Below are 55,889 nucleotides of genomic sequence, written 5' to 3'. Positions count from 1 at the left end.
AAGTGCTGCTTGCTGACGATCAAGATTTAATTCTCGAGAGCTTACATATCGTGCTGTCCATGGAACCGGATTTGGAAATCGTCGGTTTAGCCAGGAATGGGGAAGAAGCCATAAAGGGCTGCGAGCAGTTGATGCCGGATATGGTGCTGATGGATGTCAACATGCCAGTCATGGACGGCGTCGCCGCAACGGCCCTGATTAAAGAGCGAATGCCTGCAACCAAAATCATCATGCTGACCTCCTATAAAGAAGTAGAATATGTGTTAGCGGCGTTAAGCCACGGAGCGGAAGGTTATCTGCTCAAAGCCATTCATCCAAAAGATCTGGCTGCAGGCATACGGGTGGTTCAGGCGGGAGGAACTTTAATCTCGCAGGAAATGGCGAGTAAAATGATCAAGAACATGAACAGTGCCACCCCTGCGAAACATAATGAATTCGGGCTCACTGCCCGTGAAATCGAAGTGCTCCATAAGCTGGCTGCCGGTCTGCGTAATCAAGAAATTGCCGAGGCGTTGTTTCTTAGCGAAGGGACGGTCAAAAATTATATCTCAACGATTTATTCTAAGCTTAATGTGAAAGGACGCCGGGAGGCCGCCCGTAAAGCCCGGGAATCGGGAATGATGGATCGTTAAATGATGACCAAACAGCACTGTCTCTTTATGACTTTTTCAGCCTATACTCAGAGCATCAAACAACAGAGGTGGCGATGTAAGACATGAAGAACAAAGTGTCATTTTGGCGTTTTCCAATCGTCTGGATGATTGCGGGGGCTATTGGTATTGTTCTCATAAATATGATATTCCAGCAACTGACAGAGCAAGGAGAGGGGATCGTCTCTCTTATTTTCACACTGGTGATGGGATTTCTGGCCCTCTTGGTTTATAAGCTCACGCTGACATACCTGGCCCGGCGGCCCACACCAGAGATATCAAGAAAGCGCGCAGGGATTGAAATTGTCCTAGGCATGCTAACCGGGACCATCTTTATCGCAGGGTCCGCTTGTATGATTATTGCTCTGGGAGGTTACTCCTTTCAGTGGGCAAGTTCTACGGATACGAGTTCCGTTCTAATAGCCTCCATTGAATCAGCTTTAGGAGGAGCCATTGTCGAGGAACTTATCTTCCGCGGACTTATGCTTCAAGCCATTGATAAATTGGGGGGAAAACCGCTCGCACTCGCAGTAACCTCTCTATTCTTTGGAGTTGCTCATCTTGGAAATCCAGGGGCGACATTATGGAGTGGGTTCGCCATAGCCCTCGAAGCAGGTGTTCTCCTTGGATCCGCCTTCTTGTGGCGGCGGAACTTGTGGTTTGCCATAGGACTGCATTTTGCTTGGAATGCCATTGAAGGCCTGCTTGGCATTCCTGTCTCTGGACACCCTGCTACCGGTCTATTTACTGTAAAGGTGCACGGTGCCGCACTTCTCACAGGGGGCAACTTTGGACTTGAGACCTCTATTGTTCCGGTTGTAATCAGTCTTCTGATCTCCATTCCTATGCTAATTGGGGCCGCACGGAATCAAAGGATTGACGGCGGAAGCCCCCGACATTTCGAATCATGATTTCGGTTTTCTCAAACATTGTTAACCCGCTGCGCTATGCCATCAAGCAATAAGGAAATTCCAGAGTTAAACAGTTCATCCGAACCAATTAACTTAAATATACCTTCTCCGTGCATCCGCTGAAGCAATTTAAATGGCGATAGATCCACATGGGTACTCTCGTTAGAGTTCTCCTCTAAAGGTATCTGTAACTTCCGTTGTTCGTATTCTTCAACGACAAAATTGATGACGTAGTTCAACACATGGGTCGTATATGAAAATTTTTGTCTATCCGTCAATGATGTCGGTTCGGTTATCTGCAATAGAAATTCGAACATTTCCATAAAGTCAGCTTCTGGCCTTGACTTCATCAGAAGCTGACCGGAGCAAGGAAATTGCTGAAGCTTGCTTCGAATAACCGTAGCGCTTAGCTGAAGCCTTTCTCGCCAGTCTCCTTGCTTGGGAAGATCATTTATGATTTCTCTTGAAACCAGGTTGGCCAACGTTTGATAAAGGACTTGCTTACTCTCAAAGTACCAGTAGATCGTAGGGGCTTGCACATTCAATTCCTTGGAAAGGTTTCTCATCGTAAAATTTTCGATTCCCTGGTCGGCGAGAAGCTTCCATGAGGCTGCAATGATTTTCTCTTCGCTGATATGTGGCCTGCGTTTAGGCATAAAAAACATTCCAACTCCATTCCAAAAATTCTGATATGACTTATTATACTCTATATAGTTATTCTTCCAATTCTACATCTTCGGCGGGCAGCGGCTTCTGGTTGAACATGCTTTCTCCTGCCTTTGAAGAAAGTCGAACATCCCGCATCCCACGTTCAATAGCACTCACTTCATAATCGCGTAAAGCGGTTAAGAGCCCCTTTTCCCCGTTCTTCACGTTAATTAATTCCTTTGAGAGCTCATAGGCATCAAAAAGTGCCGCATTCCCACCGATACCTGCCGGTGTCATGGGATGCAGGGCGTCTCCCAGCAAGACCAGAGGAGTCGTTTCTTTCCAAGGCTTATACGGCAGAACATTACGAAGGTGATAGACAGCCGTTTTCCCGGGATCCGCTAATTCCAACATCCGTTTTACTTGTGGATGCCAATGCTTGGTTTTCTCTTGCGTAAAAGACAACAATTCCAAACCGTTCCATTGGAAGAGCTGCTCATCAGGTATCCCGAACCACTCAGGCGAGCACGCAAACACAGCATACAGGTAATCCTGTTGAGGAGAAATCCTCACATTAAGGGACATGGATTCCGGTAATTGTTCAATATTTGGCTTAAAAGCCATGTCTTCAAGAAGAAGGGAAAGCGGAGCATCTCCTTCTGGATTCGTAAGGCATCTCATACTGCCATCCCCAATGAGCATGTTAAGTTCCTTTCTCCGCGCATCATCCAGAATTACCTTGGTATACAGAGCCCTGCCTCCCGTATCGAAAATTTTCACCCCAGGCTTGTACTGATGCCGGACTTTGGATCCTCCGCCGTCAGCACCAACCAGGACATCCGCATCCATATACTCCCCATGATCGAACCATGCTCTTAAGCGTCCGTTTTCTAACCTTTCATAATGGGTGAACCGGTATCCGAAGCTGACCTTGTCACCTAGTTCGCCAAGCAGAACTTCGCGAAAGGTAAACCGATTTACAGATGGTGTGGCTTCCGCCTTGTTGTACATTGGATGCTGTTCTTCTGTGGGCTCCAAAGAAATGGGATCTAAGAAAACAGGGTGTGCCGGTCCGAATACAGACGTTTCCATGTAGAGATCATACAGTTTCTCAGGAAGACAAAACCGCAGTGCATTTGCTCCATTCTCATTGATTTTGATTCGATAGCCGGTTTGGACAAAATGGTCTGCCTGCTCACGTTCACAAACATGAAAATCAATGTGATTTTTTTTCAAACTTTGTGCCAGTGCAAGTCCGCCCAGACCGCCACCGATAATTAGGACAGATAGTGAATCCATATCATTTCATCATCCTTTAACTAAGTTAGATTTATCTTACAACGTTATATTAAGGGTGTGCTCCTCTGTTTGTCAATGATTTTAGAGTTCTCAACCAAACATCCTCCTCACGTAAGACCGGAGCTATTGAATAGCCAAATTTTCGATAGAAAAAACTGCCGACACTTTGTCGACAGTCTGGAGCATCCAGATTGGATGACTTAATAATCTAGTAGACGGCCATGATCGTTCCATTGACCGTACATTTTGTTTTCTCTCGTATTGGTTATGAATTTGTCCAATCTGCTCTGAAATAATTCGGGCTGATTCTTATAGCTTTGGATCGTGTCGATCCGGACTCTTGTATAAAGATCTGGAAATGCCATGAAATTCTCATACACTTGCTTTTCCTCTTGCAACCTTTGCTCTATAACCGGATCGATTCGAAAAGAATCGTAATGCATATCAGGAAGGACCTTTCTTCCTTCGTCTGTCATCAAGCCCAACTTTTCGAGGCGGCGGACACGCTCCTTATTCAATTCAGTCCATGAGCTTTTTTTGCTTCGAGGGGACAGTCTCTGAGCCAGCTCCGTTTCAGATATTTTCTTCTTGACTCCATCGATCCATCCAAAGCACAAAGCCTCCTCGACTGCGTCCAAATATAAGAGCGTATCCGATTGGGGCGACATACGAACCAAAACCCAACAACATTTTTCAGTCCTGCTATTTTCCTGCAGCCAAACCCTTAATGCTTCTCTCGATATGACCGGAATGAAGCGATCTACTTCTCTCAGCATGAGTTACTGTTTGTTGGAGATTACATTATCAAGAAACTGATCTGCGTCGCTATTCAATTTCCAGGAAACTCCGAACTTATCGACCAGCATTCCGAAGCACGAAGACCACGGTGTATTGGATAACGGCATGATGACATAACCGCCCTCAGATAAATTAGAAAAGTAATTTTCCAATGTGTGCTGATCTTCATTAACGATACTAATCAGTATATTGTTGCCTTGAACCAACTCGCCCGTTACATTCTTCATTGAAGGCAAAATATCCGACATCATGATGTTCCCGCCTGCAAATGCTATTGAAGACTCCATGACCATGTTTAGTTCATTTTCCGGCAGCGGATCGTTTGGATCCTGCGGGAAATCCTTAAATTTCACTTTTTTTACTTCCGTTGCGTTTAAAGCTTTCGCATAAAAATCAATCGCTTGTTCAGCAACTCCATCAAAGTTTAAATAGACTACAGCCGACATATAGTAAAACCTCCTTCTTGGGATACATGTAGTATATTGAATAAGAGGTGACAGCTGTATGTCACCATTTATAAATAAAGTACTTGCCTCCGAAACGGGTCTATCCAACTGCCATTTTGCGATTGGGAGGTTGGAGTCTGTATTGGATGGGTTTGTATCGCAAAAAGGCTCCACATGTTCACCGCGAACATGTGGAGCTTTTTATTCTGGATGCAGCTGGTTTGATTATGCAAAAGGCTGGAGCATTTGGCTGGCATTCGCAAGTATCAGGGCAATATTCAATACGGCAAAGAACAAAGCCGGCGCCGTTTTGCCAATCGGATCTTTTGTGCGGATATGCACCAGGCTTGCCACCAGCATCGTAACGCCAAGCCACACTCCCGCCCATGCGACCAGTCCGGTATACCAGTAGCCGGCGATCAGCACGGCCGCACCTGCCAATTGGACCAGGCCCGTTACCTTAAGGAACCATTGCGGCAGGTGAAGGTGCTCGAACATGTCTGCCCAGTACTTAGCCCCTATCATTTTGGCGGTACCCGAAAAGAGGTAGTAAGCAATCAGTAAAGATTGAAGAACGATAGTAAGAATGGTCATTTCGATCTCCTCCTATTTGATCACAAAATAAATTGGATTACAGCTCAGCCAATAACTCTTCAAGCTGATCGGCCATCTTGACCCAACCGAGTCTGGCTCCGTTATACGACAAGCTCTCGCTTTCAAATCCGGTATGCTCAAGATGAAGGCGGGTTGCGCCATTGGATGAATGAAGCGTCCATGTAACAACCGTACTTACCCCAGCGGTTACCCAGGTGTAGGATAGGCGGTGGGGTTCTTCAACGACCAGCACTTCTGATTCGACGATTCCGTCCCACACTTTCGACGGTTTGGCCCGAAATTGAAAGTGATGGCCGACAACCGGCTTAAAGTCGTTATCCATCACCCATTTCGCAAGCATGTTGGAATCAGTCAATGCAAGCCATACTTTCTCAATCGGACTATCGAATTGAAAATCCAGCTTCACTTCCGGTTTCATTCCTCTTCCTCCTTCAACAATTGACTCAGCTTAGCCGATCCTTGGTTCCAAAAAGCCGTGTGAAAAGTGACCCAATCTTCAATTTCTCTCAGAGGCTCTGCGTTCAATCGATACCTTGTTTCCCGCCCGGCCTTGCGGTGCCTGACCAGATCGGCGGCTTTGAGGATCGCCAGATGTTTGGAAACGGCTGTCCGCCCCATCTCGAAATGCACCGTTAATTCGTGTAAAGGCAATTCTTCCGCCTCGGCCAGCAATCTAAGCAATTTGCGCCGCGTCGGATCGGCAACCGCGGCATATACATCCCTCGATTCATGTTGTTCATCCATTCCCATCATCCCTATTCTGCTCGATGATAGGACACCAACCGGTGTCTTATGAATTCATAATAAGACACCGATTGGTGTCATGTCAAGCCATAATTCGGAATAAAGTTTGAATGGCTTGTCACCGAACATTTGGCCTCTGTATATGCCAGGCATGATGCAGTAAAAAGTTTAGGGCATCCCTGAAGGATGCCCCAATGCTGAAATATTGAAGTTTGACGGAGATCAACTGAATAAAGATTTACCTGTTCGGTTTTAATCCTCGCACACTTTATATTGCTGTCTCTCCGTCTCTCTCCTGTCCATGCAACGCTATCCGCAGCGCGCTTACGGCATGCTTCACCGCTTGTCTTCCTTGGTCATAACCGCCGGTCTGAAGCATGAAGCCGTGGACCATGCCGTCATAGCGCTTTGCTTCCACGGGAATGCCGGCGGCTTGTAATTTCGCTGCATAAGCCTCCCCGTCATCGCGCAGCGGATCAAATTCGGCCGTGATGACGAGAGCAGACGGAAGGCTGCTGAAATCGACAGCCAATAATGGCGAAGCGTAGGGGTTCCTTCCGTCCTGCTCCTCCGCCAGGTATTGGCCCCAGAACCACCGCATCGTGTCCGTCGTCAGGCCGTACCCTTCGGCATTGTCACGGTAAGAATCCGTATCGAACGCGTAGTGGGTCGCCGGATTGAACAACAGCTGAAACTTGATGAAGGACAACCCTTGGTCCCTTGCCATCAAGGTTACGGCAGCGGCCAAGTTTCCGCCCGCGCTGTCGCCGCCGACCGCAATCCGGTTGGGATCCGCTTCTAGCGAAGAGGCATTCTCCGCAACCCAGACAGCAGCCGCATAGGCGTCTTCGATGGCAGCGGGAAACCGATGCTCCGGCGCCAAACGGTAATCTACCGAGACCACGATAACGTTTGCCCCATTGGCCAACTGCCGGCATAACACATCTGCTGCATCCAGGTCCCCGACGACCCAGCCGCCTCCATGATAATAGATGAGAACAGGGAGCGGGTATTTGCTTTGAGGACGATATACCCGAACCGGTATGTGACCGGCCGGACCTGGGATTTTTCGATTGTCGACTTTCCATACTTCTTCCGGCTGGGCGGCCATGGGGCTTAAGTTGACGGTTCTGGCACTCTCCACGGGTAGCGTGTGAAGAGGCGGGAGCCCTTGTTTCTTCATATTTTCCAACACAACTTGAACTTGAGAGTCAAGCGGCATGATGGTTCCTCCTTAGGGATCAAATATAATGGATACGAATCTTCTTATATCCGAAATAAACAACCATTCACGAGCAGCGTCTTTCGGTAAGACAGCTACCATTCCGGTCAAAATGAAGTATACTGAATGGAGAATAACCCTGTAAGTACGCACTTTTGCGTGACATAGTACCCATTTGGTAACTTCATCATGGGACAGATTGGATGTGATGGATATGGGCGGTTGTCCGGTAGAGGCAACATTGTCCGTGGTTGGAGGAAAGTGGAAGGCTGTGATCCTATGGCGTTTGGTTGGTGGGACCAGGCGCTTTAACGAACTCCAGCGTTCAATTTCGCAAATTACCCGTAAGATGTTAACGGAACAGCTTCGGGAACTGGAGCAAGATAACCTCATTATTAGAACCGTCTATCCGGAAGTTCCGCCGAAAGTCGAGTACTCGCTAAGCGAATACGGCAGGACATTTATTCCTGTTTTGAATGCCATGGCCCAGTGGGGATTGGTCCATCGGGAACGCGTGTCTGACCCCGTTCGCTCTACGACTTAGATTACGGTTCTAAAACAAAAGCATAGCCTCGATAAGGATTTTGACATTTCATAAGCTTAGCGGAGGGTAAGAAATAACGCTCAACTTGTCCCACGAATAAAAATCCTGAACCGGCAAGGTTCAGGATTTTTATTTTTTTGAGACGAACATCATACTCACGCATACAGTTTTAGCGTTGGGAGATGCGAAGCAGCTGACCGAAAGCGGCTGCCTCACATCATTACTTAGAGGGCACTACGTTATAACCGACAGGCTCGGCCGTATTGCCCGCCCGATCCGATGCCGTGACTTCGATCCGATTCATGCCCGGCTGAAGGTCGATATCCGCGCTGAACGTCAGGTCATCCTTCACGTCGGCCTGTACTCCATTCACAAGAACAAAGCCGGGCTCGCTGATTTTACCCGTAACGCGCAGCGTTCCCTTTTCCACATTGTAATGATTGCCCGTCAATTTCCCCGGTTCATCCAGCACGATGATCGGCGTGGTCGTGTCCAGCACAGTAATGCGGGCGGTCGCGGTATATTCGCCGCCGGCGGCTGCAGCGGTTATCACCGCAGTCCCCGGACTTTTGGCCGTAACCTTACCGGTGTCGCTCACTTCCGCTATGCCGGTGTCGCTCGATGTCCACGTGATCGTCGTATCTCCCGCATCCACCGGTGTAACGACCGCAGTGAGCTGCGCAGTTTCGCCTTCTTTTAACTCTACTTGTTCCGGTGTTACGTTGATGCCGGTAACGTGCGGCTGATCCGTCTTCACGGACACCACATCCGATGGAGCAGATTCACCGGCTGCGTTGACGGCTTTGACGATGTAGAAATATTCCGTCGAAGCCGACAGGCCGGTGTCGGTATGCGTCGTACTAGACAGTACCTCGTCGTTAAGTTTGACAAATTCGCCGTCGGCCTTATCGGACCGGTAGACGCTGTACCCTTCCGCCTGCTCTACCGCGTTCCAGTTCAATTCAATCGCGCTGTCGCCTGCCGCCTTAGCCGTCAGGTTAGCCGGAGGCGCAGGGACCGAATCTTCCTGAACGGGATCTCCATACACCTTGAATTCGTAGCTGGAAGCACTTCCTCCGCTATAGTTGGATCCCGTCACTGTTACGCGGAGATAGCGGTACGCCCCATCGAGGGTATCCGTCGTCAAGCCCTGCGTTTTATTGTCCGTTCTGTCCAGGAGGGTCGTGTACGTGACATCGTCATTGCTGCCTTCAATTTTGTACTGGTAGTATCTCGGGTAGGTTGCGCTGTTGTACCAGTAGCTCTCGAGCTTCGTGATATGCATGATGTCGCCAAGGTCGACTTTCCACCACTGCGGGTAGGAATTCGTGACGGCCGCCCAGCGCGTACCGGCTTTGCCGTCATTCGCGTACTCGATATTGTTCCCCGTTTGGAATGAGCTTGCCGTTGCCGTCTTGCCTTCCGAGATGACTCCCGACGTCGTCGTGGCTTGGACCGGCAGGCTCCACAGGCTTGATCCCGAGCTGCTGCGGGCTCTTACTTGATACGTATGCGTCGAGCTCGCATCAAGCCCCGTATGCTTGTATGGGCTGCTTACACCGCTGATCAACGCACCGTCAACGACCAGATCATAGCTTGCTGCCCCATTAGCATCGTTCCAGGTGACATCGATTTGGGATTGGCCCGCCGCCTTGGCGGTTAACCCGGTCGGCGCAGCCAATCCTGCAGTCGCCGGCGTAATCGTCAGCACCTGAGCATTGGAGGCATCGAACTTGATCCCCTGGATGGACGCTTGACCCGACACGAATTCAACAGCACGGTCGCTGGCCCGGTTGACCAGCCTGTACTTGGTGATCCCGGTTAAGCTCGTATTCGTTGCGGCCTCGATATCCGACGCCGAAGAATCCGGGGATAGGTCAGCCGGCTTCGCGTTGCCGACCGGAAGAAGATACCACTGATCGCTTCCGGCTGCGGCGCCGTCTCCGCCGTTGCCGTTCGGATCGGCATTCGGATCCGCAAGCCCCGTGGTGACTGCAGCGCCCATTGCCCGTGTCTGCGCCGGCGTCGATCCGGATACCTTCAGATAATTTCCGGTCTCCACATTTTGCAATCGGTAGAAGCCGCTGTTCTTCGACGGGTCGAATTCGTCAGGTACGGGGACGAACTGCCACTGGCTCGCCGCGCCGTCCTTCAGGTCGCTGCCGCCAACGGAGACCATATAGGCAGACAGCGGGGAGATGTCCGTTCCATCGCTGTCCTTCGGCGGATTGTAAGAAGAATAGTAGGCATGGCCGGCATCGGGTTCGGGCAGGGAGTAACTGATCTGCTTGCCGGACAAGTCGGAGATCGCCCGGAACGAATAGCCGCTGACTTGTTGGTTCGTCAGGCTTCCGGAATCGATCTGGGACATATAGCTCCCCACCGTGGCAGGCAGCTTGCCGACGAGGCGGAAGGTGTCCGGCTTGCCGAGATCGTCGGTCTCATAGACGTAGCCGTCGTAACCGACAGAGCGGTATTTGCCGCTGTACACGTTATACGAAAAGGCGTTCTCATACTGCGTATTGACCGGAACAAAAAGCCGTTCAGTCACGGTATCTTTGAAGATCGGATTGCCTGCGCTGACTTTGACCGAGGTCACATAGCCGGTAGCGTTGTTCTCCTGCTTGATCCATACCGCGCCGCTCTCGACATAGATCGTTACCGTTGCATCCAGTGCGGGATCGGAGTACGTCACCGAAGGGACACTGCCGCCAGGGCCGGTGATCGTTCCGCTCACCGTATTCGCCGTATATGTGCTGCCTGCCGGGTCTTTGAAAGTGAAATCACCGCTGCTCGGCACTTTCATATAGCCGATATCGAGCGAAGAGTTATCCATCCCGATGCCGGTCAGCCTCAGGTCATCCGTCTCTGGCGTATAGTTGACCGTGAGGTTGTGATCGCTGCCTGCCCCCATCGGACTTCCGATCCATCCGGCATACCCTTTTAGAGCTGAGCGCGTCCATGTGCCGTTGTACCATACGTCCCACGAGCCTTCGGCCATCTTTGCGCTGATTGGCGAGCGGGCGAGGTGGAAGTAGGTGAGGACATTGCTGTAGCCCGTTTTCCAATTAATATGGTTGTTGTATAAAACGTAAAAATAACCGTTAACGTTATCGACGAAGAAGCGCGTCCCGGCCACCCCGTACGACCAGGTCTTCCCCGGAAAACCGCTCGCGGTGACCGCTTCGTCACTGTCGTTCCACGGCGAGGTTGCTACCTGTCCAATCAGGTTCCATGTCTTGCCTTTATCGGTCGAGTACATGGAGAGAACGCGGTTGTTGTGCACGCCCGTGGCGATCCGCTGGTTATTCGTCGGGTTCCCGGTAGCAAATGGATTAAATTGATACTCATCATTGGTGAGCGAGTACCAGTAACCGGTATCCGGATCGACCCAAATGCCGATGCCGTCGTTGTGATCGTCCTGATAAGGCGTCGGAATGCCGTACGTTTCGTCGATTTTGTAATTAATGGTCCCCGGCCGGTTCCAGTAAGAATTATATGTCACGGGGGTGCCCCAATTCGTGTTCAGCTTGCCCAGGTCCGTGCTGGTGTTGTATTTGATCCAGGATCCCCCGTTGTCCGCCTGCTCATAGTTGGAGACGGAATACATCCAGTGAAACTCCCCATCCTGATCCACAAATGCGGTGCCGGCGATATCGGCCGTACCGGAAGTGAGACTGGGGACAGCGTGCTGAACGAAGGTCGGGAATTTCTCCGCGGCTGCGCTGGCCGGCTGCATTCCGAATGGAACCGTACCGGCAGCCAGCACGATGGCGGGAATGGCTCTAAGCACCGCGAGCTTTGCTTTCCATCTTTTACGCATCAAATCGAATAACCTCCTGTCTAGGTATCGTACACACATCCTCCCCGTCCCGGGAGACTCCCCCACCTCCTTTTGGCGCAAGATGACCTCGACTTTTGCCCATGCTTTGAATGCTGTTAAAGCAGTCTGAACCTTTCGCCAATGAATAAAGCGCTTTCAAAAATGAGTCTAAAGCGGTGCAGCCCGCAGCGTACACTTCCGTTTTTTCACATAGGCAGTACTTTCGTAAGAAACACCCTTGGGAATTAAATATCGTTCATGAAACTTAATAAATGTCGGAGGAACATGATCATGCAAAAAAGCCACCCTTTGCAGGATGGCCCTATGCTTGCCTCTGTTTATACTACTGTATTGCTAATTACGGTCAAAAAGCCGTTCTTTCCGGCCGTATCCACCATCGATTGAATGGAGTCTCTTGCCGCGCCGCTGAACAGGTACCATTGATCCTCGGTAGCATCATACAAGAGAACTTCCGGGTAGCCCGTCAACAGCTCGTCGGGAAAGGCGTTAACGAGAGAATAAACATCAAACCGTTGCACGCTGCTCCCTTTCTCATCCAGAAAATCATACTGCGAATTTTTGTAATACGACCCGGGAACATCGATGTTCGCCATCCACGAGTAACTGGCAGGGGCATCGACTTTGGCGCCTTTGTTACGCACAAAAGCATCATAAATAGCTGCGTTATACGCATTTCCTTTAAGCTGCTGGACGACGCCGCCCATCGTCATGTGGTATTCATACTGCAGTGCTTTTACTTTCACGTTGTGAATGACGAGTGGCGCGGTTTCGACCGTAACCTTCGAATTGCTGTAATTCACCTGACAGCCGAACGTTTCGGCGATAAAGCGAAGCGGAACCATCACGCGATTGTTCTTGATGTACGGCTTGACGTCCAGCTGCACCGCTTCACCATTTTTCATGGCCGCCGTGCTGTTCGTTTGCAGCGTTACTTTCATGCTGCTTTTGGTAAGCGTCACTTTCGAATTCGACCAATCGACCTTGGCCCCCAAATTTTCGCTGACCACGCGCAAGGGCACCATGGTACGCTTGTTTTTTGTCTCCGGCTTCACATCGGACGCCACCGCGACGCCGTCAATTTGGATGGGATGGTTCGCTGCATAAGCAGGCGACGATGCGATCGCAAGAATGAATGCAATAATGATGCTTGGGATGATCTTCTTCATGTTTTGTCATCGCTCCTTCTATAAGTTTCTATCTTATCCAATCCCCATCCCTTATCCTACCAATTTCCATTATTCATGTTAAGGGTAAACAGGCAATTCCTCCGTACAGCCATTCAGGAGCATTTGTCCCTCGCCCCCCTATCTGTAATAATCAAGTCATAGGCTGCGACGATCAAAAAATAGTTATGGAGGTAGATCCCATTGATTACTGGTGAAAAGGTCGAACTGCGCCCCGTCTCTCTGGACGATTACAGACGGGCATATGCCTGGAGGAATGATGAGGAAACAGCCAAGCTGGAAGCGGGTTCGGCCCTGTTCTTGTTCAGCCATGTTCCACTGGAATATTTGGAGGATGCATACAGAAAGGAAATCCTGGAACTGGATAAGCGGGAAAAAGGACGATTCTCCATTTATACGCGCGGCGAACAACCCGAGCATATCGGTTTCATTGAGTACCGGGACGTGAACATCGTCTCCCGCCGCTGCACTGTCGGCATCGGTATTGGAAACAAGGACTTCTGGGGACAAGGCTGGGGATCGGATGCCTTGAAAGCGCTGATCCGGTATGTGTTCCAGACGATGAACCTGCGGCGAGTTCAGCTCGAAACTTGGGGCGGCAACCCAAGGGCCATCCGTGCCTACGAGAAGTGCGGCTTCGTTATTGAGGGAAGGCTGCGCGAGCATTCCTATATTGATGGACAGTACGTTGACAACATCGTGATGGGGCTTTTGAAAGAGGATTTTCTAAATTTAGATAGGGGTTAAAAATCTTCCGTTCACCAAAAAAGCCGCGGTTCCCCATGACTGGGATCAGCGGCTTCCTACTCAATCCTTGCCTTTCAATGGCATACTCACCGGGCGATCGGAACCATGAACCGCTCGCGATGGCGGAATATGGCCCATTCTCGGTAGCCAATGTCATACAAATGGCCGGCGACCGCCGCGAAATGCTCGCCTACGCGCTCGGGTTCGTGCGCATCAGAGCCAAAGGTCACCTTTACCCCGTAACGGTGCGCGCGTTCCAGCAAATCACCGTCCGGCACCCAGTGGTTGTCGGAGGAATTGATTTCAATCACTACATCGCTTTCCGCAACCGCCTTCAGCATGACGTCGGCCGCTTCGGTACGCAGCTCCGAGTATCCGCTGAAATAGCGGTTCAAGGAATCCACATGGCCCAAAATGTCATACAAGCCACATTTCGCGGACTGGGCGATATAATCATAAAACAAATTTTTCACTTCCATTTTTCGTGCTGCGGTCAGGCTTTCCCAATACGCCGAGTCATAAATGCCGATGCCGGCGAACTCATGCACGGAGCCAATGACGTAATCCAACGGATAAGCGGCGATTACCGATCGGTACAATTCCAGATGCTCCGGCAAAAAATCCGCTTCGATGCCGAGCAGCACCTCGATTTTCCCATGGTACTGTTTCTTTAGCTCCAAAACCTCCCGAATATACTTTGGAAACTCTGATTTTGCCATACTCCCCGTTAAGGATGGGCGGTCTTCGGCCGATGCGAAAAACGGCGTATGGTCCGAGATGCCGATCATATCCAGCCCCTGTTCAATGGCCGATTCAATATAGTCCCTCACTGAGCCGGCCGCATGTCCGCAGCGCTCGTGATGGGTATGAAAATCAAACTTCATGGAATCCCTCCGATTCATTGGTTCATCAAGATGAATACAATCAGCCTTTGGAGCCTGTGATCACAATGCCTTGAATAAAGTACTTCTGGGCAAAAAAGAAAATGAGCAGCAGCGGCAAAATCGCGACGAGCGAAGCCGCCATCAGCAGGTTCCACGGTGTTGCCCCGTAAGCTGCCGTAAAATTGGCCAAGCCGAGCGAAACCGGGTACTTATTCATATCGTTCAAGTAAATGAGCGGCCCGAACAAGTCATTCCACCTTGAGATCAGCTCCAGAATGGCCGCTGTGGCAAAAGCCGGCTTGGAGAGCGGAATCAGGATGCGGAAGAACATCGTGAATTGGCCGCCCCCGTCGATTTTGACCGCTTCGTCCAGCTCCTTCGAGATCCCCAGATAAAACTGGCGCATCAGAAAGATCGTAAAAGAGCTCGCCGTAAATGCCGGGATGACGAGCGGCAAATATGTTCCGGTCCAGTGCAGCTTCGTAAACAGCAAATACTGCGGGATCAAGGTCACTTGAGACGGGATCATCATTGTACTGAGGACGAGCCCGAATAACAACAGACTGCCCCTCGCCCGCAGCCGCGCAAAAGCGAATGCGGCCATCGCGGAGGTGAATACGACCGCTGCTACCGTCACAGCCGAGTACCATACCGAGTTCCAAAGAAATCGGCCTAGCGGGGCATCGATAAAAATTTGCCTGAAGTTGCCCCACTGCAGACGGCCCGGAAACCACGTCATCGGGACGCGATGAATTTCGGCGATCGTCTTCAGCGAAGTGGAGAGCATCCAAAACAACGGAAACGCGAACAACAGAACGCCGCCGTATACCAGGACGTAAAGGATGACTTTGTTTACGGGACGCATATCGCCGGGGTTGTACGACTTTTTTGGCTTCATGTGGAAGGCATCTCCTTACTTCGAGTCATATTCATAGTGGACGTATTTTTTCGAACCCCGCAGCGAAACGAGGGTGAGCGCAAAAATGAGCAGGAACAGGATCCAGGCTTGAGCGGACGCATACCCCATCCGGAATTGCTTGAACGCCGTATCGAATAAATAGTAGACGTAGAAATACGAATTCCAGTCCGGCCCGCCCTTGGTGATCACGTAGGCTTCCGTAAAAATCTGCAGCGCTCCGATCATGCCAATAATCGTGTTAAAAAGGATGACGGGCGAAATGAGCGGGACCGTTATTTTCCGGAACTTCGTAAAGCCGCTGGCCCCCTCGATTGAAGCGGCCTCATACAAATCGGCCGGCAGCGACTGCAGCGCAGCCAGAAAGATGACCATCGTGCTGCCCGAAGCCGTCAGCTGCATGAGCACCATCGACGGGACCACGGTGTCGGAGCTCGTAAACCAACCAGGCCCTTGAATGCCGAACCAATCGTAAAGGACGGAATTCACAACACCGAACTGCGGGTTCAGCAGCCACGACCATAGAAAAGAAACGGCTACCCCGGATACGATGCTGGGCGCGTAATACAGCGTGCGAAGCAGGGATTGCCCCTTGATTCGATGATTCAGCAGCACCGCAATCACCAGCGAGGTCAGGATCGTGAACGGCACGGCAAGCACGGTGTAATACAGCGTCACGGACAGCGACTTGTAGAACAGTCGGTCTTTGAACAGCAGGAGGTAATTGCTGATTCCCGTAAATTTCGGAGAAGAAATGACATTGTATTCGGTGAAGCTGAGCAGCAGCGAGATGAGAATCGGTCCCCCGGTAAAGCATATAAAACCGATAAACCAAGGAGCTATAAAAATCCAAAACGACCGCTCCTCGCGCTTCATTGCCAGCGTACGCTTACTCATGAGCAACCTCCGTAGGATGGGATGGGACGGACGCGGGCTTGCACAACACGTCCGCCCAGGTGTAATTGACTCCAAGCTCTGGCTGTTATTGATTTAAATTGAGCGACAGAAGCTTCTCATTCAAGCTCTTCAATCCGTCCGTCACGCTCTCCTTGCCTCCCCATACCTGATAGAGCGACTGGTTCATCGTTTCGAGCACGGTATTAAATTTGACGATCAGGTGATTTTCTGCTTCGCGACCATTTTGGATCGAGCCTTCGTGTACCTGCTTGAACGCCGCGGCATCCATGCCGATTTCCCCGCCCATTTTGTCATACCAAAGTTTGAACAGCCCTGAATCCGCCGGTGTTCTACCTACATCGTTCATATACCGGTAAGCGCCGCCGCCCTCTGCGGGATTTGCTAAATGCCGGACGAATTCCCAGGCCTCGTCAGGGTGTTTGCTTGTCGCCGAAATGCTCCACGGGTCGACGTACAGCGGTACTTTCCGCCCCTCGTGATATGGAACGGCCGCTACCCCCCATTTAAAATCCGCCTTTTTGTAGGAGCCCAGCCCCCACCCGCCTGAAATGTACATGCCGACCTTGCCGGTAAGGAACGGATCCCCGAGCTGTGCAGATGCGGCTACCGTCTCGGCGTCCGGAGCAACTTTGTACTTATGGATCAAGTCCACGTTAAACTGCAGCGCTTCAATATTCAGCGGCTTCATGAGATCCGGCTGTCCCATGACACCGGTCGTATAGGCCTCCGGCTTGAACATGTCCCCGCCGAAGAGCCAGGTCATCTCATTGGCACTCAGAGCGCTGGAAAAGCCGAAAACCTGCTTGCGCGCATCCCCTACGTCATGGGACAATTTCTTCGCCGTTTCGAGCATCGTATCGAAATTCCAGGACTTGTCGTCCCAGTCCGTCGTCGGGTAAGGGATTCCGGCCGCATCGAACAAATCTTTGTTGTAGTAAAGATAGGTGGCGTTGCTTACGAGCGGGACGCCGTAATACTTACCGTCGATTTTATAAATGTTGAGGAGGTTCGGATCCATCGTTTTGAGCTCGGGAGCCCCTTTATCGATATAAGGGGTCAGGTCCTTTAAGGCCCCCATCTTCATATAAGTCGCAAATCCGCTGTCCGCCTGGTTCGGATTCCAAACATCCGGCGCATTCCCGCTGGCGATCAAGGTAGCCAGTTTTTGATCAAATTGGTCGTACGGGATATTTTCGAGCCGCACTTTGACGTTGGGGTGACTCTCCTCAAAGGTCGAGACCATTGCTTCCTGCCAAGCTTTCTTGTCCGGGTCTGTCGCCATCATCCAGACAATCTCTACTTTTTCTTTGCCATTGTTCTTCGCATCCGCTGTGGCCGTATGATTCGAATCGTCTGCACTCCCGCATGCGGTTAGTACCGTTGAGAGGGAAAACAATAGAAGTACGCTCATCAGAAAGCGATTTTTCGTGAGTGGATTTTTCATGGACACCCCTGCCTCCGTTTTTTGTGCCAAATTTACAGAAAACTGAATAAAACCAGTTCGGACCTGCGAAAATCTAACCGTTTTAACACGAAGTTAACAAAGCTGACTCAAAGCATAGCAAAAACGAAGTTTTATTTTACATAATGTTAATAAAACTAACTCGAATCACGTCGAAAAATAGGCTATTTTATTCTCCTGTTATCCGCTACCTCCTATGGTTTGTGCCTTGTCGACTACAAATATAGCATAGGATATTACGATTTTTCTGCACGTATCTTATCTATTTTCTATTTTTTCTACATATGTTATCATGATCTTGAGGTTCACAACTTGACATGGTGGTGGAAGAATTGTGGAGTTGAATTTCTATGAAGCTTCTAAATTCGACATTAGTCGCGAGAGGAAATATAACACAAGCATGCCGACACGCCATTATCATAATGGCTATGAGATTTTTTATCTGGTCTCGGGCGATATCAGCTATTTCATCGAGGATCAAAGCTATCAAGTGGTTGGCGGGGCCTTGTTAATCATCAACATGAACGAGATCCACAAGCTGGTCAACTCCAGCAAGGAGAGCTTCGAGCGGATTACGCTGCTGTTTCAGGAGGAATTTCTCGAGGATATGTTTCCTTACAACGACAGCTTTCACGTGCTGTCCAGCTTTGCCAGCGGCAAGCATTTCATGCCCTTGAACGGACAGGAACAGAGCTTTATCGAGAAGCTGTTCGACAAAATGATTGCCGAGTACAACAAGCAGCCTCCCGGCTACGAGTACTATTTGAAGACGCTGCTGTTTGAGCTGCTCATCTTCATTTACCGTAAGTCGTCTACACTGCCGGCAGCCGATCATACAGGGAGCAATCCGATTCATAAGAAGATTTTCGATATCGTCGATTACTTGAACCAGAACTACCATGAAACCCAGACGATCCAAGGCATCTCCAGCAAATTCTTCATCAGCCCCTCTTATTTCTGCAAGACGTTTCGGGAAAATACCGGCTTCACCTTCACCGAGTATTTGAACAATGTCCGGATCAAGGAAGCGCGCCGCCTCCTGACCGGTAGCACTTTAAAAATCGCTGATATCGCCGAGAGGGTCGGCTTTGAGAGCATGACGCACTTCGGGCGCATTTTCAAAGACATTACCAGCCTCTCACCGCTTAAATACCGCCAGACGTATAAGGTGGAATTGGATTGAGCATAAAAAAAGAGGGTTGGGTGCCCTCTTTTTTGCCTACTCATATAAGTTACAACTCATCACGAACCTGCCCCCTCCTCAGCCTTTTTGCCAGCGATTAGCAGCTGCACCCCGATCATTGCTACGATGATTACGAGCATCGTGAGAAGCGCAGCGTGAAAGCTTCCGCTGTAATCATGAATCGTTCCCACCAGCAGCGGACCGAATGCGCCGATAATGTAACCTCCACACTGAGACATCGCGGCCCACGCCCCCGCTTCCTCCGAAGTGTTCGTCTCAACAATCGGCAGCATCAGCGCCAGCGGGAATAATCCGCCTGCCCCGATTCCCAAACAGATAATAGCCGGCAGCATCGGCAGGTGGAACAATAACATCACAATGCCGATCAGCTCAAACACGCTGCACAAAACCAGGAACAATCTTCTTTTGCCAAAGCGGGACACCAGACCCGGAACGATTAAGGAGACAGGAACTTGGATAATCGTAAACAAGGTAAGGAACACCGCCGAGCTCGACGGACTGTACCCGAAGCTGTGAGCAATCGGTGAAATCCATGCGGTGATGGAATAGAACATGCTTGCCATAAAACCGAAAAATAACGTTAACAATATCGCTCTTTTATTACGGATGGGCAGCCTGGATCGAACCAATCTTTTCTGCTCAGCCTTGTTCCGGAGAAATGCCGACCAGATCAAGAGGGCAATAACACCCAAAATAGCCCAGCATGACAAGGTCAACGTTAAGCTGTGATGACTCCGGTCGTATATCGGAATGGAGAAGGCGGACGCTAATGCTGCCCCCACAGTCATTGATGCGGAATAGATGCTGACGATGCCGGGCTTCGTCGGGAAGTATTTTTTAATAAAACCGGACAATAGAGGCCCTGCCAAACTGATTCCGATCCCGCCTACCAGCGCTGTAACCACCAGGATCGTGACGGAGCCGACGATTCCTCGCAAAGCGGTGCCTCCTGTAATGAGCAGCAAGGCGATGACAATCGTGCGCTCCAGCCCCAGCCGATCACTCAGCGCCGTCGCTGCAGGAGCAAAAATCCCCATACATAATACAGGCAGCGTCGTGAGCAGACTTGCGGTCAGCCCGCTCATTCCCAAATCGCTCTGCATGGTACCGAGCAAAGGGGCAACAGACGTAAGAATTGGCCTTAGGTTCAACGCCGCGATAAATATAGCTAATAATAAATAGAACTTTCTCATCGATTTCCTCCACCCATCTGCTTTATGTACATTCAGTATATGGAACCGCCTTTCATTGTTCAATCCTATAATTTATATTATTATGATAGTAAAATACTATTAAAATCAGGAGACCTTGCATGGACACTCGAAATATACAGTACTTCATGGCCGTATATGAGCATCTTCATTTTACAAAAGCCGCCGATGAGCTAGGCATCTCCCAGCCCACACTAAGCCAGCAGATTCGCATCCTTGAAGCGGAGTTCGGCATGCCGCTCTTCGACCGCATCGGCAAGAAGGTGGTTGCGACGGAAGCCGGTAGGCTTCTGCGGGAGTATGGAACGAAAATGCTGCAGGCGGAACGGGACGCCAAAAATGCCATCAAGGAGCTCCAGTCCGGCAAACAAGGCACCGTTCGGCTGGCCGTGCTGCCTTCTGACCTGGATTTTCAGCTCGTTCCGCTGTTTGTCCAGTTCAAATCCACCTATCCTGACATCCAGCTGCAGGCCTTCTCAACGATCTTCGTCCAGGACGAAGTGCTTAATCATAAAGTAGATCTCGGCATTGGATTGCGCGGGCCGGTCGATAAAAGGCTGACCCAAATTCCGCTTGGATGCGAACCCTATCATCTATTCGTGAATTCGGCAAGCGAGCTCGCCGACAGGAAGGAGATCACGCTGGAGGAACTGAAGGAGCATGCCTTAGTGATGTATCCAAAAGGGTATCTTGGCCGCGATCTGGTTGACGATGTATGCAGACAAGAGGGCTTCGAATTAACGACGGTGATGGAGGCCAGTTCAGCCACTTCACTGCTGCAACTCGTATCAGCAGGGGTAGGCGCGACGATTCAACCGGCTGGATTGCTCAGACAAAATCCGGAGCGGCCCGAAATTGCATCGATCCCGATTACCGGACCGACGCCGGTGCGTCATCTCGAGCTGATGTACTATGCGGATCGATTTATTAGCGGCTCCCAGCGGCAATTGACGAATTGGCTGATCGATTACTTTAACACAATAAATCCTGATCGACATGACGCGAACGATTAGTCTTACATCATACCGCTCCTGAGCTTCAAGATGGCACTTACGTTGACAAAATAAATGTAATAATTTATATTACAAATGGTGATGCAAATGAACAGCGATTTTATCGTGGCTGTGCACAGCCTTGTATTTCTGGCTTATGCGCCGGACAATCTGAAAACCAGTGATAATATAGCCAAAAGTGTGGCCGTCCATCCGGTGCGCGTTCGCAAAGTACTGTCTTTGCTCAGAAAGCATGGCTTCATTCAATCCAAGCATGGAGCTAAGGGAGGCTTCATCCTCATCCAGGATCCGCGGACAATTACCCTGGATAAGCTCTATGTCTTGACCTCGGAGGGATCCCTGAAGCCCAAATGGCCCGACGCCAATCAAAAATGTGCCATCGGCATGAATATCGAGCGAGCTATGGACGGTATCTTTGAAACGACCGAACAACGGGTCGTGGCCAATCTGAAGGATTATACGATTACCGATGTGTTGCACAGGATCGGAGAGCAGGATTAGGAACAGCCTGCTTCTTTATTTTTCAGATAATTGTAATAAAAAATATTACAATAATGCTGGAGAGTCAAAAATCATCTATTATATTTTAATTCTTTTACGTATATATGTAATAAAAAATATTACATTTCTATTGAAATTACTACTATGATTAACAAAAGGAGATTTTCTATGTCTAAATCACGTACAGTTAATCGCATGTCATTTTGGTTTGTGGCTTACGCCCTTTTGATTATTATGATGGGTACGAATATTCCGGCTCCCCTTTATAGCCTTTATGGGCAATTGTGGCACTTTTCAACGGGAGTGACGTCCTTTCTTTTTATTATGTATGTCCTTTTTTTGATACCCGCAAGCTTTGTGTTTGGTCAGCTCTCGGATCGTATTGGACGTAAAAAAGTGCTGCTGGCCGGCGTGATCGCAGCCGGAGCGGGTTCGCTCATGTTTTCGGTATCCCACAACCTCGCCATGCTTCTTGCTTCTCGGGCGATTCAGGGCGTTGGCGTCGGTATCATCAATGGGACGGCTGTTGCGACACTGTCTGAGCTGCGCCCGGCAAGCAGCAAAACGGCCTCGCTGGTGGCATCGGTGTCCATCGCAATCGGGACGGCCATCGGTCCGCTATATTCCGGTCTATTGGGTGAATATTCATCCTCCCCCATTCGGCTTCCCTATTATTTGCATTTAGTGCTTTTAGGTTTTGCCTTCCTTGGGTTATTAGCTGTACCGGAAACCCGCAAAATTGCGGACGCACCCCAGCGGCTGAAGCTGCCCAGCGTGCCGGCCGTGATCCGGAAGCCGTTTACGATCTCGGTGTTGGCGTCAATCATCGCATGGGCGGTAGCCGTGTTTTTTATGACGCTGGTGCCGACGGTCATCGCCACCCAAATGAATCTTCATAATTTGGCCTTATCGGGGGCTGTTGTTTGCTTAATGCTTGGATTTTCAACATTATCCCAGATTCTGTTCAAGTCCTTGTCGGCATCGTCAGCCATCTATACAGGTTTTGCTTTGCTCACGCTCGGAATCGTGGGCGTTGTCATTGCAATTCCTACGCAGTCGGTTTTCCTCCTTCTATTAAGCACCGTGTTGGCGGGAAGCGGGCATGGGCCGGCCGCGTCAGGAAGTATGTCTTGGATCAATGAAATGTCCCCATCCGGAAGCCGGGCGGATATGATGTCGATCTTTTATGCGGTCACCTACCTGGGTGCCGGTATCCCGGTGCTTGCACTAGGCATCGGCGCCGAGTGGATTGGCTTTTATCAAGCGATTTCCATCTATTCCGGACTTATTGTCGTTTTCGCCGCGGCAGTTGCGCTCATTGTCAGGGGTTATCATACCAGGGCGTGATCGGGAGCGCTTAAATCCTGCATCCTTCCCTTCTCTGGCCTTCCTGCCTAGTCTGATTGACATGTTGAGGTACTGAAAAAAAGCCCGATTCACCTGCCGGTGGAATCGGGCTTTGCATGCTTATTCCTCGAAAAACTGATTTTTATCCACGCCGGAAACGTTTAGCTGAATGTCCGTCGAATTGGCAACCAGTCTGAACTGATTGTCGTTTACCTTTTCTGCTACGGCAGATACGGATGCACCTTGCAGCTGGCGATTAATGGCTCCAACCAAGGCATCCATGGTGGCATCATACCATTTGAACCAGACTTCAAATAGACGCCCTCCAGATGCTGTGTTAGAATTCCTTCATGTGGAAAAAGAGGAGTGAAGCAACGTGCCAAAAGACCAGCTGCAGCAATTAATTGCTCTCCGTGAACAGGGGCGCGCCAACCAGGATCAAGAGCTTCTCGCCGATGTGCGCGCCCGGCTGCTGGATCTGCTGAACGAAGATCCGAATGATGCGCAGGTGAACTACCAGACCGCAATCGCCCATGACAACTCGGGATTGGGAAAAGAAGCCATCCCCTACTACGAACGCGCCCTGCATCTCGGCCTTTGCGGTAACGACCTGGAGCGCTGTCTGCTCGGTCTGGGGAGCACCTACCGGTACTGGGGCCAATATGAGAAGGCGATCGCAACGCTCCGCAGGGGCGTTCAGGAGTTCCCTGACAACCGGGCACTCCGGGTTTTTCTGGCCATGGCGCTGTATAACGGCCAGCAGTATAAAGAAAGCGTCGAACTCCTGATTACCAATCTCATGGAATCGACTACGGATGAAAAGCTGCTTTATTTCAAGCGCGGCATTTTGGCCTATACGGAAGACTTGGACGAAACTGCAGAGTAAGCAGTTCTTTCGTAAAATCCGGGGCGGTTCAGCATCGAACCCACGCATTCTCATGAATCTCGCACGTTAGCAGAACAGCCTGCCGGCTTAGGCCGACAGGCTGTTTCATTGCAGAAACCATGCGGATATTCTGTTTCTTTTTTACTTTTTAGCAGCAAAGATAAAGGATTTGGCATGGAGCCCCGCCTGCTGGAATTCCCAGTCTCCGTATATATTCACCTGCTGAAAGCCTGCAGCAAGCAGATCCTGCCTGAGCGTCTCCCTCTCCCTAAAAATCAGCGTGTCGTCTTCGCTCCGAACCTCATGGGTATCCAAATTTTCATAAAAAGTATCGTATGTCACCAGGGGCAGATGAACCGAGGTCGTCTCATGCCAGGTTCTGATGTTCGCTTTCGTTGCCGGATCCACAACTTCACTAAGAGAATGTTCCTTGGTCCAGCGTTCCCAAGCGCGTGCGAGAGGGTTTCTGGTGTCGAACAGAAGGTACCCTCCCGGCCTCAAGGACTGAAAAATGTTGTGCAGCGTGGCGGTCCATTCCGCGTCCGTCACAAAAACCTGTGCCACGTTGGACGTCATCATCACTACATCAAACCGCTCCGCCCCCAGTTTCTCGGACGTTCCAACCTCCCATAGCACGGCGTTCTCTGTGTCCTTCTGCTTGGCAATCCGAATCGACGCCTCGTCGGGATCCAAACCGGTCACATGATAACCTTTACCCGCCAAATGCAGCGTCAGCCTTCCGGTTCCGCAGCCTAAATCGGCTATTCCGTCAGGCTTGATCCGCTCAATGATGCGTACGAAAAACGTGTCGTCCTTCCCCCATCGGTTCAATTGATCGTAAATCGATTCGAACATCATGTCCCCTCCCGCTCCACTTCCGGAATGATCGCTATATTGATCTTAATTTATTTTCGCTTCAGAGTGATAGGGAAAGAAAGAATATAGCTGTTTAATATCCAAGCGAGGGTGGCAGGCACAGCAATATCGAATCGATCCATTAACATAATTCATATTTGAATTGATACGTTGGGTGCTCAAGTCCCGTTGCTTCGTAATACTCGTGATGCGTATATTCAAATCCGAGCTTGCTCAGGAGCTTTGCCGAAGCCATATTATCCGGATGATGCCCGGCCACAACGAACTCAGCTTTAAGATGGCTTCGGGCATGCTCCAGAACAGCGGAAGCCGCTTCATGAGCATAGCCTTTTCCCCAGTGCTCCGGTTTGAAGTGAAAACCCAATTCAAATACGCGAGCCTCATTGTGATAAGGCCTTAACCCGCAACAGCCGATCATTGAACCGCTTGAGAGTTCAAATACAGGCCAATATTGAACCTGGAATTTCAGGTTATTATGAATCTCTGTTTGTAATCTTTCACGGATCGCTTGTTCCGAAAATCGGCCGTTTGCGCTGATCAGCCGGGACACGAGCGGATCTCCCCATAATTCCAACGCCAGTTCTAAATCATTCTCCCGCCATTCCGAAAAGCCTAAACGATTGGTCTCCATCATGTATGGCCTGCTCATGTACATCACACCTTTGTATTCATTGTCATCCCACCCTTTTAGTTTACCAAAACCGTCGGCGGTTTGGGATACAGCCCCTCGATGCATAGACCCAGGCTGGAAGTTGCATCCTAATGATAAATGGATTTAGACAAGGGAGGCATCGAAACGAAATGGAAAAGGATAATCACTTAGCCAACGAAGCCGAAGCGAAGGAACAAGCGGCCAAAGCAAACCGTAACAAGGACCCGGAAGCCCCGGATACCGAATTCGCTGGAGAACTCAGCCACAGCGATATCAAGTCCGCGTTTAAAAATCCGGTAACCGGCGAAGAACGGTTATATTAATTCTGCTTTACCGTGAATCAACGTTCGGTGCAAGAGTTTGGGTGTCGTAACCAAGTAACAAAAAATAAGGTTAATCTTAAAGCGCAAGAAGCGCCCTTAAGGTTAACCTTCTTGCATTTGGATGCCGGCGCTTTTTCAGGTGCTATACGGGTCATCCAGAAAGTCGTTCACTGCTTGAGCATAACCGTGTAAATCATCGGAGTGGACTCCGTGACCGCATTGTTCGAAAACGACAAGCTTGGTGCCCGGTCTTCTTGCCTGCATCCGTCTTGCCTGTTCGGTATCCATGATGAAGCTCTTGCCGCCATGAATCAGGAGGATCGGGCAGCTTGAGCGCAGCCAGTCGTCCCACCACACCCCGTTGGATTGGGGGACGGATACCTGCAGTCCTTTCAAATCCGTTCGGAAGCCCCAGCCCCGTTCATCCTCCAGCACGCTTTCGGCAAAGTAGTCGATCGCCCGCAGTCCGGCGCCAGCAAGCGATTCCCTCAGCTGCTTCAAAGAAGGCGACCGGAACGGAAGCTGTTCAGCAAAGGAAAAGTCCGCGTTAATCTCCGCGCCGATATCCTCCACGATCAAGGAGCTCACCAGTTCAGGATAACGGGCCGCGAATTGATAAGCATTTAATCCACCCAAAGAATGCCCCAAAATCGTAACCGGCTGTCCCCCGAGCTCCGACTGGACCAGATTCCAAATATCCATTACGTAATCTTCCCTGGCGTATTTCTGCCCGGGAGGATGGTCGCTCCATCCATGTCCCCGCTGATCCAGAGCAATCACCCGCCAATCCTTGAATCGGACCGCCAGCTCCGAGAAGGTCCTTGCATTAGCCATGTACCCATGCAGCATCACCAGCACCTGCCTGCTGTCTCCGCCAAAATCAAGATAGGACAGCTGAAGATTTCCCGATTTAAAATATTTCCTTTGTGCCAATGGAGTATGCTCCGTCATTGTACTGTTCCCTCCTTTATATACGATTCAGGCGCCAAGATGCAGGTCGCGTGTTTTCGTTTTTCGCTGCTTCTGTCCATACAAGCCCGCCAACCCGGCGGAAATTCCCATAAAGATCGCACCTGACGCCGCGCCGAATTGCAAACCGTACTGCTGCACTCCTACCCCGCCGACGATGGGTCCCATCATTTGTCCTGCCGCGAAAAAGGCGGTGGCGATGCTGAGGCATGCCGCATAGGCGCGATGTGGAACGTGGCGCCGAAGCAGCGAAGTCGTCATCAGCGGCGGAGTAATAAAAGAAACAAGCCCGATCATCATCGCGCCTAGTGCGGTAAAGAACAAATTACCGGTCGTTATGCCGAGCACCCCGACGGTTCCCAAGGACAGCCCCGCCGCCAGTGTATACCCGCTCGGCCACCGGTCGATGGCCCTGCCGCCAACCCAGCCGTTAAACATGCCCGCCAAGCCGATACCGGACCAGATCAACCCGGCGAAGAGGGCCGGTATGCCCCTGCTTACCAGATAAGGGATGAGATACGTGAAGTAAATAATGTATCCCGCACCAAAGAAAAAATAAGAACCGATTAAGAACAAGAGCTTCTCGGGGCTGAATAGAAGCCGGTAAACTTTGACGCGTTGTTGATCCGGGGTTTTCACTTCTGCCTGGGACGATGAACTTCCCTGTCTCCGCTTGCTCGTGACCACCGCAAAACCGAACGCCGCCGCAATGCCGAATACGCCCATGGCTGCCCAAGCATACCGCCACCCCTGCAAATGGGACGGGTCAATCGTAAGGGGTGCGGATAAACCCGTGAGCAGAATGCCGGCGGAGCCGCCCAGCCAAATCAAACCCGAAGCCGCTCCCTGCTCAGCCGGTCGAACGGCGTCCATTGCAATAGACAAGACGAGTACCGTGGCGAGAGCTGATAGAAATCCTATGGCAAAACGCCATAAACCGAGTTGGGCCAAATGATCGCTGAATGCCGAGCCGATCATGGCCAATCCGAGCAAAAAGCATGTCATTCGATTGATGCCATGCTTCCGGTCCGGAAACCGCGAGATCAATGGAGGCAGGCACAAGGTACCCGCCAAGTAACCGATAAAATTGATCGTCCCCAACATACCCAATTGACTGTAGCTCCCCCCGATTTCCCGCTGAATTCCCGGTAGAAACATGCCGTAAGAGAGCCGGGAAAAACCGAGGATCACGACAAATAACAGCGATGCCCACAAAGTGATCCCGTTCCATGCCGATTTTTGGCCCATCGTTGATTTTCCTTCCATTGTTTGGTTTGAAATTAGTTTAAAAGAGCGCGATTATTTTGTAAAATTGAATTATATGAATGAATTGTTTAATTATCTTAAACTAAGGAGGGGACGAAGATGGATTTGCGAGCCTTAAAAACGTTCGAAGCCTGCGTACGTCTCGGACACTTCCAGAAAGCTGCCGAGGAGCTTCAGTATGCACCTTCTACGGTAACCCTTCAGATCCAGCGTTTGGAAGCCGATCTGGGTGTTTCTTTATTTATTCGGGATGGCAAACGTGTGATCGTCACCGAGGCTGGCCGGTGGCTCCATCAAGAAGCCGGGACTTTGCTGAAGTCCGTCCAATCCATCAGGCAGACCGTCTCCGAAATCGCCTCGGGAGAAGGAGGGACCGTCCGTTTTGCCGCGATCGAACCCATCGCAAGCCAAAGATTGGCGGCGGTCGTTGCCGATTTTTGCAGGCTGCATCCGAAAGTGCAGTTAACGATGGAAGTGAGCGGCAGCCAGCCGATTGCGGACAGGGTTAGGTCCGGCGAACTGGACTTTGGGATATGCTCGGTTCCGTCGGCGAAATTCATGCTGGATTTTGAACCGCTGTTCGAGGATCAACTCGGGGTGATGATGCATGTGGATCATCCGCTTGCCAGACGGGATGAGATTGCGGTAAGCGACCTCGCGGGACTTACGGTTCTGGTCAAAGAACCGACTTGTATCTATCGGAAGCTGTGGGAGAGGGCGGTGAGCCAAACGGAACCCCATCCTTTTTCCTGTATGGAGGTAGGAAGTTTCTTTGTCATTCAGCAAATGCTTAAGGAAGCATCCAGCGTGGGGGTCGTTCCGATGTACAGCGGACTCGAACTGGAGGGTTCTTTGGTCATCCGTCCATTTTCCGACATCCACCCTATCGTTCCGCTTGGCATCGTTTATAAAGATAAACACCTCTTGGGCAAAGCGACGTTATTATTAATGGATGCGATCAGGGCGATTTAATAGCTGCACTATAGAAATAACTTGATGTAAAGTACGACGCCAAGAAGAAGCTGACCAGTTCGGGCCAGCTTCTTCTTTATTTATTCAGAGGTAATTTGTATTTGATCTGCAGCAAACTCATTTAAGGCTTGATCATATTTATACGTTACATGAACATTGCATACGTAGTCTGGAAGCACGCCATCAATGGGTCTAACGTATCCGACTATATCAACGGTCAGTTTCTGATCCTTTACATTGTTTAGAATGACATTACCAAAGTAAAGTCTGTTTTCAAATTGATCATCTGGATTAACTAACTTTAAATCGCTGACTTTTTTACTGAATTTGTATTCTTTCCCTTGAGCTTTGGTCTTAATTAGGAGCTCATCCCCCTTTTGGTTGACCTCGGTTTCTATACCCGCAAGAATTTCCTCAACACGTTGTATCTTTATTTCCGCAAGGTTTTCCCCGTTTAAAATGTGGGCTTCATTCGTATCTAATTCAGTACCATGTCCAGTAACCAGAATGATGACCGCTTCTTCTTTGCCATCACCTGTCAGATCAACATAGGACACCTGTGGATTAGAAACACCTTTAAGTATGTTCCAATCGAATTTCTTTTGGCTGCCGTTAACGTCTACAATGACTCCATCTGTTGTTTCAAAAAGCTTTACCTCTCCATTTTCAGAAGCACTGAGCAGCTTGGATGGCTCTTGCACTTTTTCAATCGAAGAAGTTGCGGACTGTTTGACATCTTGTGAACTGCTCGCCGGCTTGTCCGAGGCGCATCCTGAAAACACAAAAGCGGCAGACAATAACCATGCAGCAAATCCTATTCCCTTTTTCAATCCTAAAGCCCCTTTCCGGTTGTCTACGAATCATGTTAACAGAGCAAACCAAAAACTGATTTACTATTTTTTAATAATTAGTAATAACTTGCCAGAACCACGCCCCCCCTAACTTGCCTACCCCAATAAACTTTGATATTATTTAGATGTCTAAATATTAATGTTCTAAACAAAAAGGCGGGTGTTCATTTCATATGGCAAGAGTAGAAGGAAAAGTTGCCCTTGTAACGGGAGGAGCTTCAGGAATTGGGTTGTCCTCCGCAAGACTGTTGGCTAAAGAGGGAGCCAAAGTGGTGATTGCGGATTTCAATGCGGAAGGAGCGCAGCAGGCAGCTGCTGAGATCAACGCACAAGGCGGAGAAGCCTGCGGCCTGTTCCTCGATGCAGGCGACGAGAGCTCGATCCGGGAAGCTGTCGAGTTTACCGTCAAGCATTTTGGCACAATTACGGTGCTGTTCAATAATGTAGGCTTAACCAATCTTCAGAAGGATTTGGATGTCGTGAACATGGATTTGTTGGAGTGGGACCGGCTCATGAATGTCAATCTGAAAAGCGTGCTGCTCGGCAGCCGCTTCGCGATCCCCCATATGATCGAGGCGGGCGGCGGATCCATCATCAATACGGCATCTATGGCAGGCTTTACGGGCGATTCCATTCGTTCGACATACGGTGCTTCCAAAGCCGCGGTCGTGAATCTGACGAGATATATCGCCACCCAATACGGCGCCTCAGGCATCCGCTGCAATGCGGTTGCACCTGGCTTAATCCTCACTCCAGCCGCTAAAAACAATATGCCGCCGCAAGTGCTGGACATTTTCGCCAAGTACAACAAGCTCCCGTACCACGGAGAACCGGACGATATCGGATACACTGTCCTATTCCTGGCTTCGGATGAATCGAAATTCATTACAGGCCAGACCATTCAGGTCGAAGGCGGGCACTATATCGCGAATCCGAGCATTCCCGATTTTGCTGACTTCATGCAATAAAAACCCAAGCCACCGAAGCGCATACTTTCTTATATTCACAAAAACGCCGATCAAGACAACGTCTTGCCGGCGTTTTACGTTTGCAGGCTGAACAGCCTGTTCAATGATATTTCAAAATCTTTAAATAAAATGGACTATCTTAATCCCCCCGCCGGTAGGCATGAGGAGACGCCCCTACGATCGCCTTAAAATCTTTGCTGAAATGCGCTTGGTCAAAATAACCGAGCTCCAAGGCTACCGTCGTGATATCGGCTCCATTTTCAATCGCGTCGCTGGCCTCGTGCATGCGGTATCGCTGAATGACCCATTTGGGGCTTACCCCTAAGTACTGTTTAAACATGCGCTGCAGCGTGCGTTTGGATGCGTTGAACCGGTTCACCAACAAATCTACGCTGGTCAACGAACGATCCTCCATGATCGCACTGACGATCTTGTTCAGCTCGTCCACTTTTTCATCCGGCTCCGGAATGTTACTGGACAGCAGTCCTTCAATAAAAGCAACCTTCTCTTCCAGACGGCTCGAAGCAAATATCCCCTTCTCTGCAGCTTCCGCATCAAACGGAAAATACCTGGTGATATCCACTTTACGGTCCACCAGTTCCGACATAGGCTCTGACGAATAACCGTAAAAGGCCCCTGGCCGATAAAGAATTCCTACAATCATCCCCTTTCCCTGCAGCGTATAAGCCGCTTTCCTGCTTTCGATTCCGCAGACGTACGAACTTCCTTGTTCAAACACGATGTTGACCCCGGGATGCTGCAAAACCTCCTGCGTATACGGCGGCTGCCCCTCTAAATTCCATTCGACGAACCAGTAATGCTGGATCAAATGCCGAAGCTGTTCTGATGGCAGATGACGTGTAATTCTGACGTTCGTTTGTGCCGGGTCAAAATGCAATATCCCTCGGTTAGGGTTCACCTGATGATGCATCGAATTCCCCCTAATGGCGCGTTTTTACAAGAAACCTAAAGGACGGAAATGGTACGTTACATGTATACAACGTAAATATTTTTGTTTCAAGGAGGATTCGACATGCAGTTAGAGTACACCTTCTACATTGGAGCCAGCCCTGAAGACGTTTGGGACGTGCTGTTCAACCCTGAGAAATCATCCCGCGCTTTTATGGGAGGCGTCATTCAATCGAGTCTGCAGGCAGGCGACCCGATCCGGTTCGTCGGCCCTGGGCCTGACGGGGAAAACACGGTGCACATTTACGGAGAAATTTTGGCCTATGAAAAATACAGTGTACTCAGCTACACCGACCATCCTGGCCCCTCCCACTTCGCCGAACACGAGACGATGCAGAGCCGGGTAACGATCCGGTTAGAGCCGGTGGGATCGTGCACCAAGCTGCACCTCATCAATGATCAATGGACCGACAGCAACCCTTTGTTCCTGAAAACCGAGAAGTTCTGGTGGATGATTCTAAGCAACATCAAGTCCATCGCCGAGACGGGCAGCTCCCTCGATTTCGGTTTTTAAACGCGCATCCAGCACCAAAAGACGATCGCCCTTTAAAGGGGATGATCGTCTTTTTTGGCTGTCCGATTGGTTCTCGCAAACGGATTATAAGCGTTCATTAATTTTGACCAGCAGTCCCTTTAACAGCTGCTTCTCCTCTTCGGTCAGCGTCTGAACGATTTCATCCTCAACCTTCTGAAAGGATTCGTTAAAGGCATCAATCAATTCAACGGCCTTTGGCAAAACATAGATGTTTTTCTGCCGTTCATTATTGGCCGGAATTTTCCGCTCAATATATCCTTTTTTCTCGAGGCCTTGGAGCATGCTTGTTATGCTGGCCCCCTGCAAATGGAACCGATCGGCTAAATCCCTTTGAATGATATTTTTATCCTGGTTTTTATGAATATAATCAAGGACTTTGCCTTGCTGCGCGTTTAATCCAAGCTCTTTAATGCTTTCATCCGCCTTTTTCTTCAACTTCAGGCCGATAATCTGAAACAAGTCCAGATAGAGTGTATCCTTGCGAGGTTTCATAACCGTCCCTCCTCAAAATGTTAGGAGTCTAACTTTTAACATTTAAACTATACGGGGATTCCGGAAGCTTGTCAATTTAAATATTAGTTTATTGACTGTTAGAAAACTAACTGTTATACTCCGAATTGTTATTAAGCACACATCCAAGGAGGAATAACGAAATGAAGAATACGCTGGACAAGGTTACAGCCATTATAAATGCACGGATTTTCGATGGGGAACAAGTGATTGAGGCAAGAAATGTGCTCATTCAAGGGGAGACCATCATTGCCGTGGGCACTGACGTTCCGGAGGATGCAGTCATCGTGGATGCAAACCATGCGACATTATTGCCGGGCTTGATTGATGCCCATGTCCACACTTCCATTGGAGGATTACGGGATGCTGTAAAATTCGGTGTGACGACCGAACTCGAAATGAACGGAGATTTTACGGAAAGAGGACGGGCGATTCAGCTGAAAAATGTGGAAGGCGCAGCCGATGTCCGTTCCGCCGGAACCGCGATCACCGCTCCGGGCGGTCATCCGGATGAATTGCTGCCCGATGGGGACGAGATCCCCGAGTTCGTGTTAAAGGAATTGGAGAAGTTATCGAAGGAAGACCGGGAAGCGATGCTGGCGGCTTACGCCCACGATCACGAAGAAGTGCCCCAGGTGACGACGGTGGAAGAAGCGATCAAACACGTGCATACCCAAGTGGAGAATGGCGGCGGACTATATTAAAATCATGATTGAAGAAGGCACGGTCATGGGTGCCCCCGGCCTGCCTGTGCTAAGCGACGAAATTCTTAAAGCTGCCGTTGAAGAGGCTCACAAGTTTGATAAAATCGTCATCGCCCACGTCCTGACGGCTCGTTCTTCGCAGACCGCCATCGCTCTCGGAGTGGACGGATTGGGCCACCTGTTTATCGACAGACCTGAACTCACGCCCGATTTGGTCCAATCTATTGCCGATTCTGGCGCGTTTGTAACGCCGTGCCTCGTATTGAACTCGTCCATCCTTGGAAATCCGGCATCCGATTTGGCCAATGATCCGCGGGTGCATTCCAAATTAAGTCCGGAATGGATCGATATTCTGAACTCCAGCTTCAATACGTTTCCGCAAGGCGATATGGAGAACAGCTTTAAGAACGTGATGGATCTTCATCGGGCCGGCGTGGACATTCTGGTTGGAACGGATGTCTCCCCTGTTCCCGTTCAGAATCTCGGCGGCCTTGTGCACGGTGCCAGCGTCCATCATGAAATGCAGCTGCTCGTTCAGGCCGGGTTCACTCCGATCGAAGCGCTTCAATCCGCCACCTCGAAACCGGCCCGCCGCTTCGGGCTTCACGATCGTGGACGGATTGCTGCAGGTTCGCGCGCAGATCTTATTCTGGTGAATGGCGACCCGACAAGTCATATCTCGGATACCCTGTCGATCGAAGCGGTGTGGCTTAAAGGCGTGCAGCAGCAAAGCTAACCTGATGGAGCATTGGATACCGGAAGCTTGTTATGCGCCGCGCTGACCCGTTGAAAAAAGGCTTCCCCTTATTGGGAGAAGCCTTTTTATCGAATGAGATCGTGGCTCGGTTGAAGAAAGCAACGGCAGCCGATCATCTGATCGGCTGCCTTCGTTTCTAAATTGAGCTGTCGTTCTCGGTTAATTCAGTATTCTTTCAATTACAAGTCTTGCGATAGCCGCACCATATCTATAACTTGTATACCATTTTCAAATATTTCTTCATCGTAATGTCTAACAAAAAAGTCTCTGTCTACTCCTGTTATTCTAAAGCCGCATTTCTGGTAAAGGGCAAGTTGCCCGACGCCGGAGTTCCCGGTGCCGACTTCAATCGTTTTAAATCCGAGTTCTGTGGCCATTTGTATTGCATGCTTTACGAGTTGTTTTCCAATCCCTTTGCCTTGATGCTCTTCATCAACTGCTACATTTACTAATTCAACTGTATCGGGTCGTGTTGGTAATAAAACGTAGACACCTATGATTTGATCATCCAGTGAGCCGATAAAGCAATGTCCTCTTTGGAGATAGCCTTCAACAAGCTTCTGCGATGGGTCCGCTAATAATAATAGTTCAAATGGTGGATTTTCAGTGACATTTAATTTTCGTATTTTCATAATTTTATGACCCCCAATTCCAGAGTTCATGATTTATCAATCATAACACACCCATTAAGGTGTTAAGTACAACATCATACTTAACTGCCCGAAAGATGATATTTTTTAACTGAATGGGCAAGCTTCGGGGGACAGGCGGCAACGCTAACGGGCTAAACCAGGCTTAACTCGCTTTTCAACCGCTCCAGCTGCATAAAATGGTGCCGATAATGCATCTCAACCAGCAAAAACCATTCCGTGGCGGTTAAAGGACCAAAACGCGGATGCGGGATCTTATATTGTTCAGGGTCCTGACTCAAAGCAGGCTCCGTCCGCTTCATCCGTTCCACTACGCTCCGGAGCCCTTCGATAATCTGCTCCTTGCTCTCCGGCTGCTGCGGGGTATACTGCGGTGAAGCAGGGACTCGGACCCGGACTGGCGGAAAGCTACCCAGCTCGTATACCTTCCTGCCAGCTTCTGTTTTGTCCTCCGCGGTGGCGAGTGCCGCCCCGTTGCCGTCCAGACAGCTATCGACATGCCGAAGATGCATGAACTGCGCCGTTTGAATCAAATGCATATACATCTGCCCAATCGACCATTCTTCCTCGTTCGTTTTTATCAGCAACTGCTCCATATCAAAGTTTTCCAGTTCCATCAAATACCGTTCTACCGACGTCTCCAAATCCTGCAATGCGTTCGCTGTGCTTTTCAACATGGGAACAACTCCTCTTTATTTATGGATTTTCTCCCATTATAAAAAACCGCTCCTGACAACAGCGTGTCAGTAGCGGTTTAATATGTTTTCGGCCTCGATCTGAATTTGGCGGCGGAAGGATTCCGGCTCCAGCACGACAACCGCCCCGCCCCAACCGAGGATATAGGGGAGCAGCTCCTCCGGCTGACGCACGCGAAAGGTGACCCGCAGTCCGTCCTCCCGTTCTTCCATTTCCTCCATATAAAAATGCGTGGCCTCGGCGATTTTGTCGGCGATATCCGGATTCGCCCGAACCACCACCCGTAAGTTGCGGTCGTCAGGCGGCTGGTAACGCTTCAAATCGAATCCGGCCGGCATGGCAAAGCCCTCCTCGAGCACGGCAAGCTCCGTCATCCGCGACAATCGGAAATGGCGGATATCCTGCCGCAGGTCGCAGTGCGCGACCAATGTCCAATTCCCCTGAACGAGCGTCAGTCCGTATGGAGCCGCCTCCCTTATGTTCATCCGGCTCCCGTCCGTTTCCGGGTATTTTTTTAAATACGCGAACCTGATTTTGCGGCGCTCCAGGATCGCACGCCGAATTTGTCCGAGATAGTCCTTTTCCTTCCGGCTGGTTACCGGCTCGCCGGCTTGGAGAAGGCGCATCGTTTCCCGCACTCGCATCGACTCAGCGCGTACCGGTTCCGGCAGAATCGCTTCAATTTTGCGCTTGGCTGCCTCCGCCACCGGGCTGTAGTCCGCATCCAGTCTTTGCTCGATAAAGTCCGCTCCCATCAGCAGGGCCACGGCCTCTTCCGCCGTGAAGCTGACCGGAGGCAGGAAATAGCCCTCCATCAGGGAATAGCCCTGCCCGGGAGCCCCGGCGATTGGAACCCCCGCTTCGCTTAGTGCCTGAATATCACGGTAGATCGTCCGGACACTCGTCTCGAACCGGGCCGCCAAATCCTCTGCTCTGACCAGCTTGTTTCGCTGCAGCTCCAGCGTAATGGCGAGCTGCCGTTCCGTTTTGTTCATGTTCTCTCCCCCGCTGCTTTCATCAGACGATTTGTATTCCTTGTCATCCGTTTGTTCGAGACAGGGTATCCCAGATGCTCATCAACTGAGTGATCGCTGCATCAATTTGTTTGAACGGGATACCGTCTCTCGCCTGCGTCGATATGCCAAGGAGAAAGGTGTTGAACAAAGTCACCAGCATGGGAACATCGACTGTATCGGGCAACTCACCATTGGCAACTGCCCGTTCGATGCAGTCCTTAATCCCGTCCCGGTTTTTTTCCCGCTCCTTGGCCAGCATTTCTTGGATATGCTGGTTCTCGGGCGAACAGCTTATACCGGATAACACCACCAAACAGCCCAGTGGATGAGAGCCTTCGGTCTGCATACGCGCCGAGCGGCGCAGCCCTTGTTCGATGGCGGCTTTCGGTGCCAAACGTTGATCATGAAAGCTCTCCATCACCCGGCCGTAAGTTGCTTTATACCGGTCCACCGTCTCGCGAAACAGCGCCTCTTTCGATTCAAACGCCGCATAAAAGCTAGCAGCGGATATATGCCCCATCGCCGCGCGCAATTGGGCCAGCGAAGTGGATTCAAAGCCGTGCTCCCAGAACAGAAACATCGCGGCAAGTACGGCTTCGTCCCGATTAAACGCACGGGGGCGTCCTGTCCGTGGCATACGATTACCCCCTTCATGAATTTTATACTAATCGATCCAGAAGTTCTTGACAAGTCAGCCGGGCTGAACTTAGTATATGGAATGATCGATCCGGAAATTAGGTTACCATTCGAAGGAGGTCACTCACTTGTCCCATATGTCATCTTCCACGGAAGTGGTCCAGCCGGCATCCGTCCCAGCCAGGCTTCCCTGGCTGGCGCTGCTGGCGCTTGCCATGACCGGTTTTGTCTGTATTCTCACGGAAACCATTCCGGCCGGGCTGCTGCCGCACATCGTGGAAGGGCTAAATATTTCCAAAGGAATGGCGGGTCAGCTCGTCACCCTGTATGCCATCGGCTCGCTTGTGGCAGCCATTCCGTTTGCCATGTTCACCGCCGGGATGAGACGGCGTCCGCTGTTGCTCGCCATTATTGCCGGATTTTTGGTATTCAACACCATTACCGCTATTTCGAGCAGTTATGCCCTGACGCTTGTAGCCCGTTTTTTTGCCGGTGTGGCCGCCGGTGCGGCGTGGGGCATGATCGCCGGGTACGCGCGGCGGATGGTACCGAATGCCTTAAAAGGCCGCGCCTTGGCAGTCGCCATGGTAGGAACGCCGATTGCTCTTACCTTCGGTGTACCGGCAGGAACCTTGCTCGGCGACCTGATCGGCTGGCGGGCCGTATTTGGGTTTATGTCCCTTCTGACCCTTGTTCTCATAGTTTGGGTGCTGTGGAAGGTGCCGGATTATCCCGGGCAGCCCGCAAACGAGCGCATGACGATGGGTCAAGTGTTTGTATTGCCCGGCATCCGCCCCATTCTCATGGTGGTACTCACCTGGATGTTGGCCCATAATATCTTGTATACGTATATTGCGCCGTTTCTCGAGCGTGCCGGGCTGGGCAGCCGCGTTGATCTGGTCCTTCTGATCTTTGGTCTCGCGGCGATTGTTTCTATCTGGATCGTCGGTTTGCTCATCGACCGCAAGCTGCGCCTGTTGACGCTGCTCAGTCTGCTTGGTTTTGCGTTGGTTTCGGCCGCATTATGGGTTGGCGGCACATCGGTACCGGTCGTCTATGCCGCCGTCGCATTGTGGGGACTTACCTTCGGCGGAGCAGCTACACTGCTGCAAACCGCCCAAGCGAATGCAAGCGGCGAAGAAGGCGTGGACATCGTGATGCCCATCAATACGACCGTATGGAATCTGGCCATCGCCGGCGGGGGCATCGTCGGCGGAGCCTTGCTGGAGCTCATCGGCGTCCAGTCGTTTCCGGCCGTGCTGCTGATTCTGCTGCTGATCGCTTGGATCATCGCATGGAGCGCGAAGCGGCATGGCTTTCCCGGAAAAAGATAATCGTCTTTGTCCTATCCCACTGTTAAAGGAGAAATACACGATGAAAACTTTTCAGCTAAAAAACATAACGATCCCGGCTGTAGCCCTCGGTACCTGGTCCTGGGGGAACGGCGCCAATGGAGGAGATGCGGTTTTCGGGAATGACCTGACTGCCAAGGATCTGAAGCCCGTATTTGATGCGGCGATGGATGCCGGATTAAATCTTTGGGACACGGCCGCAGTTTACGGCATGGGCGCTTCGGAGACGATTCTGGGTCAGTTCATACGCGGGAGAGATGACGTCCTGATCTCAACAAAATTCACGCCCCGCGGCGAGCAGACGGACGAGGCTGTTGAAGAATTCCTCGCCGGGAGCTTGCAGCGGCTTGAAAGGGATCATGCCGACATTTACTGGATCCACAATCCGAAAGACGTCCAGCGGTGGACCTCTAAGCTGATCCCGTTGATGAAGAGCGGAAAAGTTAAATACGCCGGGGTATCCAATCATAATTTGGAGGAAATCAAGCTCGCTGCGGACATTTTGGCTCAAGAGGGGCTTCAGCTCTCAGCCGTTCAAAACCATTACAGTCTGCTCTACCGTTCCTCGGAAGAAGCCGGCATTATTGAATACTGCAACGCCAATGATTTGATTTTCTTCTCCTATATGGTGCTGGAGCAAGGGGCGTTAACCGGGAATTATGATACAAAACATCCTTTTAAAGCAGGGACCCGCCGAGGAGACGCCTTTGATGAGAAGGTACTTGCCAAGCTGGAAGATCTGATCGGGGTAATGAGAGAAATCAGCCTCCGTCACCATGTTGAACCTGCAGAAATCGCCATTGCCTGGGCAATCGCCAAAGGAACGGTGCCGATTATCGGCGTGACGAAACCGTCCCATATCGCCAGCGCCGTGTCGGCCATGGACGTCCAATTATCGGATGCTGAAATCGAAGTACTGGAACGGGCCGCCAAGTCAACCGGCGTTGAAATTCGGGGTGCATGGGAGAAGAGCATGATATAAGCATGGTCTATACTTACCACTACTGAGGTGAATAAAGGACAGCTACGAGCGCTCTGCGGCTGTCCTTTTTTTTGTTAAACGATCCCTGTCCATGAATGAGCGTCAATGATTATTCCTTAAATAAATATTCCTTCCGGTCTCTATTGGTATACAATTCCCAATATACATCGGCGATCCGGTCCGGATCGTAAAATGTCCCTTGCTGAATATGATCGGCGATTAGAACCTGGCCCACATAAATTCCATGGGGCTCCAGTGTCTCGGCCAGGGAAAGCGCAAGTGAGCGGACCGCGGCTTTGCCGATGGATAAAGAAGCATACAGCGGATTCGGGTTCAACGCAATACCGCCCCCTGTGAAAAAGAGCGTCCCCTGTTTCCGTTCGACCATGTCCGGAATGACTTGCTGCGCGCTGGTCAACGCGCCGACCGTATTTACTTTCAAATCATCGATCAGCTGCTGTTCCGTTAACGATAGCGCATCTCCTGGCGCAATGTGCGCCGCATTATATACCAAAACATCGGTGATTCCATATAAGTTTTTGATCTGTGTAAAGGCTGCTTTGATGGAATCTGGATCTGAAGCATCTGCAGTTATTCCATACGATTCGATATGTACCTGATGAAGATCCTCCAAGCTGCGCTGCAGCGAAGTCTCGGTTCTCGATAGAAGAACCACCCGGAAGCCATTACTCCCGAATTTGCGGGCTATACCCGCGCTTACGCCCGAGCCGGCACCTACAATAACCAATAGAGGTTTATGACTCATCCTTACCACACCTTCTTTCAGATATTGGCTTCATTGTTGATCTTTATTTCTATATTTCTAATAATATAAATATAAGGATTCTTCGTCAAACATTTTACTTCCATTGTTGCAATGCAATTAAACCATTCAGAAGCGGAAGATGGAAATCAACAGGTTGAAAGGATTACAATGTTCTAAATGGCTGCTGTCGGCCTACTTGGAAACGCAAGGATGGTGACGTACATGAAAATGAAAACAAATCGTTCTTCATCTCCATTGGGGGATTTCATCAAATCGCGCAGGGAACGGCTGCAGCCTTCTGAAGCGGGAATCCAGCCGCTGCCCGGAAGAAGGCGTACCCCAGGGCTTCGGCGGGAAGAGGTCTCGTATCTTGCCAATATGAGCGTGACTTACTACACCTGGCTGGAGCAAGGCAGAGAAGCTAACCCTTCGCCGGAAGTGCTGTTAAATATCAGCCATGCGCTGCAGCTCGACGAAGACGAGCAGAAGCATCTGTTCGATTTGGCCCATGTGGACCCGGCAAGCGCCGGCGCCGTTTCGAACAGCGAGGAACCGGATCCCGGCGTGCTGCAGCAAATCGTCGATCAGCTGTGGTACCCTTCGTTCATCACCGATGCGGGCACGGATGTGATCGCCTGGAATCGCGCCGCAGAAATAGTCATCGCCGACTTCGGCCGTATGCCGGAGAATGAAAGATATATGCTGAACATTATATTTTTCAAGGAGGATTACCGTAAACGGCTTGTGAACTGGGAAAGCTTCGCCCGCTACTCAGCGGCGGTGCTGCGGGCAAGCTTTGACCGAAGCCAAGACAACCCGTTGTATATGGAACGTTTTGAACGCTTGAGACGGGAAAGTGAGGAATTCGAGTACTTCTGGAATCTCTACGAAATCAAGCAAAAGCGTGTAACCACCGCTTTGTTCCGCCTTCCGGACGGTCAGGAAATGGAGTTTATGCTCCATTCTGCGGCCGTCATTGACGGCGACCCGGACCTACATTGGTGTTTCTTCGTACCGGTACCCGGTTCAGGCACGGAGGAGAGGTTAATGTCTCTGCTGGAACAAGACCGGCTGCCTCAATAGAGCAGAAGCTATCTCGCCTGGATTGCAGGTGGACATTCGGCTTATGATCGTAGACTGTTACTCCCGTTAATAGTATAAACATGCTGTGGCTAGCGCCCTTCCGCTGCTCGTATGATACAGAGGAATACAGCGATTGGAGGGCATTTCGCATGCAAACATGGTTTATTACAGGAGCGTCAGGAGGCTTGGCTTCGCGCATCACCCGCCGGTTGCTTGAAAGAGGCGACCGTGTAGCCGTAACGGTGCGCAAGCCGGGTGTGCTGGACGATCTGAAAGCTCAATATGGTTCCCGATTATGGCAGGCCCATTTGGATCTGACGAACCCGCAGCAAATTGTTGAGGTGATCGAACGGGCATGGGAGGAACTCGGCACGATCGATGTGTTTGTCAATAACGCAGCCTATGGATTGTACGGCGCAGTGGAGGAAGCAAGCGACAGGCAAATCGAGCATCTGTTCAAGACCAACGTCCTCGGATCACTGCGTGCGGCCCGTGCCGTCCTGCCTTTTTTCCGCAAACAGGGCAGCGGGCACATCGTGCAGATATCGAGCATGGCGGGGCATTATTCCACGCCGGGAATGGGGCTGTATTGTTCTTCCAAATGGGCGGTCGAGGGCGCCTTTGAAGCGCTGGCCAAGGAAGCCGCGCCGTTCAATATTAAGACGACTATCGTGGAGCCGGGCGGAATCCGTACGAATTTCATTACGAGCAATGCGGTATTCGGAGAACGGATGGACGCATATCGGGACAAGGAGGCAGGCCAATTCGTCAGCCTGATGAAAGGGGAACTGCCGGGCATCGATATGAGCATGTTCAATCAAATGGTTGTCGGCGATCCGGATAAAATGGCGCAGCAGATCATCCGCCGCGTCGATCAAGGAGAAGGTCCGATCCGGATGGCGCTGGGCAGCGATGCCTATGAGCAAATCCGGGAAGCTCTGCTGGACAGATTGGCCGCGCTTGACGCGCAGAAAGAACTCGCTTATTCCACGGATGCGGATGATGTGGTACGGCAGGCATAATGATGAAAGCCACTCCAGACCCTGGGGTGGCTTTCATGGTTTTATCTGTATCCTACTCTCTCTGTTCCACAGGAACATGCTTTTGGATTAATTCTTCGATATTGATCCCATTGATGACCAATCCTGATATGTCGCAGTTTTGAAAATTGGCGTTCGTAAAATCACAGTCGGTGATCCGCCCGTTACGGAAGCTGCAGTCTGAAAAACGGACGCCATCCTTGTTGTGTTCTGCATCAGGCTGGCTTGGATCTCCGTAGCCGATGGATTGAAAATGTGCACCGCCCCACTGAGCACCGTCAATGGCAAGTTCGCTCAAATTCGCATCGGAAATATGCATTCCGGTCAAATTCACATCGGTCATGCTCATCCCGCTGCCATTACAGCATTGAATTTCCGTTTCACTGAGGTCGCAGCAATTGAAGCTTGAATGGCTTAAATTTTGTTGTTCAAATTTCAAAATGCATACCTCTTTCCCATCTGGAATTTTTAACCATATGGGATATTCTACATGTTGTTTCCGAAACCCTTTTTATGTCTGCCAAAAAAAGCCGTTAGGGGGGCACATGCTTCAGTTTATCCGGATTCGTGACCATAAACATACGGACAGGCCGCGAGTCGCTGTCAAACTGGAACGACAGCACCGCAAAGAGCTCGTCGTCACGGTTCAACCGCAGGCCGGGCTGCCCGTTGACGTCGATCAGCAGCTGATTCTCCGGCTTGATATTTCCCGGGGCAATCCCTTGAAGGAAGGCCAGGATGCGATTGCTGCCGATGATCGGGAAGATCGCCGAGCGAACCTTGCCGCCGCCATCCGTGTACAATCGGGCATCATCCGCAAGCATGCCGACAAATTCCCTGAAATCGCCGGAATTCGCCGCTGCCATAAAAGCGCGGGATAGCAGCTCCGCATGCTTGGCCTGGTCGGAAGTGACGCGAGTGCTTTCTACAGGCACTGCAATCGGCGGCTCGGCGGCCGCTCTCTCCTCCCGCCCCGGAACCGGTGCGGTGCTAACCTTTGCTTCGCCCGGCTGTACAGCTTCCGGCAGTTCGCATCGCTTTTGTCCAGCAGCTCGGCGATATCCCGATAATCGTAATCGAGCGTTTCCCGGAGAATGAAGACGGCTCTCTCTACCGGCGACAGCTGTTCCAGAAGGACGAGCAGCGCGTAGGAGACCGATTCGGCTTGGATCGCTGCCGTTTCGGGAGTTTGACCTGCATCAGCCGTCTCAGGCTCCGGCAGCCAAGGGCCGGTATATACTTCGCGTGTTTTGCGGGCCGACTTCAGCACATTGATGCTCCGGTTGGTAACCATTTTAAGCAAATAGGCCTTCATGTTTAAAATATGATCGGTCTGCATCGTTTCCAGCTCCGCAAAAATATCCTGCACAATATCCTCGGCGTCCGTGAGCGACCCCAGCATTCGGTAGGCGATGCTGCTCAGCAGCGGCTTATACTCTACATATAAACTGGATGTATCTGTTGCCATCTATCCATCTCCGTCCCCGCTCTTTTCCGCTTATTGTAACATAGCCGACTTGAATCCGGGGCTGACGCCCTCACGATGAATTACTAGCTCCCTGCCTGATTGGACACTTGCATTCCCTGATGTGCCAAAGAGGCCGCCGCAGATTCGGCTTCTTGAAATGCCTTAGCCAGCACCTCCTCCCTCTTCAAGGAATGATTGCCCTGTGCCCGGATGATTTGATAGTCGACGCCCATAAAATTAAACATCGATTTCAAATAACGATGGGAGTACTCAACTTCCGTGTACCAATCCTGGTTCGTATAAATCCCGTCGCTTGCCTGAATGACGACAACGTTCCTGCCGTCGGTCAACAGACCGATCGATCCCTTGTCTGTATAGGCGAAGGTCTCTTTGGCAATCAGGATGTTATCCATATAATCTTTGAGCTTCGAAGGAATATTAAAGTTATGCAGCGGCATGGCGATGACGTACCTCTTAGCGCTCTTGAACTGCCGAAGGATATCCGACATCCGGGAAGTGAGCCGCTGTTCTTCTTCCGTTAAGCGCTCATTTTTTTGCATTTTTTCCTGTGCGCTGAAAAATAATCGATCAATGCAGGGCACATCTTCCGAATACAGATCAATTTGTTCGATAGGCCCCTCCGGATTTAGATTTCGATAAGCTTCTAAAAAGTGCCGGAGCACGGTCAAGCTTACGGATGAAGCGTCCTCCACTTTCGGATGCGCATTAATGACAAGCAGCTTTTCCATAAATTCTATCTCTCCTTCCTGGTTTCGATACTCTTAAAGACAATTCATGATTTAATTATGTGACATGATGGAGAATTGGATTCAAAAAAACAGCCGGTCACAAAACCGGCTGTCTTCGCACTTTCAATATAGAGTTTTCATGAAAACCGGTCACAGACCCAGCGCTTTCCCTTTTTCCAGACGCTGAATGTGCTTCTCCCCCTCATCGGACAAGGCACGGAACTGATTGATCGTATCCCGCATTTTCGGAAGCGCCGCCTGTTTGTAAGAGCTGATCGCTTCAAAGGCGGAGATGGCATCGGAGAAAGCCTGCTTGAGCGTATCGACGGAGACGCTGGTTTCGATGGCCTGCTTCTGGATCGCTACGCCTTGATCCTTTAACATCCGGGAGGTGCCGGCAATGATATTGTTCGTCGTTTGATTCAGCAGCTCGATCTTCTTGAGCACAATGCCTTGGTTGTACAGCGCACTGGCCACGGTCACCGCGATTTTCAGCGCCGAGATCGTAACAGTTTTGGCCCGGTCTACGCCCCGGATCAGCTCACGGTTGTTGCGGATGACCACTTCATAGGCCATGATGCCCTGCTGGTTGACCACCAGCATCTGCTGAAGATCCATCACGCGCTGCCGCATCGGAAAGAGGACTTCCTCCGTAATAAAACGGACCTTTTCCGGATCTTCTCCCCTTTGCTTGGCCGCTTCAATCTGGGCCTCGATCGATTCGTCCATCATCGTCCCCAGCTGAATTTCTTTCTTCAGCGTCTTCGTCAGCTCCCGGATCGTTTGCTGCTCCAGCTCCAGCGTCGTATTGTCGTTTTTGAGCGTCGTTTTCCCTTTGTCGAGGGATACGACAATGTCAGCAATGACGTCGTCTGCCTTCTCAAACTTCAAAAAGTACGCCCGCAGCGGGTTGAACAGCTTGCCGAGGAATCCCTTTTTGGCAAAGTCGATCAGACTGGGGTCCAGATCCTTCAGCTGCGTATGCAGTTCCGTCAAACCTTTGGCAACAGCTCCCCCCTCGTCCCCGCCTTTGGAAAGATTGCCGACGGACACCTGCAGCAGATTGTTCTTCTCGGAAGAAAGCTTCATCGTATCCAGCCCGAAGCTGTCGATCGATTGCAAAATCTCCTTGCGTTTGTCCAGCGACTCCACATCCAGCTCCATAATGGAAGCCACATTCGCATCAGCGATTTCTTTCAGCTTCGCTACCTCTTCCGGTACCGGCTTGACTTCCTCCTCGATCACAGCCTGGATCTGCTCCGCACTTGAGACACTCATCGTAAACGCCATATCTCATCCTCCCCCTTTGACTTCACCCTTACATTTGAACGTTGAACAGATTTCCGATCTTATACACGACGTCATCGGTATCCGCATTGATGCTGGCGGCTTCGTTAATGCTGGAAATGCTCTGCAAAGCCTTAATATTGGCGTTATAGCCAATGGTATAAATCGGAACTTTGTAGTTCTCAATCAGTCCTTTGATGTCGCTGAGCGAATTGCCTTTGTTCGTTTCACCGTCGCTTAGTACGAAAATAACGGGTTTCATGTTCGGATCAGCCGCCAGCTGGTCCTGCAGCATCTTGAGCGCAACCACGATGCCGTCAAACGTCGCGGTCTGGCCGCTGGCCTGAAGGCTGTTCACTGCGCCCACGAACATCGACTGCTGATTAACGTCGTATTTTCCGATCGGGAGCTGGATGGTCACGTCGTCGGAATAAGAAACCATGCCGATGCTGTTGTCTTTGCCCAAATATTTTTGACCCTTAATGAGCGATTCCTTCAGGCGGTTCAGTGGTTCACCATCCATGCTGCCTGACGTATCCGCCACAAATACGGCTACAATCGGCTTGCTTCCGTTCTTCTTCTCTTTCCATACCTTCTGGGCGGATGTCAGTAGCTTCCCGTCAATCGGGGCCATCTCGGATTTGTAATCCTCCAGCCCGTTGAAGCCGTTGTCTTTCGCTGCTTTAACGTACTTATCCTGGGTTACGAATTCTGCGAACTTTTTCAAAATGGCCAGCTTCTCCGGCGTAGTATTGCCAAGCGCGTAGAGCGGGCTGTCGTGACGTACGCCAAAAGGAGTGAAAACATAGCCGCTTTTCAGGTCAGGTGCGTTGACGAACGTTTGGTACTCCAGAATGAACCCGTCGAGGGAGCCCGATGTGGCTGCATCCCGCATTTGGATCGTCGTCGAGGCAATGAACGGTACGTTGGCTTGGAATTTCTCGAACCCTTGAACCGCTTTATCGCTTAAAATATTGGAGCTGTCGAACGTATTCAGCGAGGTCACCAGAAAATTCAGACCGGTCGAACTGGCAAAAGGATCCGTATAACCCATGACAAGCTCGTTGCTTGCGATCGCATCCGTTACCGTTTTGACATTGATAGAACCGTACTTTTCGACGAGTGCATCGTATTTGGACTTCTTGATGACGATCCCGGGAACGTTGCCCACGAGGCGCTTAGACACCAATTGGGTTTTGACGCCGCTGGACTTGACCATTTCTCCCCATAATTCGTTGGATGGCGTAAAGGCATCCGGTACGTATTTACCTGACATGATATAGTCCGCTGCCGTGCCGGAAGCGATGTTGCGGACCTTAACCGATACGGGAGTTCCGTTTACAGCCACATTCGCTTTATTGAACTCCGTCGCCGCCTCCGTGAGCCAGCCGTCCACGCCGGTTCCCGACTTCTCGGTCGATGAGAAAATCTCGACATAATGATCATTTGTGTTCGGCACCGTTATCGGAAATTTGCTGATATCCGGAAGGGATGAGGCCACATCCACCGGGTCCAGGTCAATTTGTCCTTTTACAGGCGTTGCCGTTGCGGGTGAAATCTTCGAATATAATTTATCCAGCCGTTTGGCTGCGTCTTCCGCGGTCACCTGGTCTTTCGACTTCCCGAGATTCGAGGTTACCGTAATTCCCCCGTACACGAGCGCAAATACAAAAATCAACACGATCACTGAAGTCAGAATAAACCTGCCCTTCTTCACATGAACACCTCTAATTCTTATAATATTTGGTTTGATTAATTAACAGATCGATTTCCTGCATGCACGGCATCTTCTCGATGTCGCCGGCTTCGAAGCTGTCCAGGCGGGATATTTCCAGCAGGAGCTTATCCAGCTTGAGCAGGATCTCTTCATTGGTCGCCAGGGAGTTCTTGGTGAATGTTAAATACTCGTTGTAGATCTGCTTTCTTTCTTGGAGTAATTCTGGAGGTAGATGGGAGGCTTTAGATCCACTAAGACTTTTAAACTCGGATTCGTCGAATGCGCCCAGCCGGTTCAGGATGCTTTTGAGGTTGAGGTAAAATACGTTTTCTACCGCCTGGACCGTCGACATGAATTTTTTGTAGCTAAGCTCGCTCGGATCGAAACGCTGGGTCAACACGCCGACCAGTTTGTACTTCTTGCGTGCGATGCGATCGAGCTGATTTAGAGCAAGAGATATATCCGCTTCTAACGCTTTGACTTTCTTGTAGTACTGCAAGGCATTCACGTAGTCGTCATGCGTCTGGATCTGTTTGACCGGCACGGCAGCCGGGGTCTTGGCGTTAACACTGTAAACCGAATAAATGAGAACCAGAACACTCGCCAGAAGGAAGGTAATCCCGAATGCCGTCGAAAAGGCGCTTGCGCCGATGTTAAGACCGATAAAACCCGGGGAGAACAGAACGATGTTCACGACGATGACCCCCAGAGTGATACCCAGCAGTTTTATGTATTTCATTCCCAATTAGGTTCGCACCTCCTTCATCACTAATCTCATCCTTTACCATATTCTACATGATGATGTTTTGGGATGTCATTTTTTGTAACGATTTATTTTTAATACGGTTTGATCTCCGTTTTGGCTTCATTTATATAGATTGAACTAAAGTTTGCATTGAGCTTCCTTTTACAGCGTCTCACTAGAGGCCTATAACACGTTCATTTCTTTAGTTCATTCTATGTTATAGGGCTACTTATTTTCCTTATGCTCGGCAAGGTGGCAGTATGAACGAATGGAAGGAGATAGACTGGCGAAGAAAGCAGGGGCAGCATGTTTCGCTGGCCGCAAAAAGACAGCCGCTCAACAAGCCGGCTGCCTTTATTTTGGACGAGCTATTGCACTTTCGCTGATGCTGAATCGTTCAAGTGGATGATGGGGCAAGTACGTAAAATGTTCCTACGATCACTCTTGTTGAAAGCCAAGGCACATGCTTCCAGCTCTTCTCATGCAGCCCGGCGGCGCATTGTCAAAGAATACACGGCCGGGATCAGCCCAAGGGCGACCCCTATTCCACCCAGCCAGCCGGCTGCCGTCAGAGAGATGCTGTCCACAATAATGCCTCCGATGACGGCCCCAACAGCCATCCCCAACTGCACAATGGAGTTGTTCAAGCTTAAAATGATCCCCGAAGCCTGGGGAGCCATACCGATTAAGTACACTTGCTGAACCGGACCCGTCGACCATGCAAAGAAGGACCACAGCATCAGTAATGGGAGCACAAGCATGGAGTAATGGGCAAACGCTGCCAGCAAAAATAAAATGCCGGAGTGAAAGATCAGACCGCCTACCATCGTGCGGGGGATCCCCCATTTGTCTGCACCGTAGCCGCCGACTTGGGAGCCCAGGAGACTTGCCAGTCCAAATGCAAACAGCCCGATGCTTACCATCCGCTCGCTCATCCCCGTAATGGTCAGAAGAAACGGCGTGATATAGGTATACAGAATGGTATATCCCATTATCCAGAAAAAGCTGATGGACAGCGCAGCGGAAATCCGGGGCGTTTTGAACAAGGCGAGCTGTTCCCGAATGGGAACGGGAGCCTCTCCCTCTGATTTGGGAATCGCCAGCAGAAGAACCAACATGGCGAGCAGGCTGAGCACCCCGATCCCTGTAAAAATGACCTTCCAGTCATACGAGCCCGCGATGACCCTTCCCAGAGGAACCCCCAGAATGAGCGCGAGATTAAAGCCTAAGAGAACGGTGGCGATCGAACCGCCCTGCTTGCCAGGATGGGCAATTTTGGCCGCAACAGTAAGGGCGACTACCATGAATACCCCGGTACTGATCGCCAAAATGACTCTTGCTCCCATCAACATGCCGTAACCGGTAGATGTGATGGTGATCAGGTTGCCGATGAAAAACAAGCCCAAAGCCGACAGCATAAGTTTTTTCCGATCCATCCTTGCTGTGAGCGCAATCAGAATCGGAGTACCGATCGCATAGGCAAGTGAGTAGACGGTAATCAGCTGGCCGGCCGCCACTACCGACACGCCAACGTCCTTTGCAAGCATATCCAGTATGCCGGCAATCACAAATTCAGAGGTACCGACTAAAAAGCTGGCAATCGCCAATATATAAATTTTCCATCTCATATCGTATCTCTCCTAATCCAATCAGTTTCATAGTTCTAAATCTGTAGAAATCGCGGGTAAAAAAATATTGCCCCCATCCTTAGGCATCTCCTGCCCCGATTAGGTCACTGCGCTCCATCATTACCGCTTGATGCTTGACGGTCGAGCTCTTGACGGACTATCGGTGCTACCTTGGTGCCGAGCAGCTCAATCGTTCGCAGCAATTCGCGATGAGGGAGCGTGCTGAAATCCACGTACATGAGAAATCGGGTCAGGCCCAGGTTCTTGTGCAGCAGTAAGATTTTCTCCGCCACATACTCAGGGTCCCCGACATAAAGAGCACCATGAAGGCTGCAGGATGCATCGTATGAGTCACGTGTATAAGGAGACCAACCGCGTTCCCGTCCGATCCGGTTCATTTGGGCCGCCATCACAGGGTAATACCGCTCTGACGCCTCTTTTGTCGTATCGGATAAAAAGCCATGCGAGTGCGTAGCAATCTGCAGCTGATTTGGATCATGCCCGGCTTTCACAGCCGCTTCCTTATAGAGCTCCACCAAGGGTGCGAATCGCTGCGGAAGTCCGCCAAGGATTGAGAAGACGATCGGAAGTCCTAGCAAGCCGGCCCGAATGGCAGATTCCGGGCTGCCGCCTGTGCCGATCCAGACCGGTAAAGGCTGCTGCACAGCACGAGGATAGATGCCCATATTGTCAATCGCAGGACGATGTCCGCCACGCCATGTCACCCGCTCTGAAGCGCGGATCTTGAGCAGCAGTTCCAGCTTCTCTTCGAACAATTCCTCGTAATCCTTCAGGTCATAGCCAAACAGCGGGAACGATTCGATGAACGAACCTCGTCCGGCCATGATCTCAGCTCTCCCGTCCGACAGTCCGTCAAGCGTCGCAAAGCTCTGATATACCCGCACGGGATCATCCGAAGACAACACTGTCACCGCGCTCGAGAGCCGGATCTTTTTCGTAGTCGCAGCAGCGGCAGCCAATATGACGGCTGGTGACGAGCTTGTATAGTCGATACGGTGATGCTCTCCGATGGCAAAGACGTCAAGGCCGACTTGATCGGCCAATTGGATCTCTTCGATCGCTTGACGCAGACGCTCGGCATGTGAGACACCCCCTTTTTCGGGATCTGCATGAAGAAACGTACTGATTCCAATCTCCATCGTATTTGCTTTGTCGCTCATAAGCGTGCACTCCTTCTTCATAGGGTATAGAGGATGACTTTGTATAACCATGAATTCCTCAGTTCTAGAACTATCGAAATGTTGGTTAAAAAAATTACGCCATTAAATAAGGCGCAAATTTTTCCGCCACTTCCCGATTGACGTTATAGTGAATATACGATCCGCTTTTCCGTGAATCAATCAGACCGGAATCCGTCAGCTGCTTCAGATGATGCGACAGCGTCGAACCCGCAACTGATTCAAGCTTTTCACCGATGGCCGTGAAGCATAAATCGCTTTCTTTCGAGAGCAGCAAGGCGATCTTCAGCCGGGTTGGTTCCCCCAAAGCTTTATATACCTTAACGGCCTGCAGATCTGTTTGATGATCACCCATGATGATGCTCACCTCCTCCATCTATTCCGCAGTTCTATAACTATCGAAATCCAGTTTAGCATGATGCCGTTGGAAAGTAAAGGGCTTCACCTAGGAGCTGCAAATGGCCTGCTAATTCAATGAAAAGCAGCCGGTCCTCGGGCCGACTGCTGCTTGGTTTTATGTTTGGTTTTGGGTTTGGGTTTGGCGTATCCTTAGACACAAATAATAGAAGGTGGCGAGTTGAGCCGCAATACCGTGATTTGCTCGTCTCCGATCACCTCACCACTGTCACGGAAGCCGAAGCTTTCATACAGCTTTTTGGCGGGCGCGTTATCAGCCTTGTAAGAAATCCAGCAGTATTGTGCAGGACCTGCCGGAAAAGTGCGGATAAACTCCAGCACCTTTTTCATGGCTTCCCGGCCATAGCCCTTGTTTTGGTGCCGCTGATCCATCATCAGCCGCAGAATACAATAGCCGTCATCTGCGATGGACGGGGTATCGTAACCGGTAATTTTATACGTGATCATCACAAAACCGACGGGCTGCTCATCCGCGTAAATGGCAAACGGAAAAGGATGACCTCCATTGGTGGCAAGAACATAACACGAAGCGACGCTGGACAAATTGGACGCAACGAAGCGGCGCTGATCTTCCGAAACCTCTAGTTTGAATATTTCGCGTCTGTTTTCGAGCGTGATTTTTCTGAGTGTAATCATGCAGGATTTCTCCCTTCCTTATCTTCGGCAAGATCACCGATTCGTTTTTGCGCCGCGGTCGCTTTAATAACATACAATCTATGCAAAAAAAGTAATAGACTTATATTGAATTTTTTTATAGACTATTATGTATCCATGGCATTTTTAGGAATATGTTGTGTTCTTGAAGGAAATGAAGGTTCTTCGAGGATGATGCAGAAACTTGGCTGCGTTCAAGAAGGTGTGCGGAGACAAGTGGTGTATATCAGTGGCAAATACATGGATTTTATTTTGTATGGTTTAACCCAAAGATGAGTTTATTCAAAAGCAAAACGAGAAACTCAGCATATAAACGGAGAAGGGGCTGCCCAGCGCAGCTCCTTCTTTATGCCTCATTTACTTCATGCGCTCGTGTGGGTAGGAGCTTGAAGAAGCTTTGGAATGAAAAATAAAGGATAAATCAGTAAATACAGATTGGGTATCCACCACATCAGGTCGTAGTCCGCTTTAATGATCCAGAACGCTATCGCCTGCAAACCCGAACAGAAGGTTAGGGTAAGAGAGATCAAAGCCATCTGGCTCCATCTGAGGTCATGACGTTTATGTAAATATAGACTGTATATTCCTGTTATCGAAATGAAAATATCTAACGGAAAAAAGGACCAATTCCAGATGACTAATAACTCGTTGCTATAATCCTGGTATAGGTAAGCTTTGGGAATAAGCGCAAAGATCGTAACGATCCAATACACCATAAATCCGATATCTGTAAACAAGAACAGCACTCTCAATTTCTTACTCAAATCACGCTCTCCCCCCACCAAGATTTAAACCGATGACGCCGGCAATGATAAGGATGATCGAGATGGTCTTCAATAGAGTCAGTGGTTCAGAAAAAATGAGTATGCCGATTATAACAACAATAGCTGTTCCTAGACCCGACCAAATCGCATACGCAATACTCATCTCGATTCCTTTTAATGCAAAATTCAAAAAAGTTAAACTGGAAGCGTAAAAAACAAAGAGCAGCAAAGAAGGAGTAAGCCTGCTGAAACCTTCCGACAATTTCATCGTTGTCGTTCCGGCTACTTCCGCAAGGATAGCCAACGTTAATAATATCCAGTGCATACCATTCCTAACCTTCTTTCTGTACAATGCCGGACAATAGAATGTCCACCATGTCTTCTAAGCTTTCCTGCAGACCTTTGTTACTCTTACGTGCTGAGGGGTCTTCTATTAGCCGATAGAAACCGCCAACATACAGGTTGATAAATAATTCAGTATTAAAAGAGCGAAGTATCCCTTCGCTGATGCCTTCATTAAACAAGCTAAGGATGCTGTCCCATTGTTGGTTCAGAAATTGATCCAGCAGCTTCCATTGCAGTGGATAGAAACGTTGGAGGTCCGTTATAAGGTTCATATCTACAAACTGAAAATCTGCAGGAACAAGAACTAAACACTTTTTCAATTTAGTAAGTGTACTCAGTTCATTGTCATCAAGAATCGCCTTCTCCTTTTCTTTCAATTCATTCATCGTATCATCGAGAATGGCAGTAATGAGTTCCTCTTTGGAAGAGAATATTCCATAGAGTGTTTTCGTACTCATCCCTGAAAGCTTCGCAAGTTCCGCCATGGTGAAACGGAGACCTCTTCGCTTGATTTCGTGTCGTACCACTTCCATAATTCGATCATTCATTCATTTCACTCCTGTAACGGAAAATAATAAAAATATAATATTTTCCTGGTTTTATTCAATATAATATATCCCCCTTCCTTTCGTCAACTTACAGTGACCCTGATTCACCAAAAGAAAAGTACAGAGCCGTCGATTTTTCACAATACTCCTGATGGTGTTCTCTGTTAAAATCTCGTTAGAACTTCCATAAATGAAGACACCCTGAATACAAGTGAAACACTGGTGTGTGTGAAGCTCTTTCCAAAACCTGTTCTCGTTGAACACATGAAGAGGTGAGTTGCACGATGGAAATACCCGGTACTATTTATCCAAAACAGATGTCATTACTTGATCAGAAGACTATGCCGCTCTATGTCCCACGTGATGGAATTTGGCTCCGCCTTGCCCTCACATTGGAAGGAACGGTACGCCGCAGTTCTTATGCCAAGCAAATCCTTTGCTCACAGCAATTTAACGCCGCACGAACGCGCTGGACTCTTGCCGATTTGACTTTTCTGCAATCTGCACTTGAGCTGCTTTACAATACACAGGGACAGATCCGTATAAGTACCCTTGCCGCTGAGTGCGATCTTTCATTGCGCCAATTTGAACGGCGATTTAAGCAGTGCATAGGCGTATCGCCCAAGGTGTTCGCACGTCTCCTCCGTTTCGAGGCGCTGCTTACCTCATTGATACAAGGGCCAGCCACTTCTCTCGCTGACGTCTCATCCCATCTTGGCTATCATGATCAAGCCCATGTCATCCATGAATTCAAGACATGGGCAGGCTGCACGCCAACGGCGTTTCTCGCACGGGCAAAACAGCGGATGATGCAAAAGCCTATTGTTCCCGACCCTCGTAGTGCCCCTATTCCCTTATATATCGTCTAGAAAAAGAAGGAGCTGATGTAGGATGTCTCACACAGAGCAATCTTTTCAAATTCCCTGGCAAAGTATTCATCACATTGCCTTGAATACAGCGGATCTGGACGCAACGATTCGCTTCTACCGGGGCGTGTTGGGGATGCAAGCCAGTGATATCGCCCCGTCCCAAGAAGGGCGCGGCAGGCATTGTCTTATTTTGGTTAAACCCAACGACGACAACGTATGGGGCTTCCATTTCTTTGAACGACCGATAGCAAGGACAACGCTGGGCGCTTCAGATACCCATCCGCAGAGTTTAGTCCCCCATGTGGCCCTGCGGCTCCCGAACGGGAATGCAGCACAAGCCTTGCGCGAGCGTTTGAGCCATGCTCATGTATCCGTCACAGAGATTCCTGAACTGGGGACATTTGTGTTTTTTGATAACAATGGTCTATGTATAGAGGTCACTTGGCCTAAAGGCGAACCTGTCTCTTCGTGAAGAGGCTTTGATCGTTTTTTCTGCCTTTTAAAAGCAAAAAAGTCACAGCTACGGATCGTGGCTGTGACTTTTCGCGCTAAAGATCAATAAGCACGATTCGGCTGGCATTGTCCCACGCTACATCACCTAACATGATGCCGGCAATCGTCTGGAAATCCTCATATCCGATCTCAAATTGCCCATAGCGGAAAGCATATCCCCAACTGCGCTTCCCGCGGGTAAAGGTAAGCCGGTCCAATAGAGGGGCAATCTTCACTTCACGGCATGGAAGGTAACGGATATCCCGGCGAAAAGGCACAAAGGATTCGGACATCGGATACTCGTAGACCTTCTCACCGGTCACCTGCCCAATGGCGGTAAACGCTTGAAGCGGTTCCCCTTTCGACATGTCAGTTCGTGGAGAGTAGTATATGAGCCAATCGCCGGGACTCATCCGGCGCAGAGGTGCTGCTTTTCCATG

The 55,889-nt window shown here is 50.2% G+C and carries 63 protein-coding genes and 1 pseudogene (3 of these 64 only partly in view); 22 read left to right on the top strand and 42 right to left on the bottom strand.

Features of this window, described 5'->3' with window-relative positions; all coding sequences use genetic code 11:
- Position 1: a 1-nt sliver of a sensor histidine kinase gene (locus ABID47_RS25345; protein ID WP_354500902.1), read on the top strand. Its footprint begins 1,175 nt before the window's first position; only 1 of the gene's 1,176 nt is visible here; its start codon lies off the left edge, out of view; the stop codon is cut by the window's left edge — 1 of its three bases falls inside, at position 1.
- Positions 1–632, top strand: the 3' portion of a protein-coding gene (locus tag ABID47_RS25340; protein ID WP_354500900.1) for a response regulator transcription factor. The gene continues 13 nt to the left of window position 1, outside the view; 632 of the gene's 645 nt are visible here — the last part of the coding sequence; its start codon lies off the left edge, out of view; its stop codon occupies positions 630–632. Before ABID47_RS25345 ends, ABID47_RS25340 begins: the two co-directional genes overlap by 14 nt.
- An 83-nt stretch (positions 633–715) precedes the next feature.
- Positions 716–1,561, top strand: a complete 846-nt coding sequence (locus ABID47_RS25335; protein ID WP_354500898.1) for a CPBP family intramembrane glutamic endopeptidase — start codon at positions 716–718, stop codon at positions 1,559–1,561.
- A gap of 11 nt (positions 1,562–1,572) precedes the next feature.
- Here the strand turns inward: ABID47_RS25335 and ABID47_RS25330 are convergent, their stop codons facing one another.
- The 8 genes from ABID47_RS25330 to ABID47_RS25295 form a co-directional block, all read right to left on the bottom strand.
- A complete protein-coding gene (locus ABID47_RS25330; protein WP_354500896.1) occupies positions 1,573–2,217 on the bottom strand; it encodes a TetR/AcrR family transcriptional regulator in 645 nt (214 codons plus the stop codon).
- A 58-nt stretch (positions 2,218–2,275) separates the two neighbouring features.
- Positions 2,276–3,508, bottom strand: a complete 1,233-nt coding sequence (locus ABID47_RS25325) for an FAD-dependent oxidoreductase (RefSeq protein WP_354500894.1) — start codon at positions 3,506–3,508, stop codon at positions 2,276–2,278.
- Between the two features lie 200 nt (positions 3,509–3,708).
- Positions 3,709–4,284, bottom strand: coding sequence for a YdeI/OmpD-associated family protein (locus ABID47_RS25320; protein ID WP_354500892.1), 576 nt, complete (start codon positions 4,282–4,284; stop codon positions 3,709–3,711).
- Between the two features lie 3 nt (positions 4,285–4,287).
- Positions 4,288–4,752: a VOC family protein gene (locus tag ABID47_RS25315; RefSeq protein WP_354500890.1), complete on the bottom strand. Its 465-nt coding sequence runs from the start codon at positions 4,750–4,752 to the stop codon at positions 4,288–4,290.
- 225 nt (positions 4,753–4,977) lie between these two features.
- Positions 4,978–5,346, bottom strand: a complete 369-nt coding sequence (locus ABID47_RS25310) for a DoxX family protein (RefSeq protein WP_116233759.1) — start codon at positions 5,344–5,346, stop codon at positions 4,978–4,980.
- A 37-nt stretch (positions 5,347–5,383) separates the two neighbouring features.
- Positions 5,384–5,785 carry an SRPBCC family protein gene (locus tag ABID47_RS25305; RefSeq protein WP_258875557.1) on the bottom strand — a complete coding sequence of 134 codons (402 nt, stop codon included), beginning with the start codon at positions 5,783–5,785 and terminating at the stop codon, positions 5,384–5,386.
- The gene (locus ABID47_RS25300) at positions 5,782–6,111 is read right to left on the bottom strand and encodes an ArsR/SmtB family transcription factor (protein ID WP_251678892.1); all 330 of its coding nucleotides are present in this window, start codon (positions 6,109–6,111) and stop codon (positions 5,782–5,784) included. The genes ABID47_RS25305 and ABID47_RS25300 overlap by 4 nt, the downstream gene beginning before the upstream one ends.
- Before the next feature lie 268 nt (positions 6,112–6,379).
- Positions 6,380–7,333, bottom strand: coding sequence for an alpha/beta hydrolase (locus tag ABID47_RS25295; protein ID WP_354500888.1), 954 nt, complete (start codon positions 7,331–7,333; stop codon positions 6,380–6,382).
- 208 nt (positions 7,334–7,541) lie between these two features.
- On the opposite strand from ABID47_RS25295, the gene ABID47_RS25290 reads away from it, so the two are divergent.
- Positions 7,542–7,877, top strand: a complete 336-nt coding sequence (locus ABID47_RS25290; protein ID WP_145029050.1) for a winged helix-turn-helix transcriptional regulator — start codon at positions 7,542–7,544, stop codon at positions 7,875–7,877.
- Between the two features lie 220 nt (positions 7,878–8,097).
- On the opposite strand, the gene ABID47_RS25285 is transcribed toward ABID47_RS25290, so the two are convergent.
- Positions 8,098–11,700, bottom strand: a complete 3,603-nt coding sequence (locus ABID47_RS25285) for a discoidin domain-containing protein (protein ID WP_354500886.1) — start codon at positions 11,698–11,700, stop codon at positions 8,098–8,100.
- Between the two features lie 338 nt (positions 11,701–12,038).
- Positions 12,039–12,887: a copper amine oxidase N-terminal domain-containing protein gene (locus tag ABID47_RS25280; RefSeq protein WP_354500884.1), complete on the bottom strand. Its 849-nt coding sequence runs from the start codon at positions 12,885–12,887 to the stop codon at positions 12,039–12,041.
- Between the two features lie 201 nt (positions 12,888–13,088).
- Here ABID47_RS25280 and ABID47_RS25275 point away from each other — a divergent pair, with 201 nt between their 5' ends.
- On the top strand, positions 13,089–13,652 hold the full coding sequence (locus ABID47_RS25275; protein WP_089548765.1) for a GNAT family N-acetyltransferase: 564 nt from the start codon (positions 13,089–13,091) through the stop codon (positions 13,650–13,652).
- A gap of 86 nt (positions 13,653–13,738) precedes the next feature.
- Here ABID47_RS25275 and ABID47_RS25270 read toward each other — a convergent pair whose 3' ends face one another.
- From ABID47_RS25270 to ABID47_RS25255, 4 genes are all read right to left on the bottom strand, one after another.
- Complete coding sequence (locus tag ABID47_RS25270) at positions 13,739–14,536, bottom strand: histidinol-phosphatase (RefSeq protein WP_354500881.1); 798 nt, start codon at positions 14,534–14,536, stop codon at positions 13,739–13,741.
- A gap of 40 nt (positions 14,537–14,576) precedes the next feature.
- Positions 14,577–15,434: a carbohydrate ABC transporter permease gene (locus ABID47_RS25265; RefSeq protein ID WP_354500879.1), complete on the bottom strand. Its 858-nt coding sequence runs from the start codon at positions 15,432–15,434 to the stop codon at positions 14,577–14,579.
- A gap of 15 nt (positions 15,435–15,449) precedes the next feature.
- Positions 15,450–16,349, bottom strand: a complete 900-nt coding sequence (locus ABID47_RS25260) for a carbohydrate ABC transporter permease (protein ID WP_354500877.1) — start codon at positions 16,347–16,349, stop codon at positions 15,450–15,452.
- A gap of 85 nt (positions 16,350–16,434) precedes the next feature.
- Complete coding sequence (locus ABID47_RS25255; protein ID WP_354500875.1) at positions 16,435–17,814, bottom strand: ABC transporter substrate-binding protein; 1,380 nt, start codon at positions 17,812–17,814, stop codon at positions 16,435–16,437.
- A 352-nt stretch (positions 17,815–18,166) separates the two neighbouring features.
- Here ABID47_RS25255 and ABID47_RS25250 point away from each other — a divergent pair, with 352 nt between their 5' ends.
- Positions 18,167–19,015 carry an AraC family transcriptional regulator gene (locus ABID47_RS25250; RefSeq protein WP_349774592.1) on the top strand — a complete coding sequence of 283 codons (849 nt, stop codon included), beginning with the start codon at positions 18,167–18,169 and terminating at the stop codon, positions 19,013–19,015.
- A gap of 59 nt (positions 19,016–19,074) precedes the next feature.
- On the opposite strand, the gene ABID47_RS25245 is transcribed toward ABID47_RS25250, so the two are convergent.
- A complete protein-coding gene (locus tag ABID47_RS25245) occupies positions 19,075–20,229 on the bottom strand; it encodes an MFS transporter (protein ID WP_354500873.1) in 1,155 nt (384 codons plus the stop codon).
- 119 nt (positions 20,230–20,348) lie between these two features.
- Between ABID47_RS25245 and ABID47_RS25240 the strand changes: the two genes are divergently transcribed.
- The 4 genes from ABID47_RS25240 (at position 20,349) to ABID47_RS25225 (ending at position 23,994) form a co-directional block, all read left to right on the top strand.
- Positions 20,349–21,260, top strand: a complete 912-nt coding sequence (locus ABID47_RS25240) for a LysR family transcriptional regulator (RefSeq protein ID WP_354500871.1) — start codon at positions 20,349–20,351, stop codon at positions 21,258–21,260.
- A gap of 87 nt (positions 21,261–21,347) precedes the next feature.
- On the top strand, positions 21,348–21,761 hold the full coding sequence (locus tag ABID47_RS25235) for an RrF2 family transcriptional regulator (RefSeq protein WP_354500869.1): 414 nt from the start codon (positions 21,348–21,350) through the stop codon (positions 21,759–21,761).
- A 144-nt stretch (positions 21,762–21,905) separates the two neighbouring features.
- Positions 21,906–23,108, top strand: a complete 1,203-nt coding sequence (locus ABID47_RS25230; RefSeq protein ID WP_354500867.1) for an MFS transporter — start codon at positions 21,906–21,908, stop codon at positions 23,106–23,108.
- A 376-nt stretch (positions 23,109–23,484) separates the two neighbouring features.
- Positions 23,485–23,994 (top strand): tetratricopeptide repeat protein, encoded by a 510-nt coding sequence (locus tag ABID47_RS25225; protein WP_354500865.1) that lies wholly within the window; start codon positions 23,485–23,487, stop codon positions 23,992–23,994.
- A 141-nt stretch (positions 23,995–24,135) separates the two neighbouring features.
- Here the strand turns inward: ABID47_RS25225 and ABID47_RS25220 are convergent, their stop codons facing one another.
- Both ABID47_RS25220 and ABID47_RS25215 read right to left on the bottom strand, forming a co-directional pair.
- Complete coding sequence (locus ABID47_RS25220; RefSeq protein ID WP_354500863.1) at positions 24,136–24,852, bottom strand: class I SAM-dependent methyltransferase; 717 nt, start codon at positions 24,850–24,852, stop codon at positions 24,136–24,138.
- A gap of 139 nt (positions 24,853–24,991) precedes the next feature.
- Positions 24,992–25,504 carry a GNAT family N-acetyltransferase gene (locus ABID47_RS25215; protein WP_354500861.1) on the bottom strand — a complete coding sequence of 171 codons (513 nt, stop codon included), beginning with the start codon at positions 25,502–25,504 and terminating at the stop codon, positions 24,992–24,994.
- 167 nt (positions 25,505–25,671) lie between these two features.
- Here ABID47_RS25215 and ABID47_RS25210 point away from each other — a divergent pair, with 167 nt between their 5' ends.
- The gene (locus tag ABID47_RS25210) at positions 25,672–25,845 is read left to right on the top strand and encodes a hypothetical protein (protein WP_354500859.1); all 174 of its coding nucleotides are present in this window, start codon (positions 25,672–25,674) and stop codon (positions 25,843–25,845) included.
- 135 nt (positions 25,846–25,980) lie between these two features.
- On the opposite strand, the gene ABID47_RS25205 is transcribed toward ABID47_RS25210, so the two are convergent.
- Positions 25,981–26,796, bottom strand: coding sequence for an alpha/beta fold hydrolase (locus ABID47_RS25205; protein WP_354500857.1), 816 nt, complete (start codon positions 26,794–26,796; stop codon positions 25,981–25,983).
- Between the two features lie 27 nt (positions 26,797–26,823).
- A complete protein-coding gene (locus ABID47_RS25200; protein ID WP_354500855.1) occupies positions 26,824–28,062 on the bottom strand; it encodes a YbfB/YjiJ family MFS transporter in 1,239 nt (412 codons plus the stop codon).
- A gap of 117 nt (positions 28,063–28,179) precedes the next feature.
- Between ABID47_RS25200 and ABID47_RS25195 the strand changes: the two genes are divergently transcribed.
- Positions 28,180–29,052 carry a LysR family transcriptional regulator gene (locus ABID47_RS25195; RefSeq protein ID WP_354500853.1) on the top strand — a complete coding sequence of 291 codons (873 nt, stop codon included), beginning with the start codon at positions 28,180–28,182 and terminating at the stop codon, positions 29,050–29,052.
- 80 nt (positions 29,053–29,132) lie between these two features.
- On the opposite strand, the gene ABID47_RS25190 is transcribed toward ABID47_RS25195, so the two are convergent.
- Complete coding sequence (locus ABID47_RS25190; RefSeq protein ID WP_354500852.1) at positions 29,133–29,882, bottom strand: hypothetical protein; 750 nt, start codon at positions 29,880–29,882, stop codon at positions 29,133–29,135.
- A gap of 194 nt (positions 29,883–30,076) precedes the next feature.
- On the opposite strand from ABID47_RS25190, the gene ABID47_RS25185 reads away from it, so the two are divergent.
- A complete protein-coding gene (locus ABID47_RS25185) occupies positions 30,077–30,871 on the top strand; it encodes an SDR family NAD(P)-dependent oxidoreductase (RefSeq protein ID WP_354500850.1) in 795 nt (264 codons plus the stop codon).
- 139 nt (positions 30,872–31,010) lie between these two features.
- On the opposite strand, the gene ABID47_RS25180 is transcribed toward ABID47_RS25185, so the two are convergent.
- A complete protein-coding gene (locus tag ABID47_RS25180; protein WP_354500848.1) occupies positions 31,011–31,802 on the bottom strand; it encodes an AraC family transcriptional regulator in 792 nt (263 codons plus the stop codon).
- Positions 31,803–31,904: 102 nt separating this feature from the next.
- Here ABID47_RS25180 and ABID47_RS25175 point away from each other — a divergent pair, with 102 nt between their 5' ends.
- A complete protein-coding gene (locus tag ABID47_RS25175) occupies positions 31,905–32,354 on the top strand; it encodes an SRPBCC domain-containing protein (protein ID WP_354500846.1) in 450 nt (149 codons plus the stop codon).
- 84 nt (positions 32,355–32,438) lie between these two features.
- On the opposite strand, the gene ABID47_RS25170 is transcribed toward ABID47_RS25175, so the two are convergent.
- Positions 32,439–32,867 (bottom strand): MarR family winged helix-turn-helix transcriptional regulator, encoded by a 429-nt coding sequence (locus tag ABID47_RS25170; RefSeq protein WP_354500844.1) that lies wholly within the window; start codon positions 32,865–32,867, stop codon positions 32,439–32,441.
- Positions 32,868–33,028: 161 nt separating this feature from the next.
- On the opposite strand from ABID47_RS25170, the pseudogene ABID47_RS25165 reads away from it, so the two are divergent.
- A pseudogene (locus tag ABID47_RS25165) lies at positions 33,029–34,325 on the top strand (amidohydrolase family protein).
- Positions 34,326–34,525: 200 nt separating this feature from the next.
- On the opposite strand, the gene ABID47_RS25160 reads toward ABID47_RS25165, so the two are convergent.
- The 4 genes from ABID47_RS25160 to ABID47_RS25145 all read right to left on the bottom strand — a co-directional run bounded on the left by ABID47_RS25160 (position 34,526) and on the right by ABID47_RS25145 (position 37,345).
- Positions 34,526–34,978: a GNAT family N-acetyltransferase gene (locus ABID47_RS25160; RefSeq protein ID WP_354500842.1), complete on the bottom strand. Its 453-nt coding sequence runs from the start codon at positions 34,976–34,978 to the stop codon at positions 34,526–34,528.
- Positions 34,979–35,130: 152 nt separating this feature from the next.
- Positions 35,131–35,673: a DinB family protein gene (locus tag ABID47_RS25155; RefSeq protein WP_354500840.1), complete on the bottom strand. Its 543-nt coding sequence runs from the start codon at positions 35,671–35,673 to the stop codon at positions 35,131–35,133.
- 66 nt (positions 35,674–35,739) lie between these two features.
- A complete protein-coding gene (locus ABID47_RS25150; RefSeq protein ID WP_354500838.1) occupies positions 35,740–36,687 on the bottom strand; it encodes a helix-turn-helix transcriptional regulator in 948 nt (315 codons plus the stop codon).
- A 43-nt stretch (positions 36,688–36,730) separates the two neighbouring features.
- On the bottom strand, positions 36,731–37,345 hold the full coding sequence (locus ABID47_RS25145) for a TetR/AcrR family transcriptional regulator (protein WP_354500836.1): 615 nt from the start codon (positions 37,343–37,345) through the stop codon (positions 36,731–36,733).
- 136 nt (positions 37,346–37,481) lie between these two features.
- Here ABID47_RS25145 and ABID47_RS25140 point away from each other — a divergent pair, with 136 nt between their 5' ends.
- On the top strand, positions 37,482–38,678 hold the full coding sequence (locus ABID47_RS25140) for an MFS transporter (RefSeq protein WP_354501224.1): 1,197 nt from the start codon (positions 37,482–37,484) through the stop codon (positions 38,676–38,678).
- 40 nt (positions 38,679–38,718) lie between these two features.
- The gene (locus ABID47_RS25135; protein ID WP_354500834.1) at positions 38,719–39,678 is read left to right on the top strand and encodes an aldo/keto reductase; all 960 of its coding nucleotides are present in this window, start codon (positions 38,719–38,721) and stop codon (positions 39,676–39,678) included.
- A gap of 109 nt (positions 39,679–39,787) precedes the next feature.
- Here ABID47_RS25135 and ABID47_RS25130 read toward each other — a convergent pair whose 3' ends face one another.
- Complete coding sequence (locus tag ABID47_RS25130; protein WP_354500832.1) at positions 39,788–40,444, bottom strand: SDR family NAD(P)-dependent oxidoreductase; 657 nt, start codon at positions 40,442–40,444, stop codon at positions 39,788–39,790.
- Positions 40,445–40,672: 228 nt separating this feature from the next.
- On the opposite strand from ABID47_RS25130, the gene ABID47_RS25125 reads away from it, so the two are divergent.
- Both ABID47_RS25125 and ABID47_RS25120 read left to right on the top strand, forming a co-directional pair.
- On the top strand, positions 40,673–41,527 hold the full coding sequence (locus ABID47_RS25125) for a helix-turn-helix transcriptional regulator (protein ID WP_354501222.1): 855 nt from the start codon (positions 40,673–40,675) through the stop codon (positions 41,525–41,527).
- 149 nt (positions 41,528–41,676) lie between these two features.
- A complete protein-coding gene (locus tag ABID47_RS25120; protein ID WP_354500830.1) occupies positions 41,677–42,549 on the top strand; it encodes an SDR family oxidoreductase in 873 nt (290 codons plus the stop codon).
- A gap of 52 nt (positions 42,550–42,601) precedes the next feature.
- Here ABID47_RS25120 and ABID47_RS25115 read toward each other — a convergent pair whose 3' ends face one another.
- The 7 genes from ABID47_RS25115 to ABID47_RS25085 all read right to left on the bottom strand — a co-directional run bounded on the left by ABID47_RS25115 (position 42,602) and on the right by ABID47_RS25085 (position 48,527).
- Positions 42,602–43,006 carry a pentapeptide repeat-containing protein gene (locus ABID47_RS25115; RefSeq protein WP_354500828.1) on the bottom strand — a complete coding sequence of 135 codons (405 nt, stop codon included), beginning with the start codon at positions 43,004–43,006 and terminating at the stop codon, positions 42,602–42,604.
- Positions 43,007–43,100: 94 nt separating this feature from the next.
- Entirely contained in the window at positions 43,101–43,502 is a 402-nt protein-coding gene (locus tag ABID47_RS25110; RefSeq protein WP_354500826.1) for a sigma-70 family RNA polymerase sigma factor family protein, read from the bottom strand.
- Positions 43,493–44,035: a sigma-70 family RNA polymerase sigma factor gene (locus ABID47_RS25105; protein ID WP_354500824.1), complete on the bottom strand. Its 543-nt coding sequence runs from the start codon at positions 44,033–44,035 to the stop codon at positions 43,493–43,495. Before ABID47_RS25105 ends, ABID47_RS25110 begins: the two co-directional genes overlap by 10 nt.
- Before the next feature lie 83 nt (positions 44,036–44,118).
- Positions 44,119–44,784: an FMN-dependent NADH-azoreductase gene (locus ABID47_RS25100; RefSeq protein ID WP_354500822.1), complete on the bottom strand. Its 666-nt coding sequence runs from the start codon at positions 44,782–44,784 to the stop codon at positions 44,119–44,121.
- Between the two features lie 150 nt (positions 44,785–44,934).
- A complete protein-coding gene (locus ABID47_RS25095) occupies positions 44,935–46,074 on the bottom strand; it encodes a toxic anion resistance protein (protein WP_076173875.1) in 1,140 nt (379 codons plus the stop codon).
- Positions 46,075–46,102: 28 nt separating this feature from the next.
- Positions 46,103–47,788, bottom strand: a complete 1,686-nt coding sequence (locus ABID47_RS25090; protein WP_354500819.1) for a vWA domain-containing protein — start codon at positions 47,786–47,788, stop codon at positions 46,103–46,105.
- A gap of 10 nt (positions 47,789–47,798) precedes the next feature.
- Complete coding sequence (locus ABID47_RS25085; protein ID WP_116233949.1) at positions 47,799–48,527, bottom strand: hypothetical protein; 729 nt, start codon at positions 48,525–48,527, stop codon at positions 47,799–47,801.
- Positions 48,528–48,793: 266 nt separating this feature from the next.
- Between ABID47_RS25085 and ABID47_RS25080 the strand changes: the two genes are divergently transcribed.
- On the top strand, positions 48,794–48,919 hold the full coding sequence (locus tag ABID47_RS25080; RefSeq protein WP_354500817.1) for a hypothetical protein: 126 nt from the start codon (positions 48,794–48,796) through the stop codon (positions 48,917–48,919).
- Between the two features lie 93 nt (positions 48,920–49,012).
- Here the strand turns inward: ABID47_RS25080 and ABID47_RS25075 are convergent, their stop codons facing one another.
- The 7 genes from ABID47_RS25075 to ABID47_RS25045 form a co-directional block, all read right to left on the bottom strand.
- Positions 49,013–50,161 (bottom strand): MFS transporter, encoded by a 1,149-nt coding sequence (locus tag ABID47_RS25075; RefSeq protein ID WP_354500815.1) that lies wholly within the window; start codon positions 50,159–50,161, stop codon positions 49,013–49,015.
- A 104-nt stretch (positions 50,162–50,265) separates the two neighbouring features.
- The gene (locus tag ABID47_RS25070; RefSeq protein ID WP_354500813.1) at positions 50,266–51,342 is read right to left on the bottom strand and encodes an LLM class flavin-dependent oxidoreductase; all 1,077 of its coding nucleotides are present in this window, start codon (positions 51,340–51,342) and stop codon (positions 50,266–50,268) included.
- 94 nt (positions 51,343–51,436) lie between these two features.
- Complete coding sequence (locus tag ABID47_RS25065; RefSeq protein WP_105444201.1) at positions 51,437–51,715, bottom strand: ArsR/SmtB family transcription factor; 279 nt, start codon at positions 51,713–51,715, stop codon at positions 51,437–51,439.
- A 194-nt stretch (positions 51,716–51,909) separates the two neighbouring features.
- Positions 51,910–52,413 carry a GNAT family N-acetyltransferase gene (locus ABID47_RS25060; protein WP_145141097.1) on the bottom strand — a complete coding sequence of 168 codons (504 nt, stop codon included), beginning with the start codon at positions 52,411–52,413 and terminating at the stop codon, positions 51,910–51,912.
- A gap of 380 nt (positions 52,414–52,793) precedes the next feature.
- Positions 52,794–53,195, bottom strand: coding sequence for a YvaD family protein (locus tag ABID47_RS25055; RefSeq protein ID WP_354500811.1), 402 nt, complete (start codon positions 53,193–53,195; stop codon positions 52,794–52,796).
- 1 nt (position 53,196) lies between these two features.
- Positions 53,197–53,520, bottom strand: a complete 324-nt coding sequence (locus ABID47_RS25050) for a DMT family transporter (protein ID WP_354500809.1) — start codon at positions 53,518–53,520, stop codon at positions 53,197–53,199.
- Positions 53,521–53,527: 7 nt separating this feature from the next.
- Entirely contained in the window at positions 53,528–54,088 is a 561-nt protein-coding gene (locus ABID47_RS25045; protein ID WP_354500807.1) for a TetR/AcrR family transcriptional regulator, read from the bottom strand.
- A gap of 284 nt (positions 54,089–54,372) precedes the next feature.
- On the opposite strand from ABID47_RS25045, the gene ABID47_RS25040 reads away from it, so the two are divergent.
- Complete coding sequence (locus tag ABID47_RS25040; RefSeq protein ID WP_354500805.1) at positions 54,373–54,957, top strand: helix-turn-helix domain-containing protein; 585 nt, start codon at positions 54,373–54,375, stop codon at positions 54,955–54,957.
- Between the two features lie 22 nt (positions 54,958–54,979).
- A complete protein-coding gene (locus ABID47_RS25035; protein WP_354500803.1) occupies positions 54,980–55,429 on the top strand; it encodes a VOC family protein in 450 nt (149 codons plus the stop codon).
- A 76-nt stretch (positions 55,430–55,505) separates the two neighbouring features.
- Here ABID47_RS25035 and ABID47_RS25030 read toward each other — a convergent pair whose 3' ends face one another.
- Positions 55,506–55,889 carry the 3' portion of an EVE domain-containing protein gene (locus tag ABID47_RS25030; RefSeq protein ID WP_354501220.1) on the bottom strand. The gene runs 102 nt beyond the window's last position, so the window shows 384 of its 486 coding nt (coding positions 103–486); its start codon lies off the right edge, out of view — the gene reads right to left on this strand; its stop codon occupies positions 55,506–55,508.

Origin of the sequence: Paenibacillus favisporus, assembly GCF_040545415.1 — a bacterium.
Lineage (GTDB): Bacteria > Bacillota > Bacilli > Paenibacillales > Paenibacillaceae > Paenibacillus_AQ > Paenibacillus_AQ favisporus.
Note: the sequence above shows the minus strand (reverse complement) of the source record. Positions and strands in the feature narration are given on the sequence as shown.

Coding starts and splice junctions, on each gene's coding strand:
- ABID47_RS25335 (WP_354500898.1), top strand. CDS start 716: ATGAAGAACAAAGTGTCATTTTGGCGTTTTCCAATCGTCTGGATGATT.
- ABID47_RS25330 (WP_354500896.1), bottom strand. CDS start 2,217: ATGCCTAAACGCAGGCCACATATCAGCGAAGAGAAAATCATTGCAGCC.
- ABID47_RS25325 (WP_354500894.1), bottom strand. CDS start 3,508: ATGGATTCACTATCTGTCCTAATTATCGGTGGCGGTCTGGGCGGACTT.
- ABID47_RS25320 (WP_354500892.1), bottom strand. CDS start 4,284: ATGCTGAGAGAAGTAGATCGCTTCATTCCGGTCATATCGAGAGAAGCA.
- ABID47_RS25315 (WP_354500890.1), bottom strand. CDS start 4,752: ATGTCGGCTGTAGTCTATTTAAACTTTGATGGAGTTGCTGAACAAGCG.
- ABID47_RS25310 (WP_116233759.1), bottom strand. CDS start 5,346: ATGACCATTCTTACTATCGTTCTTCAATCTTTACTGATTGCTTACTAC.
- ABID47_RS25305 (WP_258875557.1), bottom strand. CDS start 5,785: ATGAAACCGGAAGTGAAGCTGGATTTTCAATTCGATAGTCCGATTGAG.
- ABID47_RS25300 (WP_251678892.1), bottom strand. CDS start 6,111: ATGGATGAACAACATGAATCGAGGGATGTATATGCCGCGGTTGCCGAT.
- ABID47_RS25295 (WP_354500888.1), bottom strand. CDS start 7,333: ATGCCGCTTGACTCTCAAGTTCAAGTTGTGTTGGAAAATATGAAGAAA.
- ABID47_RS25290 (WP_145029050.1), top strand. CDS start 7,542: ATGGATATGGGCGGTTGTCCGGTAGAGGCAACATTGTCCGTGGTTGGA.
- ABID47_RS25285 (WP_354500886.1), bottom strand. CDS start 11,700: ATGCGTAAAAGATGGAAAGCAAAGCTCGCGGTGCTTAGAGCCATTCCC.
- ABID47_RS25280 (WP_354500884.1), bottom strand. CDS start 12,887: ATGAAGAAGATCATCCCAAGCATCATTATTGCATTCATTCTTGCGATC.
- ABID47_RS25270 (WP_354500881.1), bottom strand. CDS start 14,536: ATGAAGTTTGATTTTCATACCCATCACGAGCGCTGCGGACATGCGGCC.
- ABID47_RS25265 (WP_354500879.1), bottom strand. CDS start 15,434: ATGAAGCCAAAAAAGTCGTACAACCCCGGCGATATGCGTCCCGTAAAC.
- ABID47_RS25260 (WP_354500877.1), bottom strand. CDS start 16,349: ATGAGTAAGCGTACGCTGGCAATGAAGCGCGAGGAGCGGTCGTTTTGG.
- ABID47_RS25255 (WP_354500875.1), bottom strand. CDS start 17,814: ATGAAAAATCCACTCACGAAAAATCGCTTTCTGATGAGCGTACTTCTA.
- ABID47_RS25245 (WP_354500873.1), bottom strand. CDS start 20,229: ATGAGAAAGTTCTATTTATTATTAGCTATATTTATCGCGGCGTTGAAC.
- ABID47_RS25240 (WP_354500871.1), top strand. CDS start 20,349: ATGGACACTCGAAATATACAGTACTTCATGGCCGTATATGAGCATCTT.
- ABID47_RS25235 (WP_354500869.1), top strand. CDS start 21,348: ATGAACAGCGATTTTATCGTGGCTGTGCACAGCCTTGTATTTCTGGCT.
- ABID47_RS25230 (WP_354500867.1), top strand. CDS start 21,906: ATGATTAACAAAAGGAGATTTTCTATGTCTAAATCACGTACAGTTAAT.
- ABID47_RS25220 (WP_354500863.1), bottom strand. CDS start 24,852: ATGATGTTCGAATCGATTTACGATCAATTGAACCGATGGGGGAAGGAC.
- ABID47_RS25215 (WP_354500861.1), bottom strand. CDS start 25,504: ATGATGGAGACCAATCGTTTAGGCTTTTCGGAATGGCGGGAGAATGAT.
- ABID47_RS25210 (WP_354500859.1), top strand. CDS start 25,672: ATGGAAAAGGATAATCACTTAGCCAACGAAGCCGAAGCGAAGGAACAA.
- ABID47_RS25205 (WP_354500857.1), bottom strand. CDS start 26,796: ATGACGGAGCATACTCCATTGGCACAAAGGAAATATTTTAAATCGGGA.
- ABID47_RS25200 (WP_354500855.1), bottom strand. CDS start 28,062: ATGGGCCAAAAATCGGCATGGAACGGGATCACTTTGTGGGCATCGCTG.
- ABID47_RS25195 (WP_354500853.1), top strand. CDS start 28,180: ATGGATTTGCGAGCCTTAAAAACGTTCGAAGCCTGCGTACGTCTCGGA.
- ABID47_RS25185 (WP_354500850.1), top strand. CDS start 30,077: ATGGCAAGAGTAGAAGGAAAAGTTGCCCTTGTAACGGGAGGAGCTTCA.
- ABID47_RS25180 (WP_354500848.1), bottom strand. CDS start 31,802: ATGCATCATCAGGTGAACCCTAACCGAGGGATATTGCATTTTGACCCG.
- ABID47_RS25175 (WP_354500846.1), top strand. CDS start 31,905: ATGCAGTTAGAGTACACCTTCTACATTGGAGCCAGCCCTGAAGACGTT.
- ABID47_RS25170 (WP_354500844.1), bottom strand. CDS start 32,867: ATGAAACCTCGCAAGGATACACTCTATCTGGACTTGTTTCAGATTATC.
- ABID47_RS25160 (WP_354500842.1), bottom strand. CDS start 34,978: ATGAAAATACGAAAATTAAATGTCACTGAAAATCCACCATTTGAACTA.
- ABID47_RS25155 (WP_354500840.1), bottom strand. CDS start 35,673: ATGTTGAAAAGCACAGCGAACGCATTGCAGGATTTGGAGACGTCGGTA.
- ABID47_RS25150 (WP_354500838.1), bottom strand. CDS start 36,687: ATGAACAAAACGGAACGGCAGCTCGCCATTACGCTGGAGCTGCAGCGA.
- ABID47_RS25145 (WP_354500836.1), bottom strand. CDS start 37,345: ATGCCACGGACAGGACGCCCCCGTGCGTTTAATCGGGACGAAGCCGTA.
- ABID47_RS25140 (WP_354501224.1), top strand. CDS start 37,482: ATGTCATCTTCCACGGAAGTGGTCCAGCCGGCATCCGTCCCAGCCAGG.
- ABID47_RS25135 (WP_354500834.1), top strand. CDS start 38,719: ATGAAAACTTTTCAGCTAAAAAACATAACGATCCCGGCTGTAGCCCTC.
- ABID47_RS25130 (WP_354500832.1), bottom strand. CDS start 40,444: ATGAGTCATAAACCTCTATTGGTTATTGTAGGTGCCGGCTCGGGCGTA.
- ABID47_RS25125 (WP_354501222.1), top strand. CDS start 40,673: ATGAAAACAAATCGTTCTTCATCTCCATTGGGGGATTTCATCAAATCG.
- ABID47_RS25120 (WP_354500830.1), top strand. CDS start 41,677: ATGCAAACATGGTTTATTACAGGAGCGTCAGGAGGCTTGGCTTCGCGC.
- ABID47_RS25105 (WP_354500824.1), bottom strand. CDS start 44,035: ATGGCAACAGATACATCCAGTTTATATGTAGAGTATAAGCCGCTGCTG.
- ABID47_RS25100 (WP_354500822.1), bottom strand. CDS start 44,784: ATGGAAAAGCTGCTTGTCATTAATGCGCATCCGAAAGTGGAGGACGCT.
- ABID47_RS25095 (WP_076173875.1), bottom strand. CDS start 46,074: ATGGCGTTTACGATGAGTGTCTCAAGTGCGGAGCAGATCCAGGCTGTG.
- ABID47_RS25085 (WP_116233949.1), bottom strand. CDS start 48,527: ATGAAATACATAAAACTGCTGGGTATCACTCTGGGGGTCATCGTCGTG.
- ABID47_RS25080 (WP_354500817.1), top strand. CDS start 48,794: ATGAACGAATGGAAGGAGATAGACTGGCGAAGAAAGCAGGGGCAGCAT.
- ABID47_RS25075 (WP_354500815.1), bottom strand. CDS start 50,161: ATGAGATGGAAAATTTATATATTGGCGATTGCCAGCTTTTTAGTCGGT.
- ABID47_RS25070 (WP_354500813.1), bottom strand. CDS start 51,342: ATGAGCGACAAAGCAAATACGATGGAGATTGGAATCAGTACGTTTCTT.
- ABID47_RS25065 (WP_105444201.1), bottom strand. CDS start 51,715: ATGGGTGATCATCAAACAGATCTGCAGGCCGTTAAGGTATATAAAGCT.
- ABID47_RS25060 (WP_145141097.1), bottom strand. CDS start 52,413: ATGATTACACTCAGAAAAATCACGCTCGAAAACAGACGCGAAATATTC.
- ABID47_RS25050 (WP_354500809.1), bottom strand. CDS start 53,520: ATGCACTGGATATTATTAACGTTGGCTATCCTTGCGGAAGTAGCCGGA.
- ABID47_RS25045 (WP_354500807.1), bottom strand. CDS start 54,088: ATGAATGATCGAATTATGGAAGTGGTACGACACGAAATCAAGCGAAGA.
- ABID47_RS25040 (WP_354500805.1), top strand. CDS start 54,373: ATGGAAATACCCGGTACTATTTATCCAAAACAGATGTCATTACTTGAT.
- ABID47_RS25035 (WP_354500803.1), top strand. CDS start 54,980: ATGTCTCACACAGAGCAATCTTTTCAAATTCCCTGGCAAAGTATTCAT.